44 protein-coding genes and 1 pseudogene (2 of these 45 running past the window's edge) are annotated in these 57,671 nt (G+C 45.6%); 17 read left to right on the forward strand and 28 right to left on the reverse strand.

Translation table 11 applies throughout. The features are described from left to right. On the forward strand, window positions 1–1,508 hold the 3' portion of the coding sequence (locus tag L5L91_RS08855; RefSeq protein ID WP_263236140.1) for a PhoX family protein. Its footprint begins 550 nt before the window's first position; only the last 1,508 of its 2,058 coding nucleotides appear in the window; the start codon falls outside the window, past its left edge; the stop codon is at window positions 1,506–1,508. A 147-nt stretch (window positions 1,509–1,655) separates the two neighbouring features. Here the strand turns inward: L5L91_RS08855 and L5L91_RS08860 are convergent, their stop codons facing one another. Beyond that, a complete protein-coding gene (locus tag L5L91_RS08860; protein WP_131524052.1) occupies window positions 1,656–2,420 on the reverse strand; it encodes a tRNA-uridine aminocarboxypropyltransferase in 765 nt (254 codons plus the stop codon). Between the two features lie 397 nt (window positions 2,421–2,817). Between L5L91_RS08860 and ampC the strand changes: the two genes are divergently transcribed. Both ampC and emrD read left to right on the forward strand, forming a co-directional pair. Continuing rightward, entirely contained in the window at window positions 2,818–4,002 is a 1,185-nt protein-coding gene (gene ampC / locus L5L91_RS08865; protein WP_028759885.1) for a class C beta-lactamase, read from the forward strand. Between the two features lie 407 nt (window positions 4,003–4,409). Continuing rightward, on the forward strand, window positions 4,410–5,642 hold the full coding sequence (emrD, locus tag L5L91_RS08870) for a multidrug efflux MFS transporter EmrD (protein WP_028759884.1): 1,233 nt from the start codon (window positions 4,410–4,412) through the stop codon (window positions 5,640–5,642). 153 nt (window positions 5,643–5,795) lie between these two features. Here the strand turns inward: emrD and pssA are convergent, their stop codons facing one another. Further along, window positions 5,796–7,109 carry a CDP-diacylglycerol--serine O-phosphatidyltransferase gene (gene pssA, locus L5L91_RS08875; protein ID WP_219234133.1) on the reverse strand — a complete coding sequence of 438 codons (1,314 nt, stop codon included), beginning with the start codon at window positions 7,107–7,109 and terminating at the stop codon, window positions 5,796–5,798. Window positions 7,110–7,120: 11 nt separating this feature from the next. Further along, window positions 7,121–7,453, reverse strand: coding sequence for a DUF1904 domain-containing protein (locus L5L91_RS08880; protein ID WP_028759882.1), 333 nt, complete (start codon window positions 7,451–7,453; stop codon window positions 7,121–7,123). 429 nt (window positions 7,454–7,882) lie between these two features. On the opposite strand from L5L91_RS08880, the gene L5L91_RS08885 reads away from it, so the two are divergent. Together L5L91_RS08885 and dacB are read left to right on the forward strand one after the other, a co-directional pair. Further along, entirely contained in the window at window positions 7,883–8,059 is a 177-nt protein-coding gene (locus L5L91_RS08885; protein WP_006081710.1) for a hypothetical protein, read from the forward strand. A gap of 59 nt (window positions 8,060–8,118) precedes the next feature. Next, window positions 8,119–9,612, forward strand: coding sequence for a D-alanyl-D-alanine carboxypeptidase/D-alanyl-D-alanine-endopeptidase (dacB, locus tag L5L91_RS08890; protein WP_173496888.1), 1,494 nt, complete (start codon window positions 8,119–8,121; stop codon window positions 9,610–9,612). Window positions 9,613–9,713: 101 nt separating this feature from the next. On the opposite strand, the gene L5L91_RS08895 is transcribed toward dacB, so the two are convergent. From L5L91_RS08895 to aroA, 10 genes and pseudogenes are all read right to left on the reverse strand, one after another. Continuing rightward, the gene (locus L5L91_RS08895) at window positions 9,714–11,471 is read right to left on the reverse strand and encodes an acyl-CoA dehydrogenase family protein (RefSeq protein WP_263236143.1); all 1,758 of its coding nucleotides are present in this window, start codon (window positions 11,469–11,471) and stop codon (window positions 9,714–9,716) included. A gap of 221 nt (window positions 11,472–11,692) precedes the next feature. Next, window positions 11,693–12,235, reverse strand: coding sequence for a DUF2058 domain-containing protein (locus L5L91_RS08900; RefSeq protein ID WP_006086757.1), 543 nt, complete (start codon window positions 12,233–12,235; stop codon window positions 11,693–11,695). Window positions 12,236–12,305: 70 nt separating this feature from the next. Next, complete coding sequence (locus L5L91_RS08905; RefSeq protein WP_028759878.1) at window positions 12,306–13,127, reverse strand: SDR family oxidoreductase; 822 nt, start codon at window positions 13,125–13,127, stop codon at window positions 12,306–12,308. 198 nt (window positions 13,128–13,325) lie between these two features. Next, window positions 13,326–14,021, reverse strand: a complete 696-nt coding sequence (pyrF, locus tag L5L91_RS08910; RefSeq protein WP_263161304.1) for an orotidine-5'-phosphate decarboxylase — start codon at window positions 14,019–14,021, stop codon at window positions 13,326–13,328. A gap of 45 nt (window positions 14,022–14,066) precedes the next feature. Beyond that, entirely contained in the window at window positions 14,067–15,227 is a 1,161-nt protein-coding gene (lapB, locus tag L5L91_RS08915; RefSeq protein WP_113940394.1) for a lipopolysaccharide assembly protein LapB, read from the reverse strand. 1 nt (window position 15,228) lies between these two features. Continuing rightward, window positions 15,229–15,504, reverse strand: coding sequence for a LapA family protein (locus L5L91_RS08920; RefSeq protein WP_028759876.1), 276 nt, complete (start codon window positions 15,502–15,504; stop codon window positions 15,229–15,231). Window positions 15,505–15,626: 122 nt separating this feature from the next. Next, window positions 15,627–15,914 (reverse strand): integration host factor subunit beta, encoded by a 288-nt coding sequence (gene ihfB, locus L5L91_RS08925; protein WP_006081718.1) that lies wholly within the window; start codon window positions 15,912–15,914, stop codon window positions 15,627–15,629. Window positions 15,915–15,987: 73 nt separating this feature from the next. Then, window positions 15,988–17,658 (reverse strand): annotated as a pseudogene (rpsA, locus tag L5L91_RS08930) (30S ribosomal protein S1); the annotation flags it as partial. A gap of 99 nt (window positions 17,659–17,757) precedes the next feature. After that, the gene (gene cmk, locus L5L91_RS08935) at window positions 17,758–18,450 is read right to left on the reverse strand and encodes a (d)CMP kinase (protein WP_168827070.1); all 693 of its coding nucleotides are present in this window, start codon (window positions 18,448–18,450) and stop codon (window positions 17,758–17,760) included. A 186-nt stretch (window positions 18,451–18,636) separates the two neighbouring features. Next, window positions 18,637–19,917 carry a 3-phosphoshikimate 1-carboxyvinyltransferase gene (gene aroA, locus L5L91_RS08940; RefSeq protein ID WP_263236144.1) on the reverse strand — a complete coding sequence of 427 codons (1,281 nt, stop codon included), beginning with the start codon at window positions 19,915–19,917 and terminating at the stop codon, window positions 18,637–18,639. 435 nt (window positions 19,918–20,352) lie between these two features. Here aroA and L5L91_RS08945 point away from each other — a divergent pair, with 435 nt between their 5' ends. The 3 genes from L5L91_RS08945 to L5L91_RS08955 all read left to right on the forward strand — a co-directional run bounded on the left by L5L91_RS08945 (window position 20,353) and on the right by L5L91_RS08955 (window position 24,353). Continuing rightward, a complete protein-coding gene (locus L5L91_RS08945) occupies window positions 20,353–21,543 on the forward strand; it encodes an amino acid aminotransferase (RefSeq protein WP_263236145.1) in 1,191 nt (396 codons plus the stop codon). 375 nt (window positions 21,544–21,918) lie between these two features. Next, window positions 21,919–23,466, forward strand: coding sequence for a YjjI family glycine radical enzyme (locus L5L91_RS08950; RefSeq protein WP_263161314.1), 1,548 nt, complete (start codon window positions 21,919–21,921; stop codon window positions 23,464–23,466). A gap of 26 nt (window positions 23,467–23,492) precedes the next feature. Then, a complete protein-coding gene (locus L5L91_RS08955) occupies window positions 23,493–24,353 on the forward strand; it encodes a YjjW family glycine radical enzyme activase (RefSeq protein WP_263161424.1) in 861 nt (286 codons plus the stop codon). Here L5L91_RS08955 and L5L91_RS08960 read toward each other — a convergent pair. From L5L91_RS08960 to gyrA, 3 genes are all read right to left on the reverse strand, one after another. Continuing rightward, window positions 24,350–25,270, reverse strand: a complete 921-nt coding sequence (locus L5L91_RS08960) for a LysR family transcriptional regulator (protein ID WP_168827065.1) — start codon at window positions 25,268–25,270, stop codon at window positions 24,350–24,352. The two genes, L5L91_RS08955 and L5L91_RS08960, sit on opposite strands and share 4 nt — an antisense overlap. A gap of 357 nt (window positions 25,271–25,627) precedes the next feature. After that, window positions 25,628–26,719 (reverse strand): 3-phosphoserine/phosphohydroxythreonine transaminase, encoded by a 1,092-nt coding sequence (gene serC, locus L5L91_RS08965; RefSeq protein WP_131524063.1) that lies wholly within the window; start codon window positions 26,717–26,719, stop codon window positions 25,628–25,630. A 135-nt stretch (window positions 26,720–26,854) separates the two neighbouring features. Continuing rightward, on the reverse strand, window positions 26,855–29,605 hold the full coding sequence (gene gyrA, locus L5L91_RS08970) for a DNA gyrase subunit A (protein WP_028759867.1): 2,751 nt from the start codon (window positions 29,603–29,605) through the stop codon (window positions 26,855–26,857). A 385-nt stretch (window positions 29,606–29,990) separates the two neighbouring features. On the opposite strand from gyrA, the gene ubiG reads away from it, so the two are divergent. From ubiG to yfaE, 5 genes are all read left to right on the forward strand, one after another. After that, the gene (gene ubiG, locus L5L91_RS08975; protein ID WP_028759866.1) at window positions 29,991–30,701 is read left to right on the forward strand and encodes a bifunctional 2-polyprenyl-6-hydroxyphenol methylase/3-demethylubiquinol 3-O-methyltransferase UbiG; all 711 of its coding nucleotides are present in this window, start codon (window positions 29,991–29,993) and stop codon (window positions 30,699–30,701) included. 1 nt (window position 30,702) lies between these two features. Next, entirely contained in the window at window positions 30,703–31,374 is a 672-nt protein-coding gene (locus L5L91_RS08980; RefSeq protein WP_173496880.1) for an HAD family hydrolase, read from the forward strand. A 503-nt stretch (window positions 31,375–31,877) separates the two neighbouring features. Beyond that, complete coding sequence (gene nrdA / locus L5L91_RS08985) at window positions 31,878–34,166, forward strand: class 1a ribonucleoside-diphosphate reductase subunit alpha (RefSeq protein WP_219250838.1); 2,289 nt, start codon at window positions 31,878–31,880, stop codon at window positions 34,164–34,166. A 74-nt stretch (window positions 34,167–34,240) separates the two neighbouring features. Then, a complete protein-coding gene (gene nrdB / locus L5L91_RS08990; protein ID WP_028759863.1) occupies window positions 34,241–35,371 on the forward strand; it encodes a class Ia ribonucleoside-diphosphate reductase subunit beta in 1,131 nt (376 codons plus the stop codon). Between the two features lie 38 nt (window positions 35,372–35,409). Then, entirely contained in the window at window positions 35,410–35,835 is a 426-nt protein-coding gene (gene yfaE / locus L5L91_RS08995) for a class I ribonucleotide reductase maintenance protein YfaE (protein ID WP_263161321.1), read from the forward strand. Window positions 35,836–36,170: 335 nt separating this feature from the next. Here the strand turns inward: yfaE and L5L91_RS09000 are convergent, their stop codons facing one another. Further along, on the reverse strand, window positions 36,171–38,189 hold the full coding sequence (locus tag L5L91_RS09000) for an NADPH-dependent 2,4-dienoyl-CoA reductase (RefSeq protein WP_263236147.1): 2,019 nt from the start codon (window positions 38,187–38,189) through the stop codon (window positions 36,171–36,173). A 165-nt stretch (window positions 38,190–38,354) separates the two neighbouring features. Between L5L91_RS09000 and sppA the strand changes: the two genes are divergently transcribed. Both sppA and ansA read left to right on the forward strand, forming a co-directional pair. Then, entirely contained in the window at window positions 38,355–40,202 is a 1,848-nt protein-coding gene (gene sppA, locus L5L91_RS09005) for a signal peptide peptidase SppA (protein ID WP_263138842.1), read from the forward strand. 138 nt (window positions 40,203–40,340) lie between these two features. Beyond that, window positions 40,341–41,354, forward strand: a complete 1,014-nt coding sequence (ansA, locus tag L5L91_RS09010) for an asparaginase (RefSeq protein ID WP_006086774.1) — start codon at window positions 40,341–40,343, stop codon at window positions 41,352–41,354. 305 nt (window positions 41,355–41,659) lie between these two features. Here ansA and L5L91_RS09015 read toward each other — a convergent pair whose 3' ends face one another. From L5L91_RS09015 to L5L91_RS09065, 11 genes are all read right to left on the reverse strand, one after another. After that, window positions 41,660–41,941, reverse strand: coding sequence for a YeaC family protein (locus tag L5L91_RS09015; protein WP_028759859.1), 282 nt, complete (start codon window positions 41,939–41,941; stop codon window positions 41,660–41,662). After that, window positions 41,938–42,255 (reverse strand): hypothetical protein, encoded by a 318-nt coding sequence (locus L5L91_RS09020; RefSeq protein WP_028759858.1) that lies wholly within the window; start codon window positions 42,253–42,255, stop codon window positions 41,938–41,940. The genes L5L91_RS09015 and L5L91_RS09020 overlap by 4 nt, the downstream gene beginning before the upstream one ends. Before the next feature lie 12 nt (window positions 42,256–42,267). Continuing rightward, complete coding sequence (locus L5L91_RS09025) at window positions 42,268–43,395, reverse strand: M14-type cytosolic carboxypeptidase (protein ID WP_198573167.1); 1,128 nt, start codon at window positions 43,393–43,395, stop codon at window positions 42,268–42,270. Window positions 43,396–43,621: 226 nt separating this feature from the next. Next, window positions 43,622–44,302 carry a response regulator transcription factor gene (locus L5L91_RS09030; RefSeq protein WP_028759856.1) on the reverse strand — a complete coding sequence of 227 codons (681 nt, stop codon included), beginning with the start codon at window positions 44,300–44,302 and terminating at the stop codon, window positions 43,622–43,624. 223 nt (window positions 44,303–44,525) lie between these two features. Beyond that, window positions 44,526–47,063, reverse strand: coding sequence for a TonB-dependent receptor plug domain-containing protein (locus L5L91_RS09035; protein ID WP_173244727.1), 2,538 nt, complete (start codon window positions 47,061–47,063; stop codon window positions 44,526–44,528). A gap of 745 nt (window positions 47,064–47,808) precedes the next feature. Then, a complete protein-coding gene (gene ruvB, locus L5L91_RS09040) occupies window positions 47,809–48,813 on the reverse strand; it encodes a Holliday junction branch migration DNA helicase RuvB (protein WP_028759854.1) in 1,005 nt (334 codons plus the stop codon). 47 nt (window positions 48,814–48,860) lie between these two features. After that, window positions 48,861–49,478, reverse strand: a complete 618-nt coding sequence (gene ruvA / locus L5L91_RS09045; RefSeq protein ID WP_006081742.1) for a Holliday junction branch migration protein RuvA — start codon at window positions 49,476–49,478, stop codon at window positions 48,861–48,863. After that, window positions 49,475–49,996, reverse strand: a complete 522-nt coding sequence (gene ruvC / locus L5L91_RS09050; RefSeq protein WP_006081743.1) for a crossover junction endodeoxyribonuclease RuvC — start codon at window positions 49,994–49,996, stop codon at window positions 49,475–49,477. Before ruvC ends, ruvA begins: the two co-directional genes overlap by 4 nt. 103 nt (window positions 49,997–50,099) lie before the next feature. Next, window positions 50,100–50,846, reverse strand: a complete 747-nt coding sequence (locus L5L91_RS09055; protein WP_263161329.1) for a YebC/PmpR family DNA-binding transcriptional regulator — start codon at window positions 50,844–50,846, stop codon at window positions 50,100–50,102. Window positions 50,847–51,159: 313 nt separating this feature from the next. Next, complete coding sequence (aspS, locus tag L5L91_RS09060) at window positions 51,160–52,938, reverse strand: aspartate--tRNA ligase (protein WP_219250844.1); 1,779 nt, start codon at window positions 52,936–52,938, stop codon at window positions 51,160–51,162. A 184-nt stretch (window positions 52,939–53,122) separates the two neighbouring features. Beyond that, window positions 53,123–55,933: a transporter substrate-binding domain-containing protein gene (locus L5L91_RS09065; RefSeq protein WP_263236148.1), complete on the reverse strand. Its 2,811-nt coding sequence runs from the start codon at window positions 55,931–55,933 to the stop codon at window positions 53,123–53,125. Between the two features lie 150 nt (window positions 55,934–56,083). Between L5L91_RS09065 and cmoA the strand changes: the two genes are divergently transcribed. Further along, window positions 56,084–56,815, forward strand: a complete 732-nt coding sequence (gene cmoA / locus L5L91_RS09070) for a carboxy-S-adenosyl-L-methionine synthase CmoA (protein ID WP_006081747.1) — start codon at window positions 56,084–56,086, stop codon at window positions 56,813–56,815. Continuing rightward, window positions 56,812–57,671, forward strand: partial view of a tRNA 5-methoxyuridine(34)/uridine 5-oxyacetic acid(34) synthase CmoB gene (gene cmoB / locus L5L91_RS09075; protein ID WP_263236150.1) — the 5' portion only. The gene runs 133 nt beyond the window's last position; 860 of the gene's 993 nt are visible here — the first part of the coding sequence; it begins with the start codon at window positions 56,812–56,814; its stop codon lies off the right edge, out of view. Before cmoA ends, cmoB begins: the two co-directional genes overlap by 4 nt.

The following is a 57,671-nucleotide window of genomic DNA, read 5'->3' on the forward strand; positions in this document are numbered from 1 at the left end:
AGGTACGTAAAGAAATCAACGCCCATGGCGTATCGGTTGTACGTATAAAACTGGTTAATAATCAATGGGAAGTGGTTAGCAATGATAACCATAACCGCCGATTCACCGGTGCGACTGTAATGGATATTAGCGGTCCTCTCGCCTACTCTTCTCTACTCGAAACCCGCTACTCTCCCGACGGTAGTCAGGCTCGCGGTACATTAAATAACTGCGGCAATGGTTACACGCCTTGGGGCACTTATTTAACCTGTGAAGAAAACTGGCCAGGCTATTTCGCAAACCGTGGTACGTTAACTGCCGAGCAAAATCGCATTGGGATCAGCAAAACCAGCACACGTTATGGCTGGGATGATCTTGCAGGTCATGATGAGGAACGTCTCGATGAATTCGCACGTTTTGACGTCACGCCAAAAGGTGCAAGTGCTCAAGATGACTATCGTAATGAAGCGAATGGTCACGGTTATATTGTTGAAATTGACCCTTTCAATCCAACATCGCGCGCAGTAAAGCGTACCGCGCTTGGTCGTTTCCGCCATGAAGGATGTACCTTTGGCAAATTAACTGAAGGTAAGCCAGTAGTGTTCTATTCTGGCCACGATTCACAATTCGAATACCTCTATAAATTTGTCTCGGCCGCGGCATGGGATGCAAAAGATGCTGACAGCAGCAATCGCATACAAACTGGCGATAAGTATATGAATGAAGGTACTTTATATGCAGCTAAGTTTAATGCAAATGGTGGTGGTGTTTGGTTGCCTTTAACCTTAGATAGCCAGACTACGGACGGAAAAACCCTAGGCAATACTTTCGCTAGCTTAGCCGAGATTATTTTGAACACAGCAGGCGCAGCGGATCTTGTTGGTGCAACACCGATGGATCGCCCTGAATGGTGTGCTGTCGATCCTTTCACAGGTTCAATTTATTTGACCCTGACCAACAACTCAAAACGAACTGAAACCAATCCAGCGAACCCAAGATTGAAAAACCACTTTGGCCATATTATTCGTTGGGATGAAAGTGACAAAGATATTGAATTTACATGGGATATCTTCGTATTCGGATCACCAAGTGATGGTAACGCAGAAACAAACTTATCAGGCTTAACCGATCTTAACCAATTTGCCAGCCCAGACGGTTTGGCCTTCGATCAACGCGGTATTTTGTGGGTTCAAACAGACAATGGAGCCAAGGAGGTCGCAGAAGAAACCAACGATCAGATGCTAGCAATAGTGCCTTCAACGCTTGTTGATGGCCAAGAGAAACAGCTAGGTGTAACGGCTGATAACCAAATGGAATTAAAGCGTTTCTTCGTTGGACCAAACGACTGTGAGGTTACGGGTTTTGCTATTAGCCCTGATTATACTTCTGTTTTTGCTAACATTCAGCATCCCGGTAATTGGCCTTATTCGTCCAATGCCGCTGAAAAAACGCCTGCGGGCACGACATTACGCCCTCGCGCCGCTACGGTCGTTATCCGTAAGTTAGATGGTAAAGAAGTCGCGGTATAAACAATTATGCTTGTGCAAGGTATCTTCTTAATATGAAGTTCCTATAAGTTAATTGCTACACATAACAAATTCCCTCACTGTAGGGGATTTGTTATTTAAGAAGATAGTTAACTAGCCTTTTTCATAATAGATTAAATCCAACATCTATTAACTCTTACTACGACTTGCTTGTTCAAAGGCCAGTTCAAAAGCATCGGTAAAATCTGTAATTGGCAGAAGGTCCTCACGGCAACGGCGATTGCGGCCAAGTAAGGAAGATTCAACAAACAAATCAAACCAAGTACTTAAGGCTTTGCCATTAGCCGCTTCGCCAATCGCTCCTAAAGCCAATGATGCCACCTCGGCGGTGCCAAGTTGAAAATCATGACTACCTTTACGCAATGCATAGGTCGCGAGCGTGTCGGGATCGAAGGAAAGCAACGGCAGTGAGTGTAAGTAAGGACTCTTACGGAACATTTTAATCGCTTCACGCCAACTGCCATCGAGCATGATTAGCAGCGGCCGTTTACCTTCGGCCAATGTCGACATCGGCACTTGGTTCAGTACGGTTTGCCCTTGCTCTGCATATTGGGCAGGAAACACTAAATAGGGTTGATATTGCGGCGAATTCAGCAAAGCAAGCAACTCAGCTTCAGGTTCTGTACGTGACCAAATATAGGCGTGGGTATCAGGAATAAGGTCTGCTATGAGTCGTCCACTATTAGTCGGCTTTAACACCTCATCGTTATACATAATCAGCAGGAAACTGGCGTGAGTATCTAACTGACGGCGTAGCGCACAGGTACAGAACTGCTCACCTAAGAGGCATAATGGACAGCGGATCAGTTTTTTACCGCGGGCACCAAAGGGTTTAGTCGAAATAGACTTACGGTACTGATATAAATGGTGTACTGCATGGGGGGCTAAAGCCATAAAAACCAATTCTCTATCAAACTTATTAAGGATCGCGACCACATCAGTTAGCACTTTTTTATCGCGGTGGCGCAGTTTATCCCTTGGCCATCAATGGTGCAATCGCGTAATACATTATCGTGATAAAAGGCCGGTGTCAGTGGTTGTGGTTTCATCTGCAGCCTAACGTCAGCGAGATAATTTAAGAGCACAGAGCAACCATCTCTTAAAACATCTGTAATGTATTAATCTGTGTTGCCACTTAGTATGCAACACTAAACCGACCAAATTAACGTTTAAATTACTTATTGGGGGAGTATTGAAACTAAATATCAGTAATGACTTAACTTAGTGTGGAATTGCCCTAATATCATGCGAAAATCTACTCTACAAATACAGTCTCAATGAAAGGTCAATTATGCACCCAAAAGCCCCGATCGCTTCTATACCGTTATTAAGCGGCGTACTGCTCACTGCTACGCTATTTTCTAATGTCACTACGGCCCAAACGCTTAATACCAAAGACATCCAATCAATTGTAGATTCCGCAGTTAAACCACTGATGGCCGAGTATGCTATTCCCGGTGCAGTAATTGGCATCACCATAGAAGGTAAACAGTATTTTTACCAATATGGCGTCAGTTCTAAAACCTCTGGGCAAAGTGTGACTGAAGATACCCTGTTCGAGATTGGCTCTATCAGTAAAACCTTTACCGCAACACTGGCTAACTATGCACAGGGCGAAGGTAAATTAACACTCACGGATATGGCCAGTGATTATGTTCCAGCATTAAAAGGCAGCCATTTTGATAAGATTAGTCTCATCAATTTAGCCACCCACACAGCGGGTGATTTGCCGATGCAAGTTCCTGATAAGGTCACTAATAACGCAGAGTTAATGGATTACCTTAAGCATTGGCAACCATCATTTGCCGCGGGGACCCATAGGAATTACGCCAATCCGAGTATTGGGCTGCTTGGCATGATTGCCGCGCAGAGTTTAGGGCAAACGTTTCCACAAGTACTTGAGCAAACACTATTTCCACAATTGGGTATGACAAACAGCTATCTCAAGGTTCCTAGCAACAAAATGGCCGATTATGCCCAAGGCTATGATAAGCAAGACATGCCAGTGCGAGTCAATCCCGGTGTATTAGCCGATGAAGCCTATGGCGTTAAAACCTCTGCCAAGGATTTACTGCAATTTGTTGAGGCCAATATGCAAATGCACCCGCTTGCCAAACCACTGCAAACGGCACTCGATGAGACCCACACGGGATACTTTGATGTGGGCATGATGACCCAAGATATGATTTGGGAGCATTACTCATATCCTATTGATCTTGATAAAATACTTATGGGCCATACTCAGGAAGTCGTGTTTGGCAGTACACCCGTTAAACCCATAGTGCCGCCCCTCGCGCCGCAGCAAAATGTGTGGATCAATAAAACAGGTTCTACTGGCGGTTTTGCCGCTTATGCAGCATTTATTCCCGCGCAAAAGCTTGGCATAGTATTGTTAAGCAATAAAAATTATCCCGTACCGCCTCGGGTGACTGTGGGGTATCAGATTTTAACGGGCATAGAGAAATTACAAAAATAGCATCTTGCTAGTCGCGACTATTAAAGGAGATAAGGAGATAGGCCGATTCGCAATCTCCTTTCTTATTTGTTCCTTTTAGCGTGATTTTTTTAGGGTGGCTTGTATTAAGCACCTTATCCACTTACTTACCTCCAATCTCTTAATAGCCAATATTTTTAAGCAAACTCCCATGTAAGAAAATAGGCAGTGAAGGGTTAATCTGAGTATTAATTCATTTGCAACTCATCGACCTAGTTAACAGACAAACAACCTATCGTAAGTTTAGCTTTACAGCTTAAAATCAGGATAAAAACTTATGCATCGCATTAAAAATTATTTCGTTAAATCAATATGATTGACACTTGAAGTTACGCTTTTAGGGAGTAAGATGCGCGCAAATACCTTAAGTGACCTTTTTCGGAAATATCATGTCAGGCACGCCACATTCTCCTATTCATCACGATGTCGCTCCCGCGGCGAGTCAGTCTAGCCTACTGTTAATGATTGTCTTTATGGTCGCCTGTGGCCAAATGGCGCAGACGATTTTTGTTCCAGCCCTTCCGCAAATCGCACTCGGGCTCCATGTGGACGCCAGCCAACTACAAGCCGTGATGGCCTGTTACTTACTCTCCTACGGGATGTTTCAATTTGTGTATGGCCCAGTGTCAGATCGCGTTGGCCGCAAAATGCCACTCATCGTGGGTATCGCAATTTTCGTTCTAGGCGCTGTATTCGCGGCGAAGGCCACAAGCTTTAACCAACTAATTATGGCAAGCCTTATCCAAGGATTAGGCACAGCCAGCGCAGGCGCATTGTGCCGTAGCATTCCCCGCGATCATTACTTTGGCGACCGACTGGTAAAATTTAATAGCTATGTCTCTATGGCTGTAGTGTTTTTACCTTTGCTTGCACCATTTATCGGCAGCGCCACTGCGGCCTATTTTGGCTGGCAAGCCGTATACTGGGTATTAGCGGTATTCGGTGTCATGGTCTGGCTGTTGTTAATATTCCTCTTTAAAGAGTCTTTACCTAAGGCGCAACGGGAACATCAAGCCGTTTTCAAATCCTATAAGCATGTCCTGCGCCATAGAGCGTTTCGCGCTTATTTATTTTCATTGATCGCCACCTTTGCCGGTATTGCGGCGTTTGAAGCAATTGCTGGTGTACTCTATGGCCAATATCTCGGACTGACACCTTTTATGGTCAGTTGTTATTTTGTTGCGCCAATTCCTGGCTACTTACTGGGGGCACTCATCGCGGGCCGACAGAATAAGCCACAAAGGGTTGTTTACCAAGGTGTTGCGTTACTCGGTGCTGGCGCATTATTTATGTTGATCCCAGGTCTTTTTAATTTAGTGGTTGGCTGGAGTTTACTTATTGGATCGATTTTATTTTTCAGTGGTGCAGGCATGCTGTTCCCTACCCTAACATCTGCTGCGTTAGAGCCATTTCCACGTCAGGCGGGGATTGCGGGCGCATTACTGGGGGGATTACAAAATTTTGGTGCCGGACTTGCCGCATTAACTATGTCTTTAGTGCCTATGGGCGGCCAGTTAAGCATAGGTTTATTGAGTGCTGTAATGGTGGTTTTAGTGATCCTGTCTCTGTATTACGCCAAAGATCAAAATGATACTCACCAGAATTTAATGCCACAGATTTAATGGATATGATTTGAAGCGACAATTCTTGGTTTAAGCCAAATCTATTACCATCAGTCAATAAAAAGCCCACATTGTTGTGGGCTTTTAAAATCGATAAGACACTGTAATAAATCAAAAATACCGATTAATTTATAGCTTCGATAGCTTTAATCGTTACAGAATGCGACGCAGTAAAAAATCAGCTTTAAGGCGACGAATTCTAGTCATGATCTTCTTCACTGGCGCAGGATAGCTCTGTAAGGTGTCGACTTGGCTGTAGTGATATAACCGCTGTGTGTGTTCCAGAATATGTGCCTGCTCGGCTTCAAACTGGGCTTTCCAGCAGCCAATTTCATCTTGGATCAACAAACCATTCTCAAGATCCAGCGCCCAAGCTCTTGGATTCAGATTAGAACCTGTGATCAAATGCTTATTACCGTCGGCACTGATGCCTTTGAGGTGATAACTGTTAATGCCGTGTTTCCACAGATGGATATTTAACTGACCATTATCAATCGCCCACTGTTGGCGTTTAGCGAACTTACGCAATGATTGCTCATACATATAGGGCAAGGCACCTATGGTCGAGAAATCCTGCTCAGGCGGAATATAAAAATCGTTAGCCGTCTTGTCGCCCACAACGATATCGATACGTTTGCCATTGCGTAAATGCTTCGCTAAAGCGCGCACTAAAATGTACGGCGGATTGAAATAGGGCGTGCAAATAAACAGCGAGTCTTTTGACTCTTCCACCAAGGCGACGACCACTTTATTGAGCAAGTTTTTCTTGCGTCCTAGCCCAAGTAACGGCGTGATGCGATTGCCATCACGGGTCTCCTTAAACTGATACTCAGCATCAGACAGTCTCAGCTTAAAGCTACGCATATCCGTCTTTGGTGGTAGCACTTCTTGCTCAGCATCTTGCGTTAATGAACACACAGCTGGATCAGAAATGATATTTTTCTGGATCATCGCGCGCATACTGCGCGCTAATTCGGCAGACTCAATCAAGTGATAACGATCGAAACGGTACTTATCGTGTTGTTGCAAATAGATATTATTGAGACTGGCACCGCTATAAATCACGGCATCATCGATAATAAATCCCTTAAGGTGCAACACACCCATAAATTCACGGGATTTGACGGGTACACCTAAGATATCAATGGGATGTTCGGCTTCAGCCATAACTTTGCGGTACATCAAATAGTTACCGCTATCACCTTTATGGCCAATCAGCCCACGTCTTGCACGGTGAAAATCGACTAACACTTTGATATCAAGCGTTGGATTTGCTGCTTTGGCATCCATGAGGGCTTGTAATATCTCACGACCCGCTTCGTCATCTTCTAAATACAGCGCCGCAATATAAATACTGTGCTTGGCGCTCGCAATACGAGCGAGTAATTCTGCCTTGAAACGGCATGGCGTGAGCAACCACGTTAAAGCCTCGGGTTGAACGGCTATTCCACCAAGCTTATCTAGCAAGGCATCCTCCTTTAAACATGCTGACCACCCCGATAGGAAGCACTAGGGTTCAGTGATAAAAACATCACAGCAATATGTGTTAACTCTGGATAGGCCTCTGTCACTGCCAACCTGATCGTTTGTTCTACTTTAAGATGTATATCAGGGTCCTTAGGGAACCAGAGTAACTCAACTTGGACAAAGCGTTGATCAATTTTTCCATTTCGAAAACTGATGCTTGGGATCCAATCTAATGTGAAACTCTCTGCATTACCTTTACATATATCCGCCAATGACTGCAGTAATGTTTGGCTGAACGCTGCAACGACCGCTTGTGGTAAGCCGCGCATACTAATATGTGGCATGGTTTAGTTGTTACCTAAGAACCTAAAATCGTAAGGGGTAGAAATTACCGACTTCACCTCGTCTCGGCAAGACTTTTCTCCCAAAAGTCTTGTTAAACCTAACGGTTTTGCTGGTAATTTGACCTCACGCGATTTTATTCCACTTCAGTGCACCGATTTACCTAAAAATCTTCTTCATTTATCCTTGCTTGAAATCGCATTTTACGGCGAGTATTCTCGGCATTATTTGCCCGTCCACACAATATTTCGCCCCTAAATAGGGTGATTCTTAACGCTACAAATCAGTCCAAATTTCACTAAACTGCACCCAAAATGTCTGCCAAATCACAAAATAATCTTCAAACCCATTTCATTCACCCCGAATCCAGTGATTTAGCGTAAACTAAACCGCCTATCTGCGATTAGACCACACGATACAAGATTAAGACTATGAACAAAAAAATTCTGCTGACGTTAGCACTGACATTGCTGTTTGCTTGGGGTATTTTCCATTTTAAAACCCAGTTAGGGTTACTCATCCTGCCGTTGTTTATTGGGCTAGTATTGTTTGTTACCCTACGTTTATATCGCTTGATGGAAAAGGATGACGGCAGCAGTGAGGATTAACCGCACACAATACCAACCTAATCTTAATGATGTTTTGATAAAAATGGCCAATAGCTAACATGGAAACGTTACTGAAAACCACTCTATATGCCGGCCTGCTCCTAGCCGCAAGTCATAATATGGCCTATGCAGAGCAACATGATTCTAGGCCGATAAGTGCTCAAACCACTTCGCTTAGCCAAGCAATCAGTAAGATCAGCCCTCGACATTCACAAATCGCCTTACTGGCAATGAATATGTCGAACAATCAAGTGATCTATAGCCAACAAGCTGAGACCTTGTTTATTCCAGCCAGTACCCAAAAGCTGCTCACGGCAGTCAGTGCTATGGCTCAGCTTGGGCCTGATTTTCGTTATGTCACACAATTATGGACAGATGCACCGATACGCAAGGGCCATATCGCAGGCAGTGCTTATCTGCGTTTTAGTGGCGATCCCACGCTGACTCAAGCCGATCTCAAGGCCATTTTTGTCAATCTCGTAAAACAAGGCATTAATCGCATTGATGGACATCTGTATTTGCTCGGCGATAAACAAGAGCAAATGCAAGCTCCCGGTTGGGTATGGGATGACTTAGGTATTTGTTTTGCTGCGCCTGTATCGAGTTATATTATCAATCAAAACTGTGTCTATGGTCAGTTTAGCCCCAGCTCTACCAGCAAACCTTCACAGGTAAGTCTGCGTGCGGGGAGTTATGGAGTTAAAATCAGCAGCGATGCGGTGTTTGATCAAAAGGCGAGCCGCGAATTTTGCCAACTTGATATGGTCAGATTAGGTCAAAATAACTACCATTTACGCGGCTGTTACCCTGGCGGTGAGGCGATACCACTGGCGATTGCGGTCAGCGATCCGTTCAAATTTGCCCAAGATAACCTCACCTCCCTACTTAAAGGCGAGATGTCTCTTGCGGGTAAAGTACAACTCGGCACTAGCTTACCCCAAAAGGCAAAACTAATTGCCAGCCATAGCTCGGCGCCCTTACCTGAGCTGCTCGAGACTATGCTGCTCAAGTCAGATAATTTGATTGCCGATAGCCTTTTTAAGCAACTTGGTAAAAGTTATTTTAAGACCCAAGGCAGCTTTACCAATGGTGCCGCTGCCATGCAGCGAATTTTAACGAATTTAGGCATAGATTTGAGTAACGCCAATATTGTGGATGGTTCAGGATTGTCACGCTATAACTTGCTCAATGCCAAGCAGTTAGCCGCGGTGTTGGCGCTAATCCACCAAGATAGCCGCTTTAGTCCGTTAATCACGAGTCTGCCACAGGCGGGGATCAGCGGCACCTTAAGATATCGCATGGGCTACAACAAGCCGCCGCTTAAACAGCAAATTTTTGCTAAAACAGGCTCGATGCAAGGCGTGTCTAACTTAGCGGGCTTTATCCGTTTGCCCCAGCATAACGATACCTTGTTTGTAATCCTTGAGAATGGCATGAGTCCTGAATTGAAAAATCAGCATAACCCCTCATTCAATGCCGAGTTTCTTAAACAATTGATTTCAGTGCTACAACCGTCATCAACCACTGCAACTGTGAATACTGCGGCTCACTAGAGTCATTAATTAATCACTACAGAGTAAAAAACTTGCACAAAAAAGCACTGAGTCATCAGTGCTTTTTCAGTTTTTATCTAAACGAATATATCAAAGCCTTGTTAAAACAACTCCGCAGGCATCGCCATAGTCGTCGCATCACCAGCTCTGACTTGGGCGATATGGTAGTCCGCTTTTGACAATAACTTATCAAAATAGAACTTAGCTAAATAGACTTTCTGCTCGGCGAAAGCTTTATCTTCATGATCCGCGACCTTATCGACCATAGCCAACCAGTAGAAACCATACAGGGTGTAACCAAAGGCATCTAAAAAGTCGACCGCACACGCATTAATAAGTGCAGGCTGAGCCACTTTGCAATCATTAACTGACTCGGCAACGATGACCAAGGCATCTAAACGTGCACACACGGCAGCCACTTTTACCGCATCAACATGGGTGAATGCCCGCATTTGTGCCTTCAAGTCTGCCACAAATTCGTTTAATGCGGCTAAGTTATCGCCAGTGACTTTACGACCGAGGAAATCGATGGCTTGAATGCCATTGGTGCCTTCATAAATCTGAGCGATACGAGTATCACGAACTAATTGCTCAATACCTGTTTCACGAATATAACCATGTCCACCAAAGACTTGTTGCGCCATGATAGTCGCATCTAGACCCCGATCGGTTAAAAATGCTTTCGCAACTGGCGTTAATAAACCCACATAACGCGCCGCTTTGGCCTTAACCTCATCTTGGGCATATTTTGCTAAATCCAGCTGTTGTCCTGTAAATACAGACAAAGCACGTCCCGCTTCTGTCATCGCACGAATGGTCAACAGCATACGGCGCACATCGCCGTGGACAATAATGGGATCAGAATCACTGCCCGTCGGTGAGCCGCCAGCGGCGATGCCTTGATTACGCTCTTTAGCGTAATTGGCCGCCATCTGGTACGCCGCCTGCGCACTGCCAAGTCCTTGAATACCAATCGCTAAACGCTCATAGTTCATCATAGTGAACATGCACACTAGGCCACGATTAGGCTCACCAATCAAGAAACCTTGGGCATTATCAAAGTTCATCACACAGGTCGCAGAACCTTTAAGGCCCATCTTATGCTCGATAGACCCCACTGATACACCATTGGCATTGGCTAAGCTGCCATCGGCATTCACCGATATCTTAGGTACCAGGAAGAGTGAAATCCCTTTACTATCCGGCAGCTTAGCAAGCACTAAGTGGATAACATTTTCAGTTAAATCATGATCGCCACCTGTAATAAAAATCTTGCTGCCCGTGATGGCATAACTACCATCATCCTGCGGCAAAGCTCGAGTGCGAATGTTACGCAGATCAGAACCCGCTTGCGGCTCCGTCATATCCATAGCACCCGCCCATTCGCCGGAATATAACTTAGGCAAATAAGCCTGTTTCAATTCTTCGCTGCCGTGGGCATTGATACATAAAGCCGCCCCCGCGGTTAACGAGCCATAAAGCGTAAACGCATTACAAGCACTGTAAGCCATTTCGTCGACTAAGATCCCCAGCATCTTCGGCATCCCCATGCCACCAAATTCAGGATCGCCACACAAACCAATCCAACCGCCCTTGGAATACTGCTCATAAACGGCTTTGTAGCCATCAGGGGTAATCACTTGATTGTCTTGATGCAACACGCCCTGCTCATCGCCCGTCCGGTTCAGCGGATGGATCAACTCACAGCTGATCTTGGCTGCTTCTTCCAAAATAGCATTGGCCGTGTCGATATCGACCATTTCAGCAATCTCAGGCAATTGTGCCCAAGTGTTTGGGGCATCAAATACCTGTTCCAGTAGGAAACGCATATCCGTCAACGGGGCTTGGTAAGGATTCATTGGTAGACTCTTAAACGTAGAATTAAAACAGTTGTTTTAATTTATACCAGTTCACTGTAGAAAACAATCTCATTACAAATACAGCCGCGAATAATATGAAGGTAAGTGAGCCAAGTATAAATCCAACCCATAAAAAAACCCTTAAGCTTGAACTTAAGGGTCTCTATTTTATAAGCTTTACCACAGGATTGTCGCAGCGTTAGCTCACAGGTTTAGGGCAATTACCACATTAAATCATCCGGGATCGCATAATCCGCATAGGGATCATCTTCAACGACCACAGCTTTAGATTCATCCTGTTGCCACAGATAACCACACCACTGCGGCACCAGCAGTTTAACTCGCTCGGCTAACTTATGTGGTACTAAGTAACTCTTATCTTCGTAACGCACTATGCCTAACTGCCCTTTAAGCAATTCTGCCTGCAGTTTTTCATCTATGTATAAAGAATAAATTTTATTATCAAGAGTATAGTTAAATTTCACTTCAGCATAAGCTGGGATCTTAATCGCAGACTTAGTGAACTCTGTGATTAAACCGCGCACCTGTCCACGCTCAGATGCCTCAGCAAAACGTTGCTCATTTAGCACTTTATCTTTTTGCGCCTGCAACCGTTTTTGCTCGGCCACTTCTTGCTTAAAAGCACTTGAGCCATCATCAACTCGTGATTTTTTGTCACGGCGTTTTTGAGTCTTAACGTCGCGAACCTTTTGTTTACTGGCAAGCCCTGCTTTGAGTAGCTGCTCTTGTAATGCATTAGCCATGGATCATTACCTACTTAATTTCTATAAAATCAAAGTTCTCGATTTTGAATATCAATAATCTAAAACCAAACTACATTTTTGCGGCCAGTTCGCCAAGCTCTGTCATCGCGATACTGGCGCCGCCAAGTGACCAACCGCCATCAACCGGCAGCACAACTCCCGTAATATAGGAAGCTAATTCAGAGCCTAAGAATAGCGCGGCATTGGCGATATCCTGACCTGCGCCGTTGCGTTTTAGCGGAACGGATTGGGCAACCTTTTGCTGTAATGCAGCGCTGGGTGCAAGGCGATTAAAACCTTCAGTATTGGCGATGGGGCCAGGCATAATCGAATTAATTCTCAGCCCCTCACAGCCCCACTCTAACGCTAAAGTTCGCGTCAGCATATCCACACCCGCTTTAGCCGCACACACATGCACTTGCATTGGCATAGCGATCGAAGCCTGCGGCGCCGAAATCTGGATAATATTGCCATTGGGGCGACGCAGCAAAGGATAAGCCTGCTTTAGCACTTGAAAACTGCCGAGCAAATCAATGTCCATCACCGACTTAAAACCATTGGCCGAAAGCTTTGCGGCGCTGGCAGGGAAATTCCCCGCCGCGCCGCTTACCAGCACATCGATAAAACCAAACTCAGAAGCGATTTTATCAAAACCGACTTCAAGGGCGCTAAGATCGCGCACATCAAAACTCACACCCAAATGAATACCGTCAGGATTGGCCTGTTGCAACTGCAATACCGCGGCATCTATTTTATCTTGACTGCGGCTTGCAACGGCCACATTTGCGCCAGCCTGTGCGAACGCAATGGCAATCGCGAGATTTATCCCACTGGTTCCTCCGACAACGACAACATTCTTACCTTGATAGTTAAACATCGTAGCATTAAACATGGGCGTTCTCCGTGAACAGTGAGATAAGCACTCAGGATGTGATTCATTATTCTATGCTGTCATTCAAGATACTATTTCAACTTTTATCAATCATATCAAGGATACCAACAAGCGATTCCAAGCCTTTTTTATTTAAACGACGGTCAAACGACTTTCAAACCGCGCTTTAGACGGCGATTTATACGGCTATTGAAACGTCTATGCCAATGATTGGTGAATCGCTTGCAATGCTGCTAACGGGTCGGCAGCTTTGGTGATTGGGCGGCCAATCACTAAGTAATCAGAACCCGCTGCTATCGCTTGAGGTGGCGTCATCACGCGGTGTTGATCGCCAGCATCACTGCCAACTGGGCGGATCCCCGGCGTCACGAGTTTGAAATCCTGACCTAACAGCGATTTTAACGCTGTCGCTTCTTGGGCGGAACACACCACGCCATCGAGTCCCGCTTGCTGCGTGAGCTTCGCCAAACGTTGAACATGCTCAAACGCAGGCACATTGATGCCGAGTAATTTAAGATCGTCATCACTCATCGAGGTTAATACCGTGACCGCGATCAGCATAGGCGCTTTGTCGCCGTATGGCAGCAAGGCCTTTTTGGCTGCTTCCATCATGGCTAAGCCACCGCTGGCATGTACGTTCGTCATCCATATGCCCAGCTCAGCAGCAGCGGCCACGGCTTTGGCGACAGTATTGGGAATATCGTGAAATTTCAAATCGAGGAATAAATCAAAACCACGATCATGGATATCTTTCACCAGTTGCGGGCCAAACAAGGTAAACATTTCTTTGCCGACTTTAAGGCGGCACATGTTGGGATCGAGTTTTTCTATCAGTTGTAAAGCATGGTTTTTATTATCGTAATCAAGCGCTACGAGGATAGGTTTAGTCGTCATCATCTCTCCAACGGGGTTACACAAACTGTGTATTCTTCTAATAGATTATTCGCCGTCTAGGCCTCGGATCCGTTTAATGCTGCCCCAGTTTTTACAGGAAGGACAATGCCAGTAAAGCGCATGAGAAGGAAAACCACACTCCTTACAACGGTAACTCGGACGGAATTTAATTTGTTGTTCAACGAGCTGCTCTAGCATAGTTAAACTTTGCTTGGCTTGCCCTTCTTCGGCTTGGCGCAAATGCATCTGCATCAAGTGCTGAAAACCTTTCATGGTCGGATGGCGATATAACGCATCGAGCACCATGGTCTCTGCCGCTTTAATCTCATCAAGACTTATCATGTGCTGCGCTAAGGCGACCACCACAGAAGCTCCAGCGCCATCGGCCATGGCGCCCGCGAGTAATTCTTGAAAACCTTCTTTATCTTGCGTGTCGCGATAAACTTGTTTGGCCGTGGGGATTGCATCGGCAAAAAGCTCGATATCGGCTTTTTTCAGTTGCAGCAGCATTTGCTTACACTGGGCATAATCTTGAATATCGAGGAATTTTTTCGCTAGGGTCAATAATGCACGACCGCATTGAGGATCTTGCTTCAGCGCTTGCTGTAGCAGTTTAATTTTCTGCGCATCATCACTGGCTTCATCGGCTAATTGGCAATAGAAATGTGCCGTTAACGGCTTTAAAACTTGCTGACGCTTACGACTCAAACGCTTAGTGATATCAATGGCTTTCTGCCACTCTTTAATCACCTGATAAATAGCAATAAGCTGTGTTTCAGATTCTTCACTGTGATCGTCTTGGCTGACCAAGTTGATAAAGATTTCTTCAGCTCTGTCGTAAAAACCTGCTGCTAGATAATCTTTACCCAGCTCCATCATAGCGATGTCACGCTGCTCATTAGTTAATGTAGGCCGCGCGATTAAATTTTGATGGATACGAATAGAGCGGTCGACCTCTCCTCGCTTACGGAACAACGAACCGAGTGACAGATGGGTATCGATGGTTTCATCGTCAACATCTAGCATACTGATAAACAAATCGACGGCTTTATCCGATTCGTTCGACAGTAAGAAATTGAGACCAGTAAAATAATCCCGGCTCAATTGTTTACGTTGATTACTTTGATTCTGCCTTATGCTCCGTCGCCCCATATACCAACCATAGGCGGCAGCAATGGGAAGCAACAGAAAGAGGATCTCAAGCATATTAGGCGTCTACATCCTGAGGGATTTTAGCGATCACTTGATTTAGTTTCTTTTTAGTTGCCGCTAAACTTAATTTCAAGCGGACAATATAGTAGCTAGCAAATAACCAACTCAAAATAAAACCAGCAAAAAAGACAATCGCTAAGACAACAGGTAAACGATATTCACCCTGTGCGACAAAATAGCTGATGGTCACCACTTGTTCGTTGCGCGCGCCAAAAATCAACGCCAGAATAAATAACAGTGCCACAAGCACAGTTGCTACAAATGATTTCACGCTGCACTCCCTAAACGCGTTTCAATTTAATGATTATCCAAGAAATTTACTAAGCTGACCAGCATTGCCTTGCAATAGATACAAAAAAGCCTCCTAACGGAGGCTTTTTACTATGCGGTCAATCACACATTAACGGCGTCAACACGCTCGCGCAGTTCTTTGCCTGGCTTAAAGTGCGGGACGTATTTACCTTCCAAATCGACTGATGAACCAGTCTTTGGATTACGGCCAGTCCGCGGTGCACGATAGTGAAGCGAGAAACTACCAAAGCCACGGATCTCAATACGATCACCGCTTTCTAATGTTGTTGCCATTTGCTCCAACATTTCTTTGATTGCGCCTTCAACCTCTTTCGCCGACAGCTGCGACTGCCTGGTGGCGAGTTTTTCGATAAGTTCAGATTTCGTCATCCTAGCTATCCCCTATTATCAAGCCAAACACAGTCGCCTAATGGGGAGAGATGTCTCCCCAAACAACAGGCGATTATTTACGAGCTGCTTTAAACGCTTCAGCCATTGCATTGCTAATAACAGCGTCATCTTGTTTGTTCAGAGTCGCCATTACTTCTTTCTCTTCAGCTTCGTCTTTCGCTTTGATTGACAGGCTGATAGAGCGGTTCTTACGGTCAACACCCATGAACTTAGCTTCGATTGCATCACCTACATTATAGACAGTAGATGCATCTTCGATACGCTCACGTGAAATGTCAGCTACACGGATGTAACCTTCAACAGTGTCAGCCAGTTCAACAGTCACACCTTTAGCATCAACAGCAGAAACAGTACCGTTTACGATAGTACCTTTCTTCTTGTCAGCCAAGTATGCGTTGAATGGATCATCTTCAGTTTGCTTAACACCTAAGCTGATGCGCTCACGCTCTGGATCTACAGACAGAACCACTGCATGGATTTCATCGCCTTTCTTGTATTCAGAAACTGCGTCTTCGCCAGTACCGTTCCAAGAAATGTCAGACAGGTGAACTAGACCATCGATACCGCCGTCAAGACCGATAAAGATACCGAAGTCAGTGATTGACTTGATCTTACCAGAAACCTTGTCGCCTTTGTTGTAACGAGTTGCGAAGTCATCCCATGGATTGGTCTTACATTGTTTCAGACCTAGAGAAATACGACGACGCTCTTCATCGATGTCCAGAACCAGAACTTCAACTTCATCACCTAAGTTAACCACTTTAGATGGGTGAATGTTCTTGTTAGTCCAATCCATTTCAGAAACGTGAACCAGACCTTCAACGCCTTCTTCGATTTCTACGAAGCAACCGTAGTCAGTTAGGTTAGTAACGCGACCAGTTAAACGTGTGTTTTCTGGGTAGCGTTTGCTGATTTCTAACCATGGATCTTCGCCAAGTTGTTTCAGACCTAGAGACACACGAGTGCGCTCACGATCGTACTTCAGTACTTTAACGTTGATTTCATCGCCAACATTGACGATTTCTGATGGATGTTTAACACGTTTCCACGCCATATCTGTGATATGTAGCAGACCGTCAACACCACCTAAATCTACGAATGCACCGTAGTCAGTCAGGTTCTTAACGATACCCTTAACTGCTTGACCTTCTTGCAGGTTTTCTAACAGTGCATCACGCTCAGCGCTGCTTTCTGATTCGATAACTGCACGACGAGAAACAACAACGTTGTTACGCTTCTGGTCTAGCTTGATAACTTTGAATTCTAATTCTTTGTACTCTAAGTGAGCGGTGTCGCGAACTGGGCGCACGTCAACTAGAGAACCTGGTAAGAAGGCACGGATACCGTTTAATTCAACAGTGAAACCGCCTTTAACTTTACCATTGATGATACCGATTACAGTTTCAGCATCTTCATAAGCTTTTTCCAGAACGATCCAAGCTTCATGACGTTTCGCTTTTTCGCGAGACAGTTGAGTCTCACCGAAGCCGTCTTCAACAGAGTCAAGAGCTACGTCAACTTCATCGCCAACTTGAATTTCTAAAACGCCTTGAGCGTTTTTGAATTGTTCAGCTGGGATTGGGCTTTCAGACTTCAGACCCGCGTCAACCAGTACCATACCGTTTTTGATTGATACAACAGTACCACGAACGATAGAGCCTGGACGGAATTCCAGAGTTTGAAGGGATTGTTCAAATAGATCAGCAAAAGATTCAGTCATGTTTAGGTTACTTTCTTTATTAAACCACTGTCCGTCCTAGACGTGGAGTCAGTCAAATTATCCGTATCATCCTTAATACGAATACCTATCCGGTGGGCTAACTTAGTTAGTGCCGGATAATTTTTGGTTGATAAAGTTAAGCGCAAGCGCTAGCACTTCATCAATACCCTTACCGCTAGTATCGATAATGAGCGCGTCCTCGGCGGGGACTAAAGGAGCCACCGGACGATTCATATCGCGGTCATCACGTTCGATAATTTCACTTAAAAGGCGCTCGATATTAACATCGAAGCCCTTGTCCTGCAACTGATTATAGCGTCTTTGGGCACGCTCTTCAGCTGAGGCGGTTAAATATAATTTTGCCGGCGCACTTGGGAAAACGACTGTTCCCATGTCACGACCATCGGCAATTAATCCTGGCGCCGTTTTAAAGGCCCGTTGGCGACGTAATAAGGCTTCTCTCACTCGTGGAAAGGCAGCGACTTTTGAAGCGGCATTCGAGCACTCTTGGGTGCGAATGTCGTTGGTGACGTCTTCACCTTCCAATATCACTTGAACCGGATCTTTATCATTGCCTGTTAGAAACTTCACATCCAGATGTGCCGCTAACAACGTGATAGACTCTTCATTTTCCAGTTCAACGTTATGATGAATTGCTGCAAGCGCAAGAACTCGGTAAATGGCACCACTATCAAGTAGTTGCCAACCTAGATGCTGAGCCAATAATTGACTAATTGTACCTTTGCCAGCACCACTTGGGCCGTCGATTGTGACTACAGGAGCCCGTTCAGACATACATTCCTCCGCAAAAAATAACCATCATCCGTGAGTTCATCAAGTGAGCCCCCGAAAATGAGCGCGCCGCATTGTACAACAAAAGACAAACAAAATCCGTTGATTTTTTATGAAGATTAGCAGCCGCACAAATACGGCTTGCTATTCTTGACATTGATGGTTGTAACAATGACGAAACAAACAGACTTAGCCTTGCAGGCTCGCAAACTGCTTAAAATAGTCAGGGAATGTTTTAGAAGTACAATCTGGATCATTGATGGTGATACCGCAATCGGCAAATGCCAGCATAGAAAAGCACATGGCCATGCGGTGATCATTGTAGGTATCAATTTCAGCGGTGTTAATCACGGCAGGCGGAGTGATTTTAATGTAGTCATTCCCCTCTTCAACCTCGGCGCCCACTTTTCGCAGTTCAGTTGCCATAGCCGCTAACCGGTCGGTTTCTTTAATACGCCAGTTATAGATATTGCGAATAACCGTCGTGCCTTTAGCAAATAAGGCTGCGGTTGCAATGGTCATGGCCGCATCGGGAATGTGGTTCATGTCTAAGTCGACGGCCGTTAATTGGGAGCCACGTGCAATAATATAGTCATCGCCCCACTCGATATCTGCGCCCATTTTTTCGAGCACATCGGCAAATTTTACATCGCCTTGAATACTCAAACGGCCCACACCCGTGACTTTGACTTCGCCGCCCTTAATCGCCCCTGCCGCGAGGAAATACGATGCCGATGACGCATCGCCTTCTACCAGTACTTTACCCGGTGATATATAACGCTGGCCTGCAACAATCTCAAAACGCGCGTAGTCATGGTTAATGACGTTAACGCCGAACTGCGCCATCAAGGCGATAGTGATATCGATATAAGGCTTAGAGACTAACTCACCTTTGACATGGATATTCACGCTGCCCTTAGCAAGTGGCGCCACCATCAACAAAGCCGTTAAAAATTGGCTCGATAAATCGCCTGCAATTTCAACATCACCGCCATTAAGGCCAGTGGCATTAATCGTCAGTGGCGGGAAACCGTCATTTTTAAGATAAACAATATTGGCACCGAGTTGCCTTAAGGCATCGACTAAATCGCCAATCGGACGCTCTTCCATACGTGGTTCGCCCGTGAGGGTAAATTCACCTTGGCCTAAGGTTAAGGCGGCGCATAAGGGGCGCATTGCGGTTCCCGCATTGCCTAAAAACAATTCCTGCGCGGATTCTGAGGAAATCACGCCACCTAAACCATCGAGTTCACACACAGTATTGTTTTGCGATAAACGGTAATTCACCCCTAACTGTTTGAGGGAGGCCAACATGTGGCGGATATCATCTGAGTCGAGCAGATTGGTGAGCGTGGTCGTACCTTGGGCTAAGGTGGCCAATAATAAGGCTCGATTTGAAATACTTTTTGAGCCCGGAATATTGATTTCACCGCGGACTTGCACAACAGGTTCAAGACGTAATTGCTTCATGAATAAATCTTCTTTCTCTATAGGGCGTCATCATCACGATCACGCGGACTGAATACGCAAAATGGCAACTTCACGCTACAGCGCGTCAAGTTAAGATTACAAATAAAAGGAGATTGGGGCCTTGTTGGTGCTTCGTCGTTATAAAATTACCGATTGTCGCTAAGGATTCAACCGTTTTTTCGAGAAAAATGGCATTTTGGTCAGATTATTTGCTGAGAACAGTGTAAAAATAACAAAAACGCAAAATTTAAGCGGTTAATTTATGATTTAACCGTATTTTTGGCAGGCTTTTTTGCCAAGATAACTAGCGTGTAATCACAGTTTTCACTTTAATTACTTTACCTTTCCGCGCTATTCTAGCCTCCAAACGATAAATAATGCATATCTGATACGAACAATCACGTTTGCACTATAACCAGAAAGGTAGATGGAGCTATGTTTAACTCACTCATCGCAATGCCAGCGGACCCCATCCTTGGCTTGTTAACTCAGTACCGCGAAGACTCTCACCCACAAAAAGTGGATTTAGGTGTGGGCGTTTATAAAGATCCTACCGGCGTTACCCCTATTCTAAGCTGCGTGAAAAAAGCGGAAAAATTCCGTCTCGATACCGAAACCACCAAAGTGTATATCGGCCCAACAGGCTCACCACAATTCAACACCTTGATGACGGAATTAGCCTTTGGTGCTGGCCACAGTGCCATTATCGCTAACCGTATCCGCACCGTTTCAACACCCGGTGGTACAGGCGCGCTGCGCGTGGCGGGTGACTTTATCAAACGCTGCAACCCGAATGCCGTGTTATGGGTAAGCGATCCAACGTGGGCAAACCATATCGGTTTATTCGAAGCAGCTGGTATTACTGTTAAAACCTATCCTTACTATGACTACGATAGCAAATCATTGAAATTTGATGAGATGCTTGCTGCATTATCGCAAGTAAATCCTGATGATGTGGTGTTATTCCACGCCTGTTGCCATAACCCAAGCGGAATGGATTTAACCACAGAGCAATGGGATAAAGTGGTTGCCCTGACAAAAGATCAAGGCTTTACGCCACTGATTGACATGGCCTACCAAGGCTTTGGTGATGGCGTTGATATTGATGCCTACGGCGTGCGTCATATGGCGGCAGCGGTCGATAATATGATCCTGTGCAGCTCATGCTCGAAAAACTTCGGTTTGTACCGTGAGCGTATTGGTTCCTGCTCTGTGATTGCCAAAGATGCCAATACCGCCAATATCGCGCAATCTGTACTGCTTTATGTGGTTCGCTGCCTCTACTCTATGCCACCTGCCCATGGCGCGGCGATTGTTGAGACGATTTTAGGATCGGCAGAATTGACCCAAGAATGGCTAGATGAACTGAAAGTAATGCGCGATCGCATTAACGGCAACCGCGCCATTTTAGTGGATAAACTTAAAGCCAATGGCGTAAACCGTGACTTTAGCTTTATCGCCCGCCAAAAAGGTATGTTCTCTTTCCTTGGGGTGGCTCCAGAGCAAGTGGCGCGCCTACAAAAAGAATTCAGCATCTATATGGTAGGTTCAAGCCGCATCAGTATTGCTGGGATCAGTGAAGATAACGTCGATTACTTAGCCCAATCAATTGGTAAAGTGCTCTAAGCGCCGCTGAGTTTATCTGCACCGCTCACTCTGCTGTATTCCCGCAATAAAGGAATACAGCAGAGTTCATTTACCGCCTCAAGTGTTAAATTTTTCAATCATCCCACCCGATCAGTTTTGGCAGTTCATTAACCTCAGTTTCATATTCACAATATGACAAGCAAGGCCACGTCTCACTGTTCAAGCATTTATTTTTAATCGTAAAACCACATTCTAGTGATTTTGACATCGCGGCGTTATCGCAATAAGCCACAAATTGTGACCTCGGTCGGCGGATTTCCATTTCATTAATCAGGACTGCGGCTATTTTCACTTTTTAAAGCCAACGCCACTGAGTAGATTAGTGGTCATCATAGAACTTGTGGATGTTCAGCCATGTTATTACAAGATAAATTAGTGCAAATCGTCACCAACCCGCTGCTTTCACCCAAGCAAAAATCCAACTATTTAGCATTAGAAGCGGAAGCCAGTTTGCCCTATATGTCGATATCGCCCGAGGTAAAAGCAGCGATGAATGACGGTATTATTTGCGACATGTTTGAAGGCCATGCGCCATTTAAACCACGCTATGTGTTGCCAGATTATGCCCGCTATCTAAAGCAAGGTTCAGAATATTTAGAGCTTTCACCGGCGCAGGATTTAGATGAAGCCATCAATGCCTTGACCATCCTTTATCATCATGTGCCATCGGTGACCAATATCCCCGTGTATTTAGGTCAGCTGGATGAAATATTAATGCCTTTCATCGAAGGAATGGATGCGGAAGTCCTTTATCGTAAACTTAAACTGTTCTGGATCATGCTCGACAGAACCCTGCCCGACGCCTTTATGCACGTCAATATTGGCCCGACAGACAACATTGTTTGCCGCACCCTACTGCGCATTGATGCCGAGTTAAAACAAGTTGCCCCCAATTTGACCTTTATGTACGACCCCGCCGTCACGCCAGATGATTTGTTGCTGCTTGCGACCACTAATATTTGTCACTGCAGTAAGCCGCATATCGCCAATTATCCTCTGCATGCCAGTGCGTTTGATGAGCACGGTTTTGGGATTGTCAGTTGCTACAATGCCTTGCCGTTAGCGGGCGGCGCCAATACCTTGGTTCGGCTCAATCTTAAAGAGGTCGCGTTAAAGGCCACTTCAATCAGTGATTTTTTTGATGCTGTCTTGCCAAATTACTGCTCACTCACCTTTGAACTTATCGAGGCACGCTCGGCATTTTTGCATCAAGAATCACACTTCTTTGACAGTTTTTTAGTTAAAGAGCAATTGATTGATGAGTCGCGTTTTGCGCCCATGTTTGGCATTTACGGTATGGCGGAAGCCGTGAATATTCTGCAGGCATTAACGGCCAGTGGAGAAGTTAAGTCAGCTAAACACCCTAGATATGGTCATGAAACGGATGCAAATCAGCTGGGCTATCGTATTTCTGCTGCGCTCGATGCCATAGTGAAATCCACACCCGTCGCACATGGTTACCATGGGCGGGCACTACTGCATTCACAGGGCGGTATTAGTATCGACAACGATGTGACTCCTGGCGTTCGCATCCCCTATGGCACTGAACCGAATCCCATCGCCCATATTCAAGCCCTAGCGCAACATCATCAGTATTATACGGCGGGGATTAGTGATATTTTGACTATCGATGAAACCGTAAAATCCAATCCTCAAGCCATGTTCCAACTGTGTAAAGCCGCGCTTGAGTTAGGTTTTAGGGAGTTTACCGCCAATGTCGCCTCTAACGATTTAATGCGCGTGACTGGCTATATGGTAAAACGCTCGGATATTGAAGCATTTAAACAGTGCGGATCGCGTCTCAATACCACAGGCTTAGCCGCAGAAGCTGCGGTTAATACAGGAATATTGCAACGACAAGCACGAGTTATCGCCCATGAGCACTCACCCCTGTGTTGTTAAATGAACCGGCCATAAATAAACAGGCAATAGTCAGTCAGCTATTGCCCTTTTCCTGTGTCGACGGGCCTGGCAGCAGGCTCGTATTATTCCTGCAGGGCTGCAACTATCAATGCAAAAACTGCCATAACCCACATACCATAGGCTTATGTGATGCTTGTGGCGATTGTGTCACCACCTGCCCTGAAAATGCGCTGACATTGATGAGTCTCAGTAATAAGCCTCGCATTCACTGGGATAGTGAGCGTTGTAGCCAATGCGATACTTGTCTTACCGTATGCCCGAAACAAGCGAGCCCTAAGGTCAGTCGTTACACAGTCGAGGAGATACTGACGATTCTCCATAGTCAGCGTCACTTTATTAATGGTATTACCGTGAGCGGCGGCGAAGCGAGCCTACAACTGCCATTTATTCTTGCGTTGTTTAAAGGAATTAAGGCGACAGAGTCGTTATCACACTTAACTTGCATGCTCGACACCAATGGCAGTTTAAGTCTAACGGGATTGCATAAACTGCAGCCCTTTTTAGATGGCGCTATGGTGGATCTTAAAGCGTGGCAGCAAGATACCCATAGGTACATTACCGGTCGTGATAACCATGCCGTGTTCAAATCAATCCAGTTATTGGCTAAACAGCAAAAACTGTATGAGGTGAGATTGCTGCACATTCCGAGCATCACGGATTATGAGGAAGAAATAGACGCACTAGCGACCTATTTACTTCTGCTAGGCCCAGATACGCGAGTTAAGTTAAATGCCTTTCACCATCATGGTGTTGTCGATGAAGCACTCAATTGGCCAAGCTGTAAACAAGCCGATATTGAACGCTTAGCCGCAACCCTTACAAAGCGAGGCGTAACCAATCTCGTGTTACCTTCTATATACCTTTAACGACTGCAAAGCAAAATTTGCTCATAAAGCCAGCGCAGTGCGGGATCTTTCATGCTTTGACTATGCCAAACTAGGCTGTAAGCCACTTTACCATATTCTATAGGCAAAGATTTAATCGTTAAGCCTTGAGCTTGGCTAGCGATGGATGCCCAGCGGCGCGAGCAGGTAAAGAGCAACTCACTGTGATGGCACATTAACGCCGCACTGCCAAAGTCTGGGACCGAAATGGGAACGGCACGTTTTTTAGATTGTTGGGCGAGCAAAATATCAAAAAAAGGCGTGCTCAGATCTGTGTCTGTAATGCCAATATGGCTAAAACTCAGGTAATCATCGAAGCTGATATGCGGCTGTTTAGCCAAGGGATGGGATGAATTCATCAGGCAGATCATTTCATCGCTAAACAAGGTTTCCCACACTAGATCGTCTTGAAGAGGATTAGGTTGACTCAGATCGTGGGGTAACAGCACAAAATCTAATGTACCTTTAAGCAATCCATCAAAACCAATATTGTCTTTGCTGTAAATATCGAGGCGGATATTAGGAGCCAAGCTCAGAATATGGGCACTGAGCTTGGCGGCCAGCAGTTCAAAGGTGCTTTCCCGCATCGCAAGCGAAAAACGCCCCTCAAAATGAGCAGGGTTAAACGCATCCTGACTCATGATCTGATTCATATCATTGATCATCTGCTGCACGCTTGGCCCTAATCGTCTTGCCAGTGGGGTTGCTACCAGTGAGTTGCCGTTACGATAGAACAGTTCATCGTTTAAACTGTCCCTGAGCTGGCTTAAGGTTTTACTGACGGATGAGGGACTTAAACATAAACGTTCGGCACTGGCGGTTACGCTCAGGGTATCGAGCATCACATGCAAAGTGATCAAATGCTTCATACTAATCCGCGAAAGCTTGGCCAAATCCATCGGTGACATCCTATTGATTTATCGTGTACACGCATTTAAAGATACGTTCTTTTAATCATGATAAACAATAGCATACAACTAACCCAGCATCTTATTCAGTAATGCGCGTCAGCTCACAGGCTTTCTCACAGCGAGTGTTCTTGAAGGCATCTGGTCTCAACGTCATCTTGCTTAACGCTATTGTCGATAAATTAAAGCTAACAAAAAAGCGAATGCATTTGAGCATTCGCTTTTGGGATGTCTCACTTGAGATGGCTAACTGATGATCAACATTCAATAAGCATAACGTTGATATTCAGGCAGAAAAGCCTAGACGCTAAGCGTCGCAAGCTAATGAGTGACTCAATACAGCTAAGCCTAGCTATGTTTGTTTGCAAACTCATTCATAAACTTGACCAAAGCAACTACACCATCGAGTGGCATTGCATTATAGAGGCTAGCACGCATACCCCCTACGATACGATGGCCCTTTAAGGCTACGAGTCCAGCTATTTGGGCTTGCTTTAGGAACTCACTATCGAGTGCTTCGTTGACTAATTGGAAAGTCACGTTCATTTGTGAGCGGTTCGCTGCAACAACCCCATTACGGTAGAAAGCATTACCATCAATGCATTGATATAACATCTGCGCTTTTTGTTGATTAATTTTTGCAATACTCGCAATGCCGCCAATGGACTTAAGCCAAGCAAAGACTTCAGCGGCGAGATACCAAGCAAAGGTTGGCGGTGTGTTGAACATAGAGTCATGCTCAACGGCTAAACGATAGTCCATGATGGACGACTGCGGTAAACTCGGCAGTTTTAACATGTCATCGCGCACTATCACTATCGACAGACCCGATGGACCTATGTTCTTTTGTGCGCCAGCGTAAATCAAACCGTAGCGGCTGACGTCGATTTCACGTGACATAATGGTTGACGATAAATCGGCAACAATTGGCCAAGGTGAGTCTAATTCATCAAAAATTTCGATACCATCTACTGTCTCATTAGGGCAATAGTGAACATAGCGATAATCGGCATCAATTTTATGTAAGTCAGGTAAGACAACCGCATTGAGTCCATTGTGTTTTTCAACAATATTCAGACTATCAATCTGCGCTTCACCCACGAGCTTTTGTGCTTCGGCTAACGCGGCAGATGACCATTGGCCACTGACTAAATACAGGGCTCGGCCATGATTACCTAAAAAATTATTCACAACAGCGGAGAACTGTCCACGACCACCGCCGTGCATAAATAGCACATGGTAATTTGTGGGGATCTGCATCAGTTCACGTAAATCGGACTCGGCTTGTTGTGTAAGCGCGATGAACTCTTTACTTCGGTGGCTGATTTCCATCACGGAAACGCCTTGGCCATTCCAATCAAGTAATTCCTGTTGTGCTTTTTTCATTACCGCTGCGGGTAACATTGCAGGTCCAGCACAGAAATTATAAATCGCGCTCACTGACACTCTCCTTAATCCCAACCATGATGTAGGTATTGATAAATACGAAACCATTCTAAAACGAACAATGCTATCAACATCAATGCCATTAAAAAAACGAGCGTCCAATTGGACGCTCGTTAATATGACACTTAATTACTCTTCGTCTTGCTCATCATCAGCAAGTTCGTCTTCATCTTCGTCCAACTCTTCTTCGTCATCCAGCGCTTCTTCAAGCGCCTCGTCGGCTAATTCGCCTTCGATAATGACAGGAACAATCGGTAAACCGTTTTCATCCAGCTCGACTTCATCTTCTTCAGTTTGGATTTCGTCGATACGTTGTAGGCCGACCACTTTCTCGTCGCCCGCAGTACGGATAATCGTTACACCTTGAGTGTTACGGCCAATGATAGACACGCCGCTCGCAGGTGTACGCACTAAGGTACCTTTATCACTGATGAGCATAAGTTCGTCGTTAAGACCGACTTGAACAGCCCCAACAACAGCGCCATTACGTTCGCTCACCTTGATTGAAACCACACCTTTAGTCGCACGGCTCTTCGCAGGATATTCAGACAGTTGCGTCCGTTTACCGTAACCGTTTTCAGTCACAGTCAGAATCGCGCCATCGCCTTTGGGTACAATAAGCGACACGACTTTCTGACCTTCTTCTAAACGGATACCACGAACGCCTGTTGCAGTACGGCCCATAGGACGTAAGGACAAGACTTCTTCACCGGTTTCAGGATCGGTTTTCACTTCGCCAGTTTCAGAATCACGTACTTTCTCACCAAAGCGAACCACTTTACCTTCGTTCGAGAACAACATGATTTCGTCATCACCGTTAGTGATATCGACACCGATCAGTTGGTCACCGTCTTTGAGGTTAACGGCGATAATACCGTTTGCACGTGGATTGCTATAAGCAGTTAGTGCGGTTTTCTTCACAGTACCGTGTGAGGTCGCCATGATGATGTACTTGTCAGCCGCGTATTCACGTACTGGCAGAATCGCAGTAATGCGCTCGCCATCGGATAACGGCAGCAAGTTAACAATTGGACGACCACGGGCTGTACGGCTCGCTAATGGCAGTTGATACACTTTGAGCCAGTACATCTTACCAAAATCAGAGAAGCACAAAATGGTGTCATGGGTATTGGCAACTAACAGCTTCTCGACGAAATCTTCGTCTTTCACTTTGGTGGCCGCTTTACCTTTACCACCACGGCGCTGGGCTTGGTAATCGGTCAACGGTTGATACTTGGCATAACCTAAGTGCGACAGTGTTACTACAACGTCTTCTTCGTTGATCAAGTCTTCAAGACTCATATCGACTTCGTTGGCATTGATCACTGTACGGCGCGCATCACCATATTCTTCAAGGATTTGAACTAATTCTTCCTTGATGACTTCCATCAAACGCTCAGGACTGCGCAAAATAAACAGCAGACCCGCGATAAATTCGAGTAATTCTTCGTATTCGGCGATGATCTTATCGTGTTCAAGACCGGTTAAACGGTGTAAACGCAGTTCCAGAATGGCCTGAGCTTGTTGCTCAGTCAGGAAGTATTGACCGTCACGAATACCATATTGTGGCTCTAACCACTCTGGACGCGCGGCGTCATCGCCCGCTTTTTCCAGCATGCCTTGAACGTGGCCTAATTCCCAACCTTGCTCAACCAATTTCACTTTGGCATCCGCAGGCGTTGGTGAGGCTTTGATCAGTGCAATAATCGGGTCAATGTTAGCCAGTGCAACCGCCAGCGCTTCCAAAATATGGGCACGCTCACGGGCTTTACGCAGTTCAAATACGGTACGACGCGTCACCACTTCACGGCGATGCAGAATAAAGCATTCGAGCATTTCTTTAAGGTTAAACAGTTTAGGCTGCCCATTGGTCAGGGCCACCATGTTAATCCCGAAAGAACACTGCATTTGCGTTTGAGCATAAAGGTTATTTAGTACAACCTCGCCCACTTCACCGCGCTTAATTTCGATAACGATACGCATACCGTCTTTATCAGACTCGTCGCGTAGGCCGCTGATCCCTTCAAGCTTTTTATCTTTAACCAGCTCGGCAATCTTCTCGATTAAACGGGCTTTGTTTACTTGATATGGGATTTCAGTGACGATTATACGCTCACGGCCATTATCTTCGGTTTCCACATCTGCCAGAGCACGCATGATCGCGCGGCCACGGCCAGTTTTATAGGCATCAATAATGCCTTTACGGCCGTTGATAATCGCTGCAGTGGGGAAATCCGGACCTGGAATGTATTCCATCAACTGTTCAATCGACAGTGAAGGCTCTTCAATCAATGCCAAACAGCCTTTCACAACTTCCGTTAGGTTGTGTGGTGGGATGTTGGTTGCCATACCTACCGCAATACCCGATGAACCGTTAATTAACAGGTTAGGTACGCGTGTAGGTAATACAGCTGGGATCTGTTCTGTACCGTCGTAGTTAGGGACGAAATCCACTGTCTCTTTTTCAAGATCAGCTAGTAATTGGTGCGCTAACTTATCCATACGGATTTCGGTATAACGCATTGCCGCCGCTGAGTCACCGTCGACCGAACCGAAGTTACCTTGGCCGTCTACTAAGGTGTAACGCAGTGAGAATGGCTGGGCCATACGGACGATAGTGTCATAAACAGCAGAATCACCATGGGGGTGATATTTACCGATGACGTCACCGACCACACGGGCTGATTTTTTGTAAGGCTTGTTCCAATCGTTCTTCAATTCACTCATGGCAAACAGAACGCGGCGATGAACCGGCTTTAAGCCGTCGCGCACGTCTGGTAATGCACGTCCCACGATAACGCTCATGGCGTAATCAAGGTACGAATTCTTTAGTTCGTCTTCGATATTAATTGGCGAAATAGATGATGCCAGATCAGTCATAAACTGCTCGTTCCCCTGAAAAATAGCTGACAACGTATAATCCGTATCATTGCCTAGCCCAAAAACGTGATTTGGCATTCTAACACAGTTATTTAATGTCGCCAGACCTATCATTATCGAATTGAGAGTCTGGTGGCTTAATAGATGAAAACACTGTCAATTTGGTCGTTTGTGCGATAAACAAGCGTTGAAATTCACGGCTTACGATGAGGAAAAATCGTCAAAGGGATAAAGTAAAAGGTCGATACGGAGCACAACAATTAACATAAAAGCAGATAACTGCTGAAAATTCACTCGACCACAAGGGCTTAGCTCAGTCGAGCACTTTGTTTATCAAACATAGTCGTTATAATAGCCGCACAATACAGCTTCTTCAGGTAATAGCATGCATCAGAATACCAATGTAGACCCACAGGAAATCGCAAAGTTTGAACGTATGGCCGAAACTTGGTGGGATCTCAACGGCGAATTTAAGCCGCTGCATCTATTAAACCCGCTGCGCTTAAACTATATCGATCAAACCGCAGGCGGTATTTTCGGCAAGAAAGTGCTCGATGTCGGCTGTGGTGGCGGCATATTGTCTGAAAGCATGGCCCGCATCGGCGCCGAGGTTGATGGCTTAGATATGGGTGATGAGCCCTTAGAAGTCGCCCGCCTACATGCCCTCGAAACAGGCGTGAGCATTAATTATGTAAAAAATACTGCCGAGGCCCACAGCCAAGATCATCAAGCCTATTACGATGTGGTGACCTGCATGGAAATGCTCGAACATGTACCCGATCCACAATCTGTGATTAAAGCATGCTGTGACATGGTCAAACCCGGTGGTCATGTGTTTTTCTCCACCATCAACCGCAACATTAAATCCTACGTGCACACCATTTTAGGTGCGGAATATTTGCTAAAAATGCTGCCAGTTGGCACCCACGAGCATAAAAAATTCATTAAGCCTTCGGAGCTGATTGAGCTAGTAGATAATACCGATCTTATCTGTACCGATGCCTTAGGGGTAAGCTACAACCCATTGACGGGCATTTTTAAGTACACGCCTAAGGTTGATGTGAATTACATGATAGCGACGCGTAAGGTTGATTAATATGAGTCTGGCACAGATCAAAGGCGTACTGTTCGATCTCGATGGCACCTTAGCCGATACCGCGCCGGATCTGGTGCAAGCCCTCAATTTAAGTCTTCAAGACGTCGGCATCGCCGCGCAGCCGTTAGCGGCCATGCGCTACGCCGCATCCCACGGCAGTTTTGCCTTAGTCGATGCCGCGATCCCTGATGCGGCAGAAGATCTTCGGTCTCAAGTACAGCAAGGGTTGCTCGCCCACTATCAGCGTATAAATGGCGATCATTGTGCGCTATTTACAGGCATAGCAGCATTACTCGATTGGCTCGAGTTAACTCAGCTGCCGTTTGGGGTGATCACCAACAAGCCTGCGCGCTTTACCCGTCCCTTATTGCGAAAACTGAATTTACACTTGCGTATGCCCGTTATCATCAGTGGCGATTCTACAAAACACCCAAAACCCCACACTGCACCTATGCTGTTAGGCGCACAACAACTGAACTGTGCTCCAGAGCACATTTTGTATCTTGGGGATGCCGAGCGAGATCTGCTCGCGGCCAAGGCTGCTGGCATGTTAGGCGGCGTGGCCCTATGGGGTTATCTGGGCGTGAACGACAAGCCGTTGCAATGGCCAGCGCACGCGCATTTTGCGAGCCCAACTGAGCTACATCAAGCACTAATCGAAGCATTGGCTTAACAACATCAACCAAAAACAGCGCCTACAATGCTCACGAATAAGGCATCCAATACGTAACTTCACTGACGAACATCAGTGTGTCAGCATACTATTTATGACCCACGGAAAAAGTCAGGCGGATAAAAGATCGGCACTCGTGAGCGATCGCGATCTAAAGAAAAGGATCGCCTAAAAATCCCCCATGAGTGTGACACGCTAACCTGAAATTGAGCTTCAAGGTTAGTCGTTACTAACGCAAAATTTTATCCTCACGTTATCCACAAGATGTCCCCTGAATTCAGACTTGCAAATAGGGGCAAACCTCACTATCTTGTATCCCATATAATTTAAAACACCATATCTTGTGTATAGGTAACAATCAGACACACTAGAAGCTCGCCGCTTAATTGACTCGTTTTTAACCAGTCAGCTGTATTTAAGGGACGATTATTGATTGTTTTACAAGGATACGTACGGTGATTTTGCTCACCTAAATACATATAAGAACCAAGGCCTATCTCCAAATGAATAGCACTATGACAGTCACAAAACGCTGTGGCGATCGTGAGAATATCGATCTCGAAAAAATACACCGCGTAATTACTTGGGCAGCCAAGGGATTAAAAAACGTTTCTGTTTCTGAAGTTGAACTTCGCTCGCACCTACAGTTTTTCGATGGCATCCCAACCGAAGCTATCCATGAAACCATTATCAAGGCTGCGGCGGATTTAATTTCTCCAGAATCACCAGACTATCAGTTCCTTGCTGCCCGTTTAGCGGTGTTTCATTTGCGTAAGAAGGCCTTCGGTCAGTTCGAGCCGCCCGCATTGTATGCTCACGTGACTAAGTTGGTTGAGCTGGGTAAATACGATCAACACATTTTAAGAGATTACACCCGCGAAGAGCTGGATGTGATGGATACCTATATCGACCACTGGCGCGATATGGATTTTTCCTACGCTGCAGTAAAACAGCTGGAAGGCAAGTATTTAGTTCAAAACCGTGTTACCCACGAAATCTATGAGAGCGCACAGTTCCTTTACATTTTGGTTGCGGCTTGCTTGTTTGCCCGTTATCCAAAAGAGACGCGCCTGAAATACGTTAAAGATTTCTATGACGCGGTATCAACTTTTAAACTGTCGCTGCCAACGCCAATTATGGCCGGTGTGCGCACCCCAACGCGTCAGTTTAGCTCTTGCGTACTGATCGAATGTGGTGACAGCTTAGATTCCATCAACGCGACCGCTTCGTCTATCGTGAAATACGTCAGCCAACGTGCGGGTATCGGTATTAACGCCGGTCGTATTCGCGCCTTAGGTAGCCCAATTCGTGGTGGTGAAGCCTTCCACACAGGTTGCTTACCTTTCTATAAGTATTTCCAAACCGCAGTGAAGTCGTGTTCTCAAGGCGGCGTGCGTGGCGGTGCTGCGACCCTGTTCTACCCTATTTGGCACTTAGAAGTCGAATCTCTGCTGGTATTGAAAAATAACCGCGGCGTCGAAGACAACCGTATCCGTCATTTAGACTACGGTGTGCAGCTGAACAAAGTCATGTATCAACGTCTGATCAAAGGCGAAAACATTAGTTTATTTAGCCCATCTGACGTACCTGGCTTGTACGATGCTTTCTTTGAAGATCAAAACGAATTCGAACGTTTATATGTGCAATATGAGCAAGACAGCAGCATTCGTAAGAAAACCATAAAAGCCGTTGAGCTGTTTTCACTGATGATGCAAGAGCGCGCTTCAACGGGCCGTATCTACATTCAGAACGTGGATCACTGCAACACTCACAGCCCGTTTGATTCAAAAGTCGCGCCGATCAGACAGTCTAACCTGTGTCTTGAAATCGCCCTGCCGACTAAACCATTAAACAACATCGATGATCCAGAAGGTGAAATCGCGCTTTGTACGCTGTCAGCACTTAACTTAGGTTCTATCAAAGAGTTATCTGATATTGAGCCATTAGCCGACCTCGCCGTACGCGCACTGGATAATCTATTGGACTATCAAGATTACCCTATCAAAGCCGCGCAAATCGCCTCGATGAATCGCCGTACCTTAGGCATAGGCGTGATCAACTTCGCTAACTATTTAGCGAAAAACGGCATGAAGTATTCCGATGGTAGTGCGAACGCTTTAACCCACAGAACCTTCGAAGCGATTCAGTACTATTTACTGAAAGCCTCAATGAACTTAGCCAAAGAGCAAGGTGCGTGTCCGTTATTCCACGAGACCACTTACTCTCAAGGTATTTTGCCAATTGATACCTACAAACGTGATTTGGATAAAATTTGTGCCGAACCATTGCACTTAGACTGGGAATCACTGCGTAGCGATATCAAGCAATATGGCCTGCGTAACTCGACGCTGTCGGCATTAATGCCATCAGAAACCTCGTCGCAAATCTCCAATGCGACCAATGGTATTGAGCCACCACGTGGCCTTATCAGCGTGAAATCGAGCAAAGACGGTCAGCTAAAACAAGTGGTACCTGATTTCGATACACTGAAAGATAGCTATGAATTGCTGTGGAAAATGCCAAGCAACGACGGTTACTTACAGTTAGTGGGTATTATGCAGAAATTCGTTGACCAAGCGATTTCTGCTAACACTAACTACGATCCTTCACGTTTTGAAGGCCGTAAAGTACCCATGCAAACCCTGCTGAAAGATTTGCTCAATGCTTACAAGTTAGGTGTTAAAACGCTTTACTACCATAACACTCGCGATGGTGCGTCGGATTCACACGATGACATCACCAATTTAGAGAAAGAAGATGACGGTTGCGCCGGCGGCGCATGTAAAATCTAGTCTTTAACTTTAACGTTAACGGTTTTATAGGGATCCCGATTGAGTGGATCCCTATCCATTGGAAAAATAGCACCATGGCCTACTCTACCTTCTGTCAAACACCTAACGATGCCACCCGTGAACCTATGTTTTTAGGTCAATCGGTCAACGTGGCTCGTTACGATCAACAAAAATATGAAGTGTTCGAAAAACTGATAGAAAAGCAGTTATCTTTCTTTTGGCGCCCGGAAGAAGTAGACGTCAGTCGCGATAAGATTGACTACGGTGCATTGCCTGATCATGAAAAACACATCTTTATTTCGAATCTGAAATACCAAACCCTACTCGACTCGATTCAAGGCCGCTCGCCCAATGTGGCCTTTTTGCCGCTGGTGTCACTGCCTGAATTAGAAACCTGGATTGAGACTTGGTCTTTCTCTGAGACGATTCACTCGCGCTCATACACCCACATCATTCGCAATATTGTTAACGATCCTTCAGTGATCTTCGACGATATCGTCGTGAACAAAGAAATCTTAAGCCGTGCGACCGATATCGCCGCTTATTACGATCATTTGATCCAACTGACTCAGATATTCCATTTACTCGGTGCAGGAACCCATGTCATCGATGGCAAAGAAGTCATAGTAAACACCCGCACCCTGAAAAAAGCCTTGTACCTGTGCATGATGTCAGTCAACGCCCTAGAAGCCATTCGTTTCTATGTTAGCTTCGCCTGCTCATTTGCCTTTGCTGAACGTAAGCTCATGGAAGGTAACGCGAAAATTATTCGCTTAATCGCCCGTGATGAAGCCTTACACTTAAACAGCACTCAGCATATTTTAAGCATCATGCAAGGCGGTAAAGACGATCCAGAAATGGGTGAAATTGCTGCAGAATGCCAACAGGAAGCTTTCGATTTATTCTTCAAAGCCGCAGAGCAAGAAAAAGAATGGGCCAAATACCTGTTCAAAGACGGCTCTATGATAGGTTTGAATGAACAGATCCTGTGCCAATACGTTGAGTTTATTACTAATCAACGCATGAAGTCGGTGAATCTACCGCAACCATACCCAGAAATAACCAATCCATTACCTTGGATGAAAAACTGGTTAGAAAGCGATGCAGTGCAAGTTGCACCACAGGAAGTTGAAGTCTCTTCATACCTTGTCGGCCAAATTGACTCCGCGGTTGATGGTGATGAGTTCCTCGACTTCGATCTATAAGACACTTAAAAGTGACGTTACAAAATGGCATTAAAACAGTGACATCAAAAAAACGGCCACAAAACCTGTTTGCGAAGGCGCCAATCGTGCGCCTTCAAGGTCAACCTGTGTTGCTCTTTACCGAGCAACAAGGCACTTTGCTGCAAGCGCTCGAAGCCAAAAAAGTCAAAATCTTCTCAGAATGTCGCAACGGTTTCTGCGGTGCCTGCAAAACACGCGTCATCAGCGGAAAAGTCAGCTACTTAAACGAACCCTTAGCCGAACTCAAACATGATGAATGTTTACCCTGCTGCTGTGTGCCTACCGAAGATTTAGAGCTGGACTTGTCACCTGAAGGTGCAGCTGTGGTCACCTATGCGTGTCAATCTCATCAGAATAAAGCCAGTTTGGCTAAGCCAAAGCAAACACAAAATGTAGCAAGTGACACATGCACGCAGAAACAGGCAGTGTTTGAAGACTCATAACGGCAAGACTCGATTGTTCAATAAGCTGCTTTAAACAAGATGTGGCGTTAAAACCCAAAATCGCTTTAAAACAAAAATGAGCTTTTAAACAAAGAGTATCTCTTAAACAAAGAGTAGCTTTAAGACAAACAGCCCCTTTCAATACAGCCTTATTCAATCCGCGCCATTAGATACCAAACGTTTTAAAACCCACTATTCTCCCTTCCCTCTATTTACAATGCATTCACACAAAAAAAACTAAAACAACCTAAAACAAAAAAGCCTGAACACAAGTTCAGGCTTTCAGAATCTAACATTGAATACTTAAGATTTAAAACGTAAGTCTTATCGACTTTCTATAAACGCATTGCCAGTTCAGCGCCTTGGCGGATTGCACGCTTAGCATCAAGCTCTGCCGCGACATCTACGCCACCAATCAGATGCACAGGCAGGCCCGTCGCTTTCATCTCATCCACTAACGTGCGATTCGATTCTTGCCCAGCACACAAAACGACGTTATCAACGGCCAGCACTTCAGCGGTTTCACCCACGCGAATATGCAGTCCGGCATCATCAAACTTATCGTAACTCACGCCCGTTTTCATCTTCACATCATGTTGCTTAAGCACAAGACGGTGGATCCAGCCGGTAGTTTTACCTAAGCCCTTGCCCATCTTCGACGTTTTACGTTGCAGTAAAAACACCTTACGATGATCAGTATTGTCGGAATGAGGTTCAGTTAGGCCGCCTGCATGCAGGTAAGTTTTATCTATGCCCCACTGTTGCAGCCATTTATCGGGGTTCAAGGTGCTCGACTGGCGCTCACACAAAAAGTGCGCCATATCGAACCCTATACCGCCAGCGCCAATCAAGGCCACCGTATTACCGACAGTCACTTCACCCGAGAGCACTTTTTGATAATCGACCACCCGTGGGTCGTCAAAACCGGGTAAGACTAAATCACGCGGCACAACGCCTGAGGCGATTACCACTTCATCAAACTTTTCGGTCGCCAGCACACTGGCATCGAGACGAGTGTTTAATCTCAGCTCCACCTTATGCAGCTTAATTTGGTTAATGAAATAACGAATAGTCTCGTTAAACTCTTCTTTCCCAGGGATTTTACGGGCGAGATTAAACTGACCACCCACCTCGGATTTCGCTTCAAACAAAACAACGTCATGGCCACGCATGGCGGCATAGACAGAAAACGCCATGCCCGCAGGGCCTGCACCCATCACCGCAATACGCTTTTTATTTACTGTGGGTAAGAAGTTGATTTCAGTCTCATAACAGGCGCGAGGATTCACTAAGCAAGTTGCGCGCTTGAGGGAAAAAGTATGATCAAGACAAGCTTGGTTGCAGCCAATGCAGGTGTTGATAAGCTCCGGTGTGTTCGCAGCCGCTTTATTCACGAACTCGGGATCGGCGAGGAAAGGCCGCGCCATCGACACCATGTCAGCTTGACCAGAGGCGATAATCTGCTCACCAATCTCAGGGGTGTTAATGCGGTTAGTCGCAATTAAGGGAACGGAAACAGATTGTTTGAGCTTTTCCGTCACCCACGCAAAGGCGCCACGGGGCACGCTTGTCGCAATGGTCGGTACACGCGCTTCATGCCAGCCAATACCGGTATTTAGAATGGACACGCCAGCTTGCTCTAACCACTGCGCCAGTTGTACCACTTCATCCCAAGTCGAACCATTATCCACCAGATCGAGCATGGATAAACGGAAGATAATGATGAAATCTTTACCAACTTTTGCCCGTATCGCGTTAACAATCTCAATCGGGAATTGCGCCCGTTTTTCAAACGCACCACCCCATTCATCGGTGCGGGTGTTGGTGCGCGCACTGACAAACTGATTGATCAAATATCCTTCAGAGCCCATCACCTCAACACCATCGTAACCCGCTTTCTTGGCAAGGGCGGCGGAGCTGGCGTAATCCTTAATGGTCGAGCACACTTGGCGACTAGACATAGCAGACGGCGTAAAAGGTGTAATGGGTGATTTAATCTTGCTCGGTGCTTGGGAAAAAGGATGATAGCCATAACGTCCCGCATGCAAAATTTGCATACAGATCTTACCGCCAGCCTCATGCACCGCCTGCGTTACCACGCGATGCTTACCCACTTGCCAAGGAAAACTCAGCTGACAGGCATGGGGCGTAAGGCGACCACGAAGATTGGGGGAAATACCACCCGTCACAATCAAACCTACACCGCCCAGAGCGCGTTCTTTATAAAACACTGCCAGTTTCTCAAATCCGCCCTTTTCTTCTTCCAAACCTGTATGCATTGAGCCCATAAGCACACGGTTTTTGAGCTGGGTAAATCCCAGATCTAAGGGTTCTAATAAATGGGGAAACGACATTCAAACATCCTTTTAAAACAAGTGATTTAAATCAGCATACCTTGTGTCAAATCTAAGCTCAACCGTTGGATCGAGGCCATCAGTCAAAATCCTTTACAATTGTGTTTAGCCTGTAGCGCCATTTTCAGTTAGCATTGGCAGATTGGACTTATAAAGGAGTGGCAGATGTCCGCTAACCCATCGTTTTTCAAGAGAATATGTTTGTTTATTTGGCACACCCTGAACGGGACACGTAAACTCATCCTCAATCTAATCTTTTTTGGACTCTTAGCCGCGATCATTATCTCCATTGGCAGTAGCGAAGATATCCAAGTTGAAGATAATTCGGCACTGGTGCTTAATTTAGCCGGCTCTATTGTCGATCAGAAACAACAAGTCGATCCCTTAGAAGCCGCATTCAAACAAGGCCAAAATGCCAACGCCGATGGTGAAATCCTACTCGCCGATGTGCTTTATGTCATTGACAATGCAGCGCAAGATCAACGTATTAGCGTACTAGTGCTCGATCTGGTCGATCTTAAACGTGCAGGGATCAGCAAACTACAATCTATCGGAAATGCACTCAATCGCTTTAAAGAGAGCGGTAAAAAAGTCATCGCCATCGGCAACTACTACGAGCAAAATCAATATTTCCTCGCCAGTTTTGCCGACACCATTTACCTCAATCCCCAAGGCGGTGTCTCGCTTGATGGCCTGAGTATGTACAACCAATATTTCAAATCGGCCTTAGAAAAACTCAAAGTCAAAGCGCATATTTTCCGCGTGGGGACCTTTAAATCTGCAGTTGAACCCTACATACGTGACAATATGTCAGATGCTGCGCGGGAAGCCAGTAGTGCACTGTTAGCCGATGTATGGCAAAGCTACACACAAACTGTCGCAGGCAATCGTAATATCGAACCGAATTCTCTGGTGCCCGACGCAACCACTTATTTGGCAGAGCTCGATAAAGCCAATGGCGATTCAGCCACAATGGCAATCAACATGAAATGGGTTGATAACCTAGCGACCACAGAAGATTTTCGTAAAACCATGCTAGAAACCGTAGGAAAAGCCAGCAGTGGTGACAGTTTCAAGCAAGTCAGTTTTTATGATTACTTAACCTTAGTGACACCATTACCCAGCTTTGTAGAGCAAGACAGTGTTGGTATTATTGTGGCAAGTGGCACAATTTTGAACGGCACTCAACCTGCGGGCCAAATTGGCGGCGAAAGCACCGCCGAACTGCTACGTAAGGCACGTTTTGATAAGCACATTAAAGCCTTAGTATTACGTGTTGATAGCCCTGGCGGTAGCGCCTTTGCCTCTGAGCAAATTCGTCAAGAATTACTGGCACTTAAAGCAGCAGGTAAGCCCGTGGTTGTGAGCATGGGCAGTTTAGCCGCATCCGGTGGTTACTGGATTTCAGCCAGTGCCGACTATATCTTCGCAACGCCAACGACGCTCACGGGTTCGATTGGGATCTTTGGTATGATTACTACCTTTGAAGATTCATTGGCCAGTATAGGCGTGCATACCGATGGCGTATCGACCTCAGAATGGGCAGGATTATCAGTTACCCGCACACTTTCCCCCCAGATTGAAGCGATTATCCAACGTCATATTGAACGCGGCTATTCGGACTTTATCTCCCTGGTCGCTAAAGAACGTAAGATGACCATAGAACAAGTCGATAAGATTGCTCAAGGCCGCGTTTGGAGCGGTAAAAAGGCTCTTGAACTTGGCTTAGTCGATGAACTGGGTGATGTAGATGAAGCCATAGCTAAAGCCGCTAAACTCGCGGATATGACGCTATTTGATACCCGCGTCATCGAACAAGAGCTGACACCCGAACAAAAATTCATGCAGCAGATGTTTGCCTCAGTATCGAGTTACCTGCCCGCCTCACTAAGTCAGTCATCGATGTTAGAGCAAATGCTACAACAGTGGACTAGCAGTTTGAAAACGTTAACCTCTTTTGATGATCCAAATAACGTCTACATCTACTGTGATAGTTGCAATATGATGAACTAAATCTGCTAGCGTCTAGGTTGCTGCTCGCAACGTCAAGATGATGACAAAGACAAAGCCCGGATCTCCGGGCTTTTTTATTGGGTTTATGTCAGTAAAATCGTATAATTCGGCCACTTGAAGCTAAAGAAAACGACAAGAATGACTAAACGCTCCATTTATGTTGCCTATACTGGCGGCACCATCGGTATGCAAAAGACCGATAACGGCTTTGTCCCCGTCGCGGGATTCCTGACTCAGTGCGTGCAATCTATGCCTGAGTTTTACCATGAAGAAATGCCGACATTTGTGATCCACGAATACTGCCCGCTTATCGACTCTTCCAATATGGCACCAACCGATTGGCAGATGATCGCCGACGATATACAAGCCAATTACGATAAGTACGATGGCTTTGTAATCCTTCACGGCACAGATACCATGGCGTACACGGCTTCGGCACTGTCGTTTATGCTGCAAGGCCTATCAAAACCTGTGATAGTGACGGGCTCGCAAATTCCCCTCGCCCAGTTGCGCTCAGACGGCCAAACTAATTTATTGAACTCACTCTACATAGCGGCGAATTATCCAGTTGCGGAAGTGTGTTTATTCTTCAATAACAAACTCTTTAGGGGCAATCGCTCGACTAAGGCCCACGCCGACGGTTTCGATGCTTTCGCCTCACCCAACTTCCCGCTACTGCTTGAGGCGGGGATCAAAATCAATCTGCGCGCAGGCAAAATCACGGTCGCCAACGATACCCCATTAGAAGTCGCTCATATCAGCCCACAACCTGTCGGTGTGGTGACCTTGTATCCTGGGATATCAACACAGATTTTTGAGAACATTCTGCAACAGCCAGTTAAAGCCCTCATACTGCTAACATTTGGTGTGGGTAACGCGCCGCAGGATGCCGCCTTACTCAAAACCTTAAGGCAAGCAGATGAACGTGGCATAGTGCTGGTGAATCTAACCCAATGTTTCCAAGGTAAGGTGAATATGGGCGGCTACGCCACAGGCAATGCATTAGCCAAAGCAGGCGTGATCAGTGGCGCCGATATGACCATAGAAGCGGCCTTAGCAAAACTGCATTATTTGCTATCTAAAAATTTGCAGCCAGCTGAGATAAAAGCGGCCATGTTACAAAATCTAGTCGGTGAACTGAGCATAGATTAAAGATAGTGTCTTCTAATCTGTTTGTTGCCCTCAAACGCTAGCAACAAAAAAAGCCCATATTTGATGGGCTTTTTTGATTTAAACTCAGACTAGATTTTAGTTCAGACTTAACAGCACTAAATGAGCGTTTATTTTAAGACTTTTGCGGACCAAGAGTTGCATTGAAGTTATTTGATATCAAATCAATGTTAGCATTGATATCACTAACAAAAGATAAAATGCTAGCTCCCCTTGCCAACCTCAGACTTACACCTAATTCCTAATAAAGCACACCTTGCAAGCCGATCTGCGCGGCCAGTCAGAAATTATAAATCCTGCGCTTTAAAGCCAGCAATCGGCTCACCGCGGAATTGCTTTTTCAGCTCGGCCTTAGACAGCTCATTTATTTTACCGTCAGATGCAATAGTGAAATGCTCTGTTTGCTCAAGCTTACGCGCTTGATACAACATCACCACCTGCAGAGTCGATTCACGCTGAGTCTCACTCAACACAGTACCATCCTCCCACTTACCCAGCTCAGCAGCACTGCGAAGCCTTTCATAAACTTCAATGGGCATTTGATCGATCACTTGATTGATATCCGTCATACACTTTTCCGCTTATGTAACACGATTCTGACTCGTGTAATGAGATAACCTACAAAACCAAACACAAAGCATATTCCGGCGATATTCGCCCGCATACCTTCGGCGGGTTCCCCACCCCAAAACCAAATCACCACACCAGCAATGAACAAGGTCATAGCAACGAAACTCTGATTCATTAAGCTGCTGGACTTTTGAATATGGCTAATGCGCGATAAGGACTCATTGTCGCCATCGGTTTTTGCTTGGCAATGGGGGCATGAAGGCGCTTTGCTCGACATACGTTTACGACACACCGGACATTCAATTAATGCCATATCAGCCTCGCCCTAACGTAACTTATCAACAACGGCGAGCATGGCAATCAGCGATGCTTCACCTAAATAAATACTGCGTTCTGGTGACCAACCCACAAAAGGATCGGCCAGATTGTTATTGTCTTTAAACGGCATCTCAAGGGTATTTGATAAACACTTGAAGGTCTGGGCAACCCAATTAGACGCTACGGTCAGATTCGCTTGGCCTGGCTCATCTTTATCATAGCCAAACTGAGTTTGAAAATCGGCACTGGCTAAGGTCAATGCTTGGCTAAAGTCCGCTTGCAGCTGCACGAGTTTATCATTGTAAGCGGGAACGCCTTCACAACCCGCTAGAAACACATAAGGTAAGCCTTCATCACCATGCACATCATAAAACAGGTCAACACCCGTTTGCTGCATCTTGTTGACGACGTGATATACCTCAGGGCTTTTTTCTAAACTCGGAGTTTGCCACTCGCGGTTAAGATTAATCCCAATCGCATTAGTGCGCAGGTGGCCTCTGACACTGCCATCGGGATTCATGTTGGGGACTATATAGAAATTAGCCTTATCAAGCAGCGCCTTTGCCGTGGGACAGTCATTATCGAGTAAACGATTCACTAGGCCTTCAACTAACCATTCAGCCATCGTTTCACCCGGATGTTGTCTGGCGGTGATCCAAATATTGCGTTTAGAAGGATCGCCATTCCCTACTTTCATCAGAGTAATATCGCGGCCATCTAAGGTCAGGCCTAAATGCTCTAAATTGACATCTGGGTGTAACTGGGCGCCGCTGAGTAAATCTAAATGACGCTCATAGCTGTAGGGTGCAAAGTAAGCGATTTGAATGGCATCGCAATCTAACTCTATGCTAATACTCAGTTTACCGTCTTGATATTGAGTCGGAATACGGAACCAATGCTGGCGATCATAACTGGCCACCGCCTGATAATCTTCCCATCCCTTGGTATAAGAAGCGGTTCCCGCATTGATAATATTCAAGGTGTAATGGTTACCCACCTCACCTTCAAATCGAAAATTGAACCATTGATAAAACTCACCACCCGCATCAGGGCGGATAGCAAGTTGAATATCGTCTTTATTATCAAGATTGACGACTTGGATATTTCCGCCATCAAAGTTGGCACTGATCCGCATAATGATTCCTAATAGGTTGTTAAAACTAAGGGCAATTTAATGGCGTGCGACAGATAGCACACGGCACATTTTATTATATGGCCGATAGAATAAACCAAAACATCCCAAGGGGAAAACGAAAGCCATTAAATTCAGTCAAGACACTTGCAATCGGCCTTTAATTAACCAGTTAACACGCCTAAAATCCACAAAAAAAAGAGCCTTTCGCTATAAATTAATGAAGATATTAGACCATAAAACTATAACCTTGGCCTCGTACTGTATTTATCAAATTACGCGGCAAGCTGATATTGGCTAGCTTGCGGCGAGTGTTACTAATATGCATGTCCAGATTACGGTCAAATCGGCCCAAATCTTTCTGTAGCACTGAGCGCTGCAACTCTTGCTTAGTGATGACTTGGCCTTTTCTTTCAAAAAGATATTTAAATAATTTAAACTCGGTTTGGGTCAAATCGACATAGCGGGTGCCAATAGTGATCCTATAACTCATTTCATCGAAGTTAATCACTTTAGCCGCCACAGTCGCCATTTGCGGCGAGTGAGAGTGACCGGCACAGAGACGCCGCTCTAAGGCTCGTAAGCGGACAAAAATCTCTTTTATGCTAAACGGCTTACTCAGAAAATCATCTGCCCCCAATTCATAACCAGTGATGCGATCATCTTCATTGTCACGTGCTGAAATCATCAGTACCGGCGTTGAACATTCACGCGCTTTTAGCAACTCAAACCCATTCATCTGTGGCATCACTAAATCAAGCACTATGATGTCTGGAGCAAAACTTTCAATGCATGCCAGCCCCTCGATGCCATTAACCGCACACTTAACCTCATGCCCTTGCGTACATAAGGCATCAGCTAACCACACGCTAAACAATGGATCATCATCGACCAAGAGTATTTTACTCATCCTTAAAGTCCAAACGAGAATCTATATCATTTATATTACCATGCGAATCGAGACGACTCTAGCGCTATTACATTAGTTAAGAAGTGTGATGTTGAAAACTGTGAACAAAATACGATATTAACAACCAATCAACGGATGATTAGCGACTCTAAATTCATCTCGTAAACTCCCAATAAAAAAGCGCCCTAAGGCGCTTTTTAGAAACTAAGAGTCTGAACTTAGCTTAGAATTTAACAGTTACACCACCGTAAATCACGCGGCCGACTGTGTCATATACTTGTGGAACTGTACCACCATCGCTACCGTTAGAAACAGTAACTGGTTTTTCATCAGTGAAATTCTTAACGCCTAAACTGACAGTCGTCATATCATTAATATGATAAGTACCAGAAATGTTATGGTACAAAATTGAGTCTACATCAGTACCTTGAGCTAGATCTGTCATTCCGCCGATATAACGATTGAAGTACATAACACTCCAATCATCTTGACCCGCTGACAAGCTAAAGTTGTTACGAACTCGGGCATAAGCACCAAAGTTACCATCAATAGTACCAGTATAGCTTTCACCATCCTGCTCGAAGTTAACTAAGTAAGTTGTGTCATTGTTTAGTTTCCAATCTAAACCAATAAGCTCAAAGCTGTAGGCTAAGTTGAAATCTACACCACTCGTGTCTTGTGTACCCACGTTAGTTAAAGCATTCGTTAAATTATCTAAATCGCCATTAGCGCCGATATTGAAAATTTCACAAGATGCTGCACCTGTTGCATCGCCATCTACTTGGAATCTATGACATGCATCTAGACCTGCTTGAGTGTCCATACGCGCAATAGCGTTATCAACTTTGAAACTCCAGTAATCCAAAGTCACAGACATACCATCAAGATAGCTTGGCGAATACACTAAACCAGCCGTATAAGACTCTGATTCTTCAGGCTTTAAATCTGGATCTGATGTACGATTTACTAAAATTTGTGGATCTTGAGCATTGCCCCATGGATCATCTAAATAATCAAACGAACCTGAGTTACCACCATACAATTCAGCAACACTTGGAGCACGGAAACCAGTAGCCGCTACACCACGAACCATTAACTCATCCGTTGCTGCATAAGTTAAGCCAATCTTCCAAGTGGTTGCTTTACCAAAAGTAGAGTAATCATCTAAACGTAGCGCAAATTCACCCGTTAATTTCTCAGTGAAAGGCACACTTACTTCTTGGAAAATAGAAATAACGTTATAGTTACCATCTGTAGGGTCTTGTTGAGCAGCAGTACTTTCACCAGCAACAACTACAGGATCAGGATTATAAAAACCACTTTCACGACGGTATTCTGCACCAATCGCAAAACCAACGGCACCTGCTTTTAAATCAAACAATTCGCCATTTAAACCAGCAGAAAGTGTTTGTTGCTCATTACCACCATTTGCTTGCTCTGAATAACCGATTTCGTTAATCATTTGCTGTGTTAATGGGGTGCCACTAAACCATGCATTAGGATTTGCATAGATCGAATCAAGCATATCTGATGCATTGATAGAATTATCTACTGCAGTTTTAGCTTGGTTTTTACCATAGGTGTAGGTTACATCCCAGTTCATACCAGTATGAACATCTAAGGTGCCCGCTAAGCCACCTGATAAACGCCAAGTATCAGTATCCTGAGTATAAATACGAGGACCTACATCGTTAGTCCGGCGACGATAGTTAACTAAACCCTTATCATCGGCTTTAATACCTGCTGCGATCATGCCGCTATCAAGCGTTACACATGGAGCTCCGGCTGGAACGCCCGCCGCGCCACAAACATTTAGCATAAGATCAGCGGGTTGAGCAGCCATTTGCTGGTTAGAACGACGGTTGGTATAAATAGCATCTGCAGTTAACACAACATCATTACCTAACTCTTGAGTCATGTTAGCAAATAAACTACGACGTTCACTTGGTGTTTGATAGTAACTATCTTGGGTAAAATCATAACCGTATGAACGGTCTACCCAGTTACCATTGGCATCTTTAATCTTGCCGCCTAAAGTACCTTCAGGGATAAATGAACTTGCACCAGGTTCAGTCCAATCACGGTCACCTTGGATCACGCCACGACGGTCAGAAAAAGCAGCACCAAAGGTGTAATTACCACCATCGGTATTGAAACCGTATAGTGCACTTACGTCGCCATTTTTACCGTCACCCTTGTCAGTGCCACTACCGTTAAAATCGAGCTGGAAACCTTCAAAGTCTTTCTTAGTGATAATATTCACTACACCAGCAATCGCATCAGAACCGTAAACAGCTGATGCGCCGTCTTTCAGAATTTCAACACGTGCAATCATAGCGACTGGAATCGAGTTCAAATCCACTGCACTATCAGCGCCTGAACCTGAGTTAACCATGCGGCGGCCATTCAATAACACAAGCGTACGTTGTGAACCCATACCACGTAAATCAACCTGTGCAACACCGTCAGCACCGTTGTTTGTTGTTGAACCAATTGCCGCACCCGCCATCGAAGTCTGTACTTGCAGCATTTGGTCAACAGAAGTAAAACCTTCCGCTTTAATCGCAGCAGCATCAATAACGGTCACAGGAGATGCTGTTTCCATATCTTGGCGTTGAATGCGTGAACCTGTCACTTCAATACGTTCAACTTTTGCTTTTTCTTCAGCAGCAAATGCGCTTGACGTAACAAATGCACCAGTAGTGATAGATGCAACGATAGCTAAGTTAATAGCTGACGCTACTTTAGTTCTTTTGATCATGTATGAATGCTCCCTAGATCTTACTATTATTTTTATGCTTACAGCTTGTACAGCTATTGCTGTACTAGTGTTGCACCTGATACTGAGGATTCACTTTAACTCCGTCAATGCTCAAAATTTTAACCAATAAAAACATATTGTTAATTATTATGATTTACTTGGTTAATTAATTTGGATGTTATTTTTTAACGCCCTTATTTAACACACTTATACAGAGTTAATCACCACGAGATGGATATTAAGCAGGCTTTAAAACTGTTAACGAGAAACATAAGCGCAACATTTTGCACATTAAAAAATGTGATGCAGATCACGCTTTAGAATCCTTATTAAAGTTATCTAGAAGAACAGTGTATTGATTAACTATTGTTAAATCTGCATATCTAGCAATATCCACAAATAGCCAAAGCGCTAAAATACCGATAAACATAGATAAATTGCATTAAAACAGAGATACATCATGTATCAATTGTGCTAATTATGCATTTTAACAACGTCTAAAATTATGGTTTAACAATTAAGGTACAAATAATTCTACACGCCTTTGAAATGACTATTTGTTACTGATCTTGCTTATTAATTTTGAATATAAGTATTAGCTTCCAATCCCCCTAAACACTCACTATTTCTTATTCCTAAATAAATGACTTACACCTCATACGGACCACATTCAAGGACAAATTTTCTTTATAAAAAAAGCGACCACTTAGGTCGCCTCTTAGAGTCTGTATCATCAAAATGATGATTACTCGGGTTTGATCAACTCAAAATGTTGATATGCCCGTGCGGTTGCAATACGGCCGCGGGGCGTGCGTTGGATAAAGCCTTGCTGGATCAAAAAGGGCTCTAGCACATCTTCAATAGTTTCGCGTTCTTCGCCTATGGCTGCTGCTAAGTTATCGAGTCCAACTGGGCCACCCATAAACTTATCGATAATGGCGAGTAGTAACTTGCGGTCCATGTAATCGAAACCTTCATTATCGACATCCAGCAAGTCTAGTGCATGATCGGCAACAAACTTAGTGACAGCGCCATCATGCTTCACCTGCGCGTAATCCCGCACGCGGCGAAGCAGTCGGTTAGCTATCCGCGGTGTACCACGTGAACGGCGTGCGATTTCAAATGCACCTTCAGCATCAATATCCAGTTCCATCACCTGCGCCGAACGCGTGACTATGGTGCTTAAATCTTTGATATTATAGAATTCAAGCCGTAGCGGGATCCCAAAACGCGCCCGAAGTGGTGAAGTCAAAGCCCCTGCCCGTGTTGTCGCCCCCACTAGAGTGAACGGCGGTAAATCAAGCTTGATAGAACGTGCCGCTGGCCCTTCACCTATCATGATATCCAGCTGGTAATCTTCCATCGCTGGATACAAAATCTCTTCTACCACTGGGCTTAATCGGTGGATTTCATCGATGAATAACACATCACCGGATTCGAGATTGGTCAAAAGTGCGGCGAGATCGCCCGCTTTTTCCAGCACAGGCCCCGAGGTGGATTTAATGTTCACCCCCATCTCGTTCGCCACAATCATGGCTAAGGTGGTTTTACCCAATCCCGGCGGACCGTAAATCAACATATGATCTAAGGCTTCATTACGATTCTTTGCCGCTTGAATAAACACCTTAAGCTGTGCCCGAGTATCATCTTGACCCGTGTATTCATCGAGCATTTTAGGACGCATCGCCCTGTCGATGGATTCATCTTGAGCTTGGATCTGCGGCTGGATGAGTCTGTCTGCCTCAATCATTGTTATTCCTTATCGCAGCTTTCATCTTAATTATCATCATTGTTCAATTAAAGCATCGATTTAAGGGCGGCTTTGATCAGAGTTTCTGAATCCATGCCCTCTTTGTAGGCTGCAGAAACCGATTTGCTCGCCTGCGGTGGTTTATAACCCAGCGAAATTAAAGCTGAAATAGCATCTTCTTCGGCGCTATTGACTGTCGGTGCGGGTGAGTAATTGGATTGCAGCACGAACTCACGCTCTGAGCCTGCTGAGGCTTCCATCAAGCTCTTGAGCTTATCGCGCATTTCTACCAGTAACCGCTCGGCGGTCTTCTTACCAACACCAGGTAATTTCACTAAGGTCACTATGTCATCGCGCTCAACGCAGCCCACAAATTCTCCGGCTGTCATGCCTGATAAAATGGTCAGTGCGAGCTTGGGGCCGACACCATTGGTCTTGATCAGTAAGCGAAATAACGCCCTTTCCTGCTTAGTGATAAAACCATAGAGAAGCTGTGCATCTTCACGCACCACAAAGTGGGTGTAGACCATAGTTTCATGATTAACTTCAGGCAGCTCATAAAAGCTAGTAAGCGGCATCTGCAACTCGTAACCAACACCATTAACATCGATCAAAATTTCTGGTGCTTGTTTCTCAACGAGCACGCCCCGTAAACGACCTATCATCTGTACCGTCCGTATGTTCTTGCCGTTGCCCGGCCACTCAATGCAATTAAACTCTGGCTGGTGTGATAATGACACACAGCAACACCGAGTGCATCTGCGGCGTCAGCTTGTGGGGCTGCAGGTAATTTAAGTAGTTGTTGGATCATGTGTTGTACTTGGGCTTTCTGCGCTCGCCCCGTACCCACGACAGCGCTTTTAATTTGAGTCGCACTGTATTCAGCCACAGGTAAATTGGCAACTGTGGCAGCAACAATGGCCGCCCCGCGTGCTTGGCCTAACTTGAGCGCAGAATCGGCATTTTTTGCCATAAATACGCGCTCAATCGCAAATTCGTCCGGTTGATACTGACGAATAATCTCAGTGATCCCATCAAAAATTTGCTTTAGCCTACCAGGAAGCTCTTCAGACGAAGTGCGAATACAACCACTGCCGAGGTAAATCTGATGCCGTCCCTGACATTGGATCACGCCGTAGCCTGTGATCCGTGAACCAGGGTCAACACCTAAAATAATTGCCATTCAATACCTTATTTGGGATCTACATTTGCGTCCCTGTTCCTACGTTAGCGTTTGCGAGCTGAAATGGGCTTCAATTGACGCCCCAATTCAGCTCACAGTCAATCTAGCCTAGGCTTGCCATCACATCATCGGAGATTTCCGCATTATGATACACCTCTTGCACATCATCGTGATCTTCAAGGGTGTCGATAAGGCGCATAAATTTTTCGGCGGTGTCTAGATCAAGCTCAGCTTTCGTCGAGGCTATCATCGCGATTTCGGCATTATCCGCCACAAAATGGGCGTTATCGAGCGCCTCTTTCACCGTATAGAAATCAACGGGATCAGTAAACACATCCACCGCGCCATCATCATAGCTGACAATATCTTCCGCGCCCGCTTCAAGCGCCGCTTCCATCAATGCATCTTCATCAGTTCCCGGCGCATAGGATAACACCCCACGCTTAGTGAACAGATAAGAAACCGACCCATCCGTGCCTAAGTTACCGCCCGATTTACTAAACGCATTACGTACACCACTCACAGTACGATTACGATTGTCCGTCATGGTTTCAACCATCACAGCGGTGCCGCCTGGGCCATAACCTTCATAGAGAATGGTTTCGAGTTGCTGGCCTTCTAATTCACCGGCGCCGCGTTTAATCGCACGCTCAACCGTGTCTCGGGTCATATTGCCACCGAGGGCTTTATCAATGGCGACACGTAATCGTGGATTAGAGTCGGGATCTGAGCCACCTTCACGGGCAGCAACGGTTAACTCGCGAATGAATTTAGTAAAGAGTTTACCGCGTTTAGCATCTTGAGCCGCTTTACGGTGCTTAATGTTGGCCCATTTACTGTGACCTGCCATGGGAAGTCTCCTCTACTTAGGTATCATCTAGGTGCCATCGCAAAGCTTATCAAGAGCCGAAGGTGGAATAAGACTAAATAACGGCTATTTACTTAAAGGATTGAACTAACAGATATTGATAAGCGGTGGAATGACGGTTCACTAAAACAAACCGAGGCTCATGCCTCGGTTTTCGGTACGACTAAAAATAACTGATAAGGGTTAACCCAAATCGACTTACACAAAAACGAGTTACACTAAAACGATTTACATAATGTCGATTTGAATAAGGTCGATTTACAAAAGTCGCCTTACAAAGCCCTCTTACAAAAGATCAGTCTTCAGCTTTAACAGCTTTCTCAACCACGGCAATACCAAGTTCAGCTAATTGCTGCGGATTGGCAAAACCAGGCGCGTTAGTCAGCGGACAAGCGGCAGTGGTGGTTTTCGGGAACGCCATCACATCACGGATTGAGCTTGCGCCCGTCATCAGCATGATGATGCGGTCTAAACCAAACGCTAAACCAGCATGTGGCGGTGTACCGTAACGTAACGCTTCTAACAGGAAGCCGAATTTCTCTTTAGCTTCATCGTCAGTAATACCCAGAATACGGAATACCGCAGACTGCATTTCTTGGTTGTGGATACGTACTGAACCACCGCCTAATTCGCAGCCGTTTAATACCATATCGTAAGCATCAGAAACGCGATTTGCTGGGTTAGCTTCAAGTTCAGCTGCTGTTACGCCGCGCGGTGCGGTGAACGGATGGTGAACCGCGTGGAAGTTGCCGTTGATTTTCTCAAACATTGGGAAGTCAACTACCCACAGTGGACGCCATTCACCTTGCAATAAGCTGAAATCTTCGCCCGCTTTAAGACGCAGTGCGCCCATAGATTCGGCAACCACAGTCGCCTGATCTGCACCAAACAGGATAATGTCACCAGTTTGCACGCCAGTGCGGCTCACGATTTCATTGACTATGCTTTCGTTTAAGAATTTCAGCACAGGTGATTGAATGCCTTCTAAGCCAAGGCTTAGGTCATTAATCTTCATCCACGCTAAGCCTTTAGCGCCATAGATGCCAACAAACTTAGTGTAATCATCGATTTGCTTACGAGACAGTGCAGCGCCGCCCGGAATACGCAGTGCAGCAACACGACCTTCTTCATCGTTCGCAGGACCAGAGAATACCGCAAATTCCACTTCTTTGAGTAAATCGGCAATGTCCACCAGCTCTAATGGGTTACGTAAATCTGGCTTATCTGAACCAAAACGACGCATCGCTTCGTTGTAGGTCATGCGCGGGAACTCGCCGAGATCGACGTTCAGCATTTCAAGGAACAGACCACGCATCATCTCTTCGGTTTTCGCCATCACTTGCTCAGAGCTCATGAAAGACGTTTCGATATCGATTTGGGTGAATTCTGGCTGACGGTCGGCACGTAAGTCTTCATCACGAAAGCATTTTACGATTTGATAGTAACGATCAAAGCCTGACATCATCAGCAACTGTTTAAACAGCTGTGGTGATTGTGGCAAGGCAAAGAACTGACCTTTATAAGTACGGCTTGGTACTAAATAATCGCGGGCACCTTCTGGGGTTGCCTTGGTCAGGATCGGTGTTTCTATGTCTAAGAAACCGTTTGAGTCGAGGAAACGACGCACAGAACTGGTGACTTTAGCGCGGAAAATTAATCGCTGCGCCATTTCTGGACGACGTAAATCTAAGTAACGATACTTAAGACGTTGCTCTTCGCTGTTGTTCTGGTAGTTATCCATGCTCAATGGCAGTGGATCGGCAGCATTGATAATCGTCAAGGCTTGACCTAAGACTTCAATCTCACCCGTCTTCATTTGACCATTGACTTGGCTATCAGGACGGGCACGAACTAAGCCTTTGACCTGAACGCAAAATTCGGCGCGCAGCGTGCTAGCGACATTGAACACCTCAGGTAAGTCTGGATCATAGACCACTTGGATGAGACCTTCTCTGTCTCTTAAATCTAAAAAGACAACGCCACCCAAATCACGGCTACGATTAACCCAACCTACCAAGGTAACTTCTTGTCCAACGTGAGACTTATTGACGTCTCCACAATAATGACTGCGCATCTAACTCTATCCTTTATCCGGAAACCGGTGCTTTGGAAATAATCAAAACGAGATAAAAGCGGCATTATAGTAAAATAATGCCGATTACCAAAGTACTTCACACTTAGGCGGTGAAGTATCAAACAGTTTTACGCCCTTGACTAGAGGCGAACGCACTATCTGAGCATGAGCGTTCAAAAAAACATCAAGCTGAGCGATAACAACGCCCGCCGCTACTTTTTGCTTGGTACATCAGCTGATCGGCTTTTTTCAACAAACCTATCGCGGTGTCACCATCGCGGGGGTAAATCACCACGCCGATACTAACGGCTATGCTGACACTGACGCCTTGAATAAGCAAAGGGCTCGACAGTGCCTGTAGAATATTATCAGCAACTTGGGTAACGGCATCGAGATCTTGCACACGATTTAGCAGGATAACAAACTCATCGCCGCCAAATCGCGCAACGGTATCTGATCCACGGATAACCTTGGTTAACTTTTGGGCGACCAGTACCAGTAATTCATCGCCAATGGGATGACCGTGTTGGTCATTGATTTGTTTAAAACCATCGAGATCGATGAATAACAAAGCGAAATGTGCCTGTTCTCTGCGATGAGATAGCAAAGCTTGGGTTAGTCTGTCATCAAGTAAGGCACGATTGGGCAACTGAGTTAAAGCATCATGATTAGCCACATGCAGCAAACGTTTTTCTGCCACCAATCGCTGGGTGATCTCACGATTTAAGCGGCGATTCACTAACAACACAGCCACCATCACTAAGCACAAGATTATCACACCAAACACGATATAACGCAGCCATTGCAGATATTTAGCACTCTCTGTCGCCACAGAAAATGACACCCAGCGCGTATATATTTTTTGCTGATGTTGAGCATCAACCAAAGCCAAAGCTTTATTAATCAGCGGCACCAGCGGCGCAAATTGAGGATAAACACCAATATGACTATGCTGATCGGCGAGATCACTGAGCAGCGACATTTTTAGTGTCGGATAGTGGCTGGTTTTAAGCTCAGAAGCTAAAGTCACCACTTTATCGATAAACACATCCGCATTGCCATTCGTCACGGCCGCTAATCCGGCCTGCGTATTTGGCACTATGACTAACTTGAGCGAAGGCTCCAGACTCATCAATTGCGCCACCAAATGATATCCCTCAACCACAGCCACCCTTTGACCTGCGAGCTGAGCAATATTAAAAACCGAGACTTGTTCCAGTTGCGATACTAAGGCCCACGGCGATGGCCAATAGGCTTCACTAAACGCTAAACGCTGCTGGCGCTCCGCCGTTTGCGCGACACTGCCGGCTAAACTCACCTCGCCCTTTTGCAACGCCTCGATTAACGAATGCCAATCATCAAAGGCAACGGGCGTGAGCTTAAGTTTGAGTTGTTCCTTGAGCAATTTGACGATATCGCTATTGATCCCCGCAAACTCACCCTGTTCATCCATAAACTCCATCGGTGGCCATTGCTTTAAATAACCGACTTTGAGTTCGCCTACACTTTCCACATAGGCCTGTTCTGCGGGGCTTAGGCTGACATGGCGCTCAGCTTGGGTAAAAACATGATCTTTAGGATTGAGCATCCATTTATGTTCAATCTCAGCAAATTCTTGATTGCTAATACTGTTAAACCCATTGGCTATCCTCTGTGTAAGGCCAGCATCATCGCTACGGGTCAGCACATAAATGTTGGTGCTAAATTCGAGATCAGGATACTGGCTAAAGTCAGACCAGCCTTTATTGAGCAGTAAATAATGGGATGTCCATGCACCCGCGGCGATAAAACCGACAACTTCTCCAGACCTCGCCCCCGCCACCATGGCATCCATACTGTCGTAATAACGCAGTGACACTTGGGGTAATGCTTTACGCAAATCCACTAAATAAGGCGCTGTCGGCACCACACCAATACGTTTACCTTTTAAGCTGTCTAAATCGGTTAACTGTTGCTGATAGAGAAAGAGTCGACTCTTCACCGTATATAAATGCCAAGCCTGAGTAAGGCCCGTTTTAACATCATCACTTTCAGGATAACCTATATGGGTATCGGCGAGACCACGACGAACATCATCCACGCTGGAGTTCATATCACCAGAAATAAAATCAACGGCAATACCCGTTTTCTCAGACCACAGTTGCCACATGTCCACATACAAACCATGGGGTAAACCATCGACCCCTAAGTCCACAAAAGGCTCGACGCCCAGTTGCATCGAAATAACGAGTCCAGCTTGTTGACGTTGATAGCCAAGCCAACGTCGCTCCGTTTGCTGAATAAAGTGCGCATCGAGCGCAGTGAAACCTTTATTGATTTTATCGACTAATGCAAGATTGCCCTTTTGAACTGCGGGTACAAACTGCATCGCCTTAATTTGAAGGCGGGCAGTATTGGGAAAGTTTGCGGCAATCTCTTGGGATGAGTCGGGATCTTTCAAATAGCCTTCTAACCCCGCAAAGACTACGATCTCGCCCGCGGCGACCCCTGCCAATAATTTCTCACGACTTTCGTAGCGTTTAAACACAAGCTGCGGTTCGATACGGTGTAATTCCGCTTCATGGGATGAAGCCGCTACCACACCAATTTGAAAGGGGATCAGTTCTTTGATGGATTTTTTGCCCTGCAAGGATTTATGCAAATACAAAAAAGTACCCACATCCGCAATGGGCACTGCAAAATCAAATTCTTGCTCTCGCTCTGGGGTTTTCCCCATGCCGATATGCACTTGCGCCTTACCTTGCCGCAGTTGATCAAGGGACTCATGCCAGTGGCGCGCCACAAAAACCACTTGGGTATGGCTGTGTTTAGCCCACTCTTTCCATAAATCAACCAGTAATCCAGTCGGCTCGCCATCGTTGTCGACATATTGATAGGGAAAGCTATCCTCACCCATAACGATGATTAATGGCTCAGAGGACAACGGACTTGCCTGCCCTGTTATGCTCAAAAAACAGCTGCACAAGATCACAATTAAGTGGATCACAAACTTCAAGTTGAGCCCTTAGTACTTGATGTACATGTAACGATTTTGTTATCTATTAAGTATTAGACAAAAATTTATCGCAAATTACTAGCATGAGACTTGCTGCTAATCGCTCTGATTCGTTAAAATGCACAGTTGAATTCCCATGAAAAATCTCAGATGAACGTTTCTCAAGACACTATCTACGCTCAAGCGAGCGAGCATATTAGCGATTTCCAGTTTGATAACCGTGTAGCAGGCGTATTCAGTGACATGATCCGCCGCTCAGTGCCTGGATATACGCAAATTATCAATACCATAGGCGATTTTGCAGATCGTTTCGTCATGCCAAATACTCAAATTTACGATTTGGGTTGCTCACTCGGCGCCGCGACCTTAAGTATTCGTCGCCAAATCCAAGGCCGCCAATGTCGCATTATTGCTGTAGATAACAGTGAATCTATGGTCGCACGCTGCCAAGAGAACCTGAATGCCTATGTCAGCGATACGGATGTCGATCTGGTTTGCGGTGATATCCGCGATATTGATATTCAAAATGCGTCATTGGTGGTGCTCAATTTTACATTGCAGTTTTTACCGCCAGAAGACAGAGAAACCCTGATAGCAAAGATTTATCAAGGTCTGAATCCCGGCGGGATATTAGTGCTGTCAGAAAAAATTCGCTTCGAAGATGCTCCTATCCAAACCTTATTGGAAGAGCAACATTTGGACTTTAAACGCGCTAATGGTTACAGCGAACTTGAGATCAGCCAAAAACGCAGTGCGCTGGAAAATGTCATGAAGCCAGACACCTTAACCACGCATCAACAACGACTCACCAGCCAAGGCTTTAGTCACTTTAGTCTCTGGTTCCAATGCTTTAACTTTGCTTCTATGGTGGCCATCAAGTGATCAGCTTTAGCTCGTTTTACCAACAAATCGCCGATTCGAATCTACAGCACTGGCTCGAAACCCTGCCGAGCATTTTAGGCAAGTGGCAACGAGATCATAAACACGGCAACCTGCCAAAGTGGGAAAAAGTGCTCAACAAGCTGCACTATCCAGCACCCGACCAAGTGGATTTTGTTGATAGCGTGACCGTCGGTAGCGGCGAGCAACTCAGCCCTGGTGAAAAAGAGAAGCTTGAAAACCTACTGCGTCTGTTTATGCCATGGCGTAAAGGCCCCTTCCACATTCATGGCATCCATATCGATACCGAATGGCGCAGTGACTGGAAATGGGACCGCGTTAAGCAACATATTTCGCCGCTGAAAAACCGCACTGTGCTCGATGTCGGTTGTGGCAGTGGTTATCACATGTGGCGCATGTTGGGCTCAGGTGCTAAACGTGTCGTCGGTATCGACCCTTCGCCGTTGTTTTTATGTCAGTTTGAAGCCGTCAAACGTTTAGCGGGCACACATCATCCTGTGCACTTGTTGCCTCTTGGCATTGAAGAGCTGCCACCGCTCGATGCATTTGACACGGTTTTCTCCATGGGCGTTTTATATCACAGACGTTCGCCTATCGATCACTTGTTACAGCTGCGTGATCAATTGCGCACCGGTGGTGAGCTCGTGCTAGAAACCTTGGTGATAGATGGCGACGAAAATGCCGTACTCATGCCTCAAGATAGATATGGCAAAATGAATAATGTATGGTTCATTCCGTCCGTTGCCGCGCTCATGCTCTGGTTAAAGAAGTGTGATTTCACTGATATCCGTTGTGTCGATACCGATGTCACAGCCCTTGCCGAGCAACGCCGTACCGA

Source organism: Shewanella sp. SM55 (assembly GCF_025654025.1).
Lineage (GTDB): Bacteria > Pseudomonadota > Gammaproteobacteria > Enterobacterales > Shewanellaceae > Shewanella > Shewanella oncorhynchi.

Excerpts from the sequence above, each read along its gene's own strand:
- L5L91_RS08895 (WP_263236143.1), bottom strand. The coding sequence starts at position 11,471 with ATGAATCCTTACCAAGCCCCGTTGACGGATATGCGTTTCCTACTGGAA.
- L5L91_RS09035 (WP_173244727.1), bottom strand. The coding sequence starts at position 47,063 with ATGATCAAAAGAACTAAAGTAGCGTCAGCTATTAACTTAGCTATCGTT.
- L5L91_RS08960 (WP_168827065.1), bottom strand. The coding sequence starts at position 25,270 with ATGGATTTGGCCAAGCTTTCGCGGATTAGTATGAAGCATTTGATCACT.
- L5L91_RS09000 (WP_263236147.1), bottom strand. The coding sequence starts at position 38,189 with ATGTCGTTTCCCCATTTATTAGAACCCTTAGATCTGGGATTTACCCAG.
- emrD (WP_028759884.1), top strand. The coding sequence starts at position 4,410 with ATGTCAGGCACGCCACATTCTCCTATTCATCACGATGTCGCTCCCGCG.
- cmk (WP_168827070.1), bottom strand. The coding sequence starts at position 18,450 with ATGTCTGAACGGGCTCCTGTAGTCACAATCGACGGCCCAAGTGGTGCT.
- L5L91_RS08945 (WP_263236145.1), top strand. The coding sequence starts at position 20,353 with ATGTTTAACTCACTCATCGCAATGCCAGCGGACCCCATCCTTGGCTTG.
- L5L91_RS09020 (WP_028759858.1), bottom strand. The coding sequence starts at position 42,255 with ATGGCATTAATTGAATGTCCGGTGTGTCGTAAACGTATGTCGAGCAAA.
- lapB (WP_113940394.1), bottom strand. The coding sequence starts at position 15,227 with ATGCTTGAGATCCTCTTTCTGTTGCTTCCCATTGCTGCCGCCTATGGT.
- aspS (WP_219250844.1), bottom strand. The coding sequence starts at position 52,938 with ATGCGCAGTCATTATTGTGGAGACGTCAATAAGTCTCACGTTGGACAA.
- ruvA (WP_006081742.1), bottom strand. The coding sequence starts at position 49,478 with ATGATAGGTCGTTTACGGGGCGTGCTCGTTGAGAAACAAGCACCAGAA.
- L5L91_RS09055 (WP_263161329.1), bottom strand. The coding sequence starts at position 50,846 with ATGGCAGGTCACAGTAAATGGGCCAACATTAAGCACCGTAAAGCGGCT.
- L5L91_RS09025 (WP_198573167.1), bottom strand. The coding sequence starts at position 43,395 with ATGCGGATCAGTGCCAACTTTGATGGCGGAAATATCCAAGTCGTCAAT.
- L5L91_RS08860 (WP_131524052.1), bottom strand. The coding sequence starts at position 2,420 with ATGGCTTTAGCCCCCCATGCAGTACACCATTTATATCAGTACCGTAAG.
- ampC (WP_028759885.1), top strand. The coding sequence starts at position 2,818 with ATGCACCCAAAAGCCCCGATCGCTTCTATACCGTTATTAAGCGGCGTA.
- L5L91_RS08900 (WP_006086757.1), bottom strand. The coding sequence starts at position 12,235 with ATGGCTAATGCATTACAAGAGCAGCTACTCAAAGCAGGGCTTGCCAGT.
- L5L91_RS08905 (WP_028759878.1), bottom strand. The coding sequence starts at position 13,127 with ATGTTTAATGCTACGATGTTTAACTATCAAGGTAAGAATGTTGTCGTT.
- nrdB (WP_028759863.1), top strand. The coding sequence starts at position 34,241 with ATGGCCTACTCTACCTTCTGTCAAACACCTAACGATGCCACCCGTGAA.
- pyrF (WP_263161304.1), bottom strand. The coding sequence starts at position 14,021 with ATGACGACTAAACCTATCCTCGTAGCGCTTGATTACGATAATAAAAAC.
- ruvC (WP_006081743.1), bottom strand. The coding sequence starts at position 49,996 with ATGGCAATTATTTTAGGTGTTGACCCTGGTTCACGGATCACAGGCTAC.
- L5L91_RS08950 (WP_263161314.1), top strand. The coding sequence starts at position 21,919 with ATGTTATTACAAGATAAATTAGTGCAAATCGTCACCAACCCGCTGCTT.
- nrdA (WP_219250838.1), top strand. The coding sequence starts at position 31,878 with ATGAATAGCACTATGACAGTCACAAAACGCTGTGGCGATCGTGAGAAT.
- dacB (WP_173496888.1), top strand. The coding sequence starts at position 8,119 with ATGGAAACGTTACTGAAAACCACTCTATATGCCGGCCTGCTCCTAGCC.
- ansA (WP_006086774.1), top strand. The coding sequence starts at position 40,341 with ATGACTAAACGCTCCATTTATGTTGCCTATACTGGCGGCACCATCGGT.
- L5L91_RS09015 (WP_028759859.1), bottom strand. The coding sequence starts at position 41,941 with ATGACGGATATCAATCAAGTGATCGATCAAATGCCCATTGAAGTTTAT.
- sppA (WP_263138842.1), top strand. The coding sequence starts at position 38,355 with ATGTCCGCTAACCCATCGTTTTTCAAGAGAATATGTTTGTTTATTTGG.
- aroA (WP_263236144.1), bottom strand. The coding sequence starts at position 19,917 with ATGAAGCAATTACGTCTTGAACCTGTTGTGCAAGTCCGCGGTGAAATC.
- L5L91_RS08980 (WP_173496880.1), top strand. The coding sequence starts at position 30,703 with ATGAGTCTGGCACAGATCAAAGGCGTACTGTTCGATCTCGATGGCACC.
- L5L91_RS08885 (WP_006081710.1), top strand. The coding sequence starts at position 7,883 with ATGAACAAAAAAATTCTGCTGACGTTAGCACTGACATTGCTGTTTGCT.
- L5L91_RS09030 (WP_028759856.1), bottom strand. The coding sequence starts at position 44,302 with ATGAGTAAAATACTCTTGGTCGATGATGATCCATTGTTTAGCGTGTGG.
- ubiG (WP_028759866.1), top strand. The coding sequence starts at position 29,991 with ATGCATCAGAATACCAATGTAGACCCACAGGAAATCGCAAAGTTTGAA.
- L5L91_RS08880 (WP_028759882.1), bottom strand. The coding sequence starts at position 7,453 with ATGCCACATATTAGTATGCGCGGCTTACCACAAGCGGTCGTTGCAGCG.
- gyrA (WP_028759867.1), bottom strand. The coding sequence starts at position 29,605 with ATGACTGATCTGGCATCATCTATTTCGCCAATTAATATCGAAGACGAA.
- cmoA (WP_006081747.1), top strand. The coding sequence starts at position 56,084 with ATGAACGTTTCTCAAGACACTATCTACGCTCAAGCGAGCGAGCATATT.
- ruvB (WP_028759854.1), bottom strand. The coding sequence starts at position 48,813 with ATGATTGAGGCAGACAGACTCATCCAGCCGCAGATCCAAGCTCAAGAT.
- ihfB (WP_006081718.1), bottom strand. The coding sequence starts at position 15,914 with ATGACGAAATCTGAACTTATCGAAAAACTCGCCACCAGGCAGTCGCAG.